At 42.1% G+C, this 57,671-nt stretch carries 55 protein-coding genes and 1 tRNA gene (1 of these 56 running past the window's edge); 14 read left to right on the top strand and 42 right to left on the bottom strand.

What is annotated here, in order from left to right:
- Nucleotides 1-174, top strand: partial view of a BrnT family toxin gene (locus ACXJY6_RS17625; protein ID WP_458769129.1) — the 3' portion only. Its footprint begins 111 nt before the window's first position; the window shows 174 of its 285 coding nt (coding positions 112-285); its start codon lies off the left edge, out of view; it ends in the stop codon at nt 172-174.
- A 2-nt stretch (nt 175-176) separates the two neighbouring features.
- A complete protein-coding gene (locus tag ACXJY6_RS17620) occupies nt 177-395 on the top strand; it encodes a BrnA antitoxin family protein (RefSeq protein WP_458769128.1) in 219 nt (72 codons plus the stop codon).
- A 202-nt stretch (nt 396-597) separates the two neighbouring features.
- Here ACXJY6_RS17620 and guaA read toward each other — a convergent pair whose 3' ends face one another.
- Nucleotides 598-2,175 (bottom strand): glutamine-hydrolyzing GMP synthase, encoded by a 1,578-nt coding sequence (gene guaA, locus ACXJY6_RS17615; protein ID WP_458769127.1) that lies wholly within the window; start codon nt 2,173-2,175, stop codon nt 598-600.
- A gap of 107 nt (nt 2,176-2,282) precedes the next feature.
- Complete coding sequence (guaB, locus tag ACXJY6_RS17610; protein ID WP_456052440.1) at nt 2,283-3,746, bottom strand: IMP dehydrogenase; 1,464 nt, start codon at nt 3,744-3,746, stop codon at nt 2,283-2,285.
- A 212-nt stretch (nt 3,747-3,958) separates the two neighbouring features.
- Here guaB and xseA point away from each other — a divergent pair, with 212 nt between their 5' ends.
- Nucleotides 3,959-5,290 (top strand): exodeoxyribonuclease VII large subunit, encoded by a 1,332-nt coding sequence (xseA, locus tag ACXJY6_RS17605; RefSeq protein WP_458769155.1) that lies wholly within the window; start codon nt 3,959-3,961, stop codon nt 5,288-5,290.
- Nucleotides 5,291-5,292: 2 nt separating this feature from the next.
- On the opposite strand, the gene ACXJY6_RS17600 is transcribed toward xseA, so the two are convergent.
- The 19 genes from ACXJY6_RS17600 to trmJ form a co-directional block, all read right to left on the bottom strand.
- The gene (locus ACXJY6_RS17600; RefSeq protein WP_458769126.1) at nt 5,293-5,517 is read right to left on the bottom strand and encodes a zinc ribbon domain-containing protein; all 225 of its coding nucleotides are present in this window, start codon (nt 5,515-5,517) and stop codon (nt 5,293-5,295) included.
- Between the two features lie 414 nt (nt 5,518-5,931).
- Nucleotides 5,932-7,416: a ribosome biogenesis GTPase Der gene (gene der / locus ACXJY6_RS17595; RefSeq protein ID WP_458769125.1), complete on the bottom strand. Its 1,485-nt coding sequence runs from the start codon at nt 7,414-7,416 to the stop codon at nt 5,932-5,934.
- A 210-nt stretch (nt 7,417-7,626) separates the two neighbouring features.
- Entirely contained in the window at nt 7,627-8,784 is a 1,158-nt protein-coding gene (gene bamB / locus ACXJY6_RS17590) for an outer membrane protein assembly factor BamB (protein WP_456052443.1), read from the bottom strand.
- A 9-nt stretch (nt 8,785-8,793) separates the two neighbouring features.
- Entirely contained in the window at nt 8,794-9,408 is a 615-nt protein-coding gene (locus tag ACXJY6_RS17585; RefSeq protein ID WP_456052444.1) for a YfgM family protein, read from the bottom strand.
- Nucleotides 9,409-9,464: 56 nt separating this feature from the next.
- Nucleotides 9,465-10,733, bottom strand: coding sequence for a histidine--tRNA ligase (hisS, locus tag ACXJY6_RS17580; protein WP_458769124.1), 1,269 nt, complete (start codon nt 10,731-10,733; stop codon nt 9,465-9,467).
- A 25-nt stretch (nt 10,734-10,758) separates the two neighbouring features.
- Nucleotides 10,759-11,883: a flavodoxin-dependent (E)-4-hydroxy-3-methylbut-2-enyl-diphosphate synthase gene (gene ispG, locus ACXJY6_RS17575; RefSeq protein WP_456052446.1), complete on the bottom strand. Its 1,125-nt coding sequence runs from the start codon at nt 11,881-11,883 to the stop codon at nt 10,759-10,761.
- Nucleotides 11,884-11,891: 8 nt separating this feature from the next.
- Nucleotides 11,892-12,854, bottom strand: coding sequence for a RodZ domain-containing protein (locus tag ACXJY6_RS17570; RefSeq protein WP_458769123.1), 963 nt, complete (start codon nt 12,852-12,854; stop codon nt 11,892-11,894).
- A 301-nt stretch (nt 12,855-13,155) separates the two neighbouring features.
- A complete protein-coding gene (locus ACXJY6_RS17565; protein WP_456052448.1) occupies nt 13,156-14,277 on the bottom strand; it encodes a dual-specificity RNA methyltransferase RlmN in 1,122 nt (373 codons plus the stop codon).
- Between the two features lie 196 nt (nt 14,278-14,473).
- Nucleotides 14,474-14,902, bottom strand: coding sequence for a nucleoside-diphosphate kinase (gene ndk, locus ACXJY6_RS17560; protein WP_458769122.1), 429 nt, complete (start codon nt 14,900-14,902; stop codon nt 14,474-14,476).
- Between the two features lie 68 nt (nt 14,903-14,970).
- Complete coding sequence (pepB, locus tag ACXJY6_RS17555) at nt 14,971-16,266, bottom strand: aminopeptidase PepB (protein ID WP_458769121.1); 1,296 nt, start codon at nt 16,264-16,266, stop codon at nt 14,971-14,973.
- A gap of 173 nt (nt 16,267-16,439) precedes the next feature.
- The gene (gene iscX / locus ACXJY6_RS17550; RefSeq protein ID WP_456052451.1) at nt 16,440-16,634 is read right to left on the bottom strand and encodes a Fe-S cluster assembly protein IscX; all 195 of its coding nucleotides are present in this window, start codon (nt 16,632-16,634) and stop codon (nt 16,440-16,442) included.
- Nucleotides 16,635-16,694: 60 nt separating this feature from the next.
- The gene (fdx, locus tag ACXJY6_RS17545) at nt 16,695-17,033 is read right to left on the bottom strand and encodes an ISC system 2Fe-2S type ferredoxin (RefSeq protein WP_458769120.1); all 339 of its coding nucleotides are present in this window, start codon (nt 17,031-17,033) and stop codon (nt 16,695-16,697) included.
- A gap of 9 nt (nt 17,034-17,042) precedes the next feature.
- The gene (gene hscA / locus ACXJY6_RS17540; RefSeq protein WP_458769119.1) at nt 17,043-18,899 is read right to left on the bottom strand and encodes a Fe-S protein assembly chaperone HscA; all 1,857 of its coding nucleotides are present in this window, start codon (nt 18,897-18,899) and stop codon (nt 17,043-17,045) included.
- 23 nt (nt 18,900-18,922) lie between these two features.
- Nucleotides 18,923-19,438, bottom strand: a complete 516-nt coding sequence (gene hscB / locus ACXJY6_RS17535; protein WP_456052454.1) for a co-chaperone HscB — start codon at nt 19,436-19,438, stop codon at nt 18,923-18,925.
- 75 nt (nt 19,439-19,513) lie between these two features.
- Nucleotides 19,514-19,837, bottom strand: coding sequence for an iron-sulfur cluster assembly protein IscA (gene iscA / locus ACXJY6_RS17530; protein ID WP_456052455.1), 324 nt, complete (start codon nt 19,835-19,837; stop codon nt 19,514-19,516).
- An 80-nt stretch (nt 19,838-19,917) separates the two neighbouring features.
- A complete protein-coding gene (gene iscU, locus ACXJY6_RS17525) occupies nt 19,918-20,301 on the bottom strand; it encodes a Fe-S cluster assembly scaffold IscU (RefSeq protein WP_456052456.1) in 384 nt (127 codons plus the stop codon).
- 29 nt (nt 20,302-20,330) lie between these two features.
- Nucleotides 20,331-21,545 (bottom strand): IscS subfamily cysteine desulfurase, encoded by a 1,215-nt coding sequence (locus ACXJY6_RS17520; protein WP_456052457.1) that lies wholly within the window; start codon nt 21,543-21,545, stop codon nt 20,331-20,333.
- Between the two features lie 26 nt (nt 21,546-21,571).
- Entirely contained in the window at nt 21,572-22,069 is a 498-nt protein-coding gene (gene iscR / locus ACXJY6_RS17515) for a Fe-S cluster assembly transcriptional regulator IscR (RefSeq protein WP_456052458.1), read from the bottom strand.
- Nucleotides 22,070-22,180: 111 nt separating this feature from the next.
- A complete protein-coding gene (trmJ, locus tag ACXJY6_RS17510) occupies nt 22,181-22,915 on the bottom strand; it encodes a tRNA (cytosine(32)/uridine(32)-2'-O)-methyltransferase TrmJ (protein WP_456052459.1) in 735 nt (244 codons plus the stop codon).
- A gap of 183 nt (nt 22,916-23,098) precedes the next feature.
- On the opposite strand from trmJ, the gene suhB reads away from it, so the two are divergent.
- A complete protein-coding gene (suhB, locus tag ACXJY6_RS17505) occupies nt 23,099-23,902 on the top strand; it encodes an inositol-1-monophosphatase (protein ID WP_456052460.1) in 804 nt (267 codons plus the stop codon).
- Between the two features lie 100 nt (nt 23,903-24,002).
- Here the strand turns inward: suhB and secF are convergent, their stop codons facing one another.
- From secF to queA, 5 genes are all read right to left on the bottom strand, one after another.
- Nucleotides 24,003-24,953, bottom strand: coding sequence for a protein translocase subunit SecF (secF, locus tag ACXJY6_RS17500; RefSeq protein ID WP_458769118.1), 951 nt, complete (start codon nt 24,951-24,953; stop codon nt 24,003-24,005).
- Between the two features lie 17 nt (nt 24,954-24,970).
- Nucleotides 24,971-26,830, bottom strand: coding sequence for a protein translocase subunit SecD (gene secD, locus ACXJY6_RS17495; protein ID WP_458769117.1), 1,860 nt, complete (start codon nt 26,828-26,830; stop codon nt 24,971-24,973).
- Nucleotides 26,831-26,850: 20 nt separating this feature from the next.
- Nucleotides 26,851-27,183, bottom strand: coding sequence for a preprotein translocase subunit YajC (gene yajC / locus ACXJY6_RS17490; RefSeq protein ID WP_456052463.1), 333 nt, complete (start codon nt 27,181-27,183; stop codon nt 26,851-26,853).
- Nucleotides 27,184-27,300: 117 nt separating this feature from the next.
- A complete protein-coding gene (tgt, locus tag ACXJY6_RS17485; protein WP_456052464.1) occupies nt 27,301-28,431 on the bottom strand; it encodes a tRNA guanosine(34) transglycosylase Tgt in 1,131 nt (376 codons plus the stop codon).
- Between the two features lie 50 nt (nt 28,432-28,481).
- On the bottom strand, nt 28,482-29,537 hold the full coding sequence (gene queA / locus ACXJY6_RS17480) for a tRNA preQ1(34) S-adenosylmethionine ribosyltransferase-isomerase QueA (protein WP_458769116.1): 1,056 nt from the start codon (nt 29,535-29,537) through the stop codon (nt 28,482-28,484).
- Nucleotides 29,538-29,913: 376 nt separating this feature from the next.
- On the opposite strand from queA, the gene ACXJY6_RS17475 reads away from it, so the two are divergent.
- Together ACXJY6_RS17475 and ACXJY6_RS17470 are read left to right on the top strand one after the other, a co-directional pair.
- The gene (locus ACXJY6_RS17475; protein WP_456052466.1) at nt 29,914-30,378 is read left to right on the top strand and encodes a 2TM domain-containing protein; all 465 of its coding nucleotides are present in this window, start codon (nt 29,914-29,916) and stop codon (nt 30,376-30,378) included.
- A gap of 162 nt (nt 30,379-30,540) precedes the next feature.
- On the top strand, nt 30,541-31,017 hold the full coding sequence (locus ACXJY6_RS17470) for a CBS domain-containing protein (protein WP_458769115.1): 477 nt from the start codon (nt 30,541-30,543) through the stop codon (nt 31,015-31,017).
- 101 nt (nt 31,018-31,118) lie between these two features.
- Here ACXJY6_RS17470 and ACXJY6_RS17465 read toward each other — a convergent pair whose 3' ends face one another.
- From ACXJY6_RS17465 to ACXJY6_RS17450, 4 genes are all read right to left on the bottom strand, one after another.
- A complete protein-coding gene (locus ACXJY6_RS17465; RefSeq protein ID WP_458769114.1) occupies nt 31,119-31,682 on the bottom strand; it encodes a hypothetical protein in 564 nt (187 codons plus the stop codon).
- 101 nt (nt 31,683-31,783) lie between these two features.
- Nucleotides 31,784-33,382 (bottom strand): isocitrate lyase, encoded by a 1,599-nt coding sequence (locus tag ACXJY6_RS17460; protein WP_458769113.1) that lies wholly within the window; start codon nt 33,380-33,382, stop codon nt 31,784-31,786.
- 145 nt (nt 33,383-33,527) lie between these two features.
- The gene (aceB, locus tag ACXJY6_RS17455) at nt 33,528-35,102 is read right to left on the bottom strand and encodes a malate synthase A (protein WP_458769154.1); all 1,575 of its coding nucleotides are present in this window, start codon (nt 35,100-35,102) and stop codon (nt 33,528-33,530) included.
- A 617-nt stretch (nt 35,103-35,719) separates the two neighbouring features.
- The gene (locus ACXJY6_RS17450) at nt 35,720-36,625 is read right to left on the bottom strand and encodes a hydrogen peroxide-inducible genes activator (RefSeq protein WP_456052470.1); all 906 of its coding nucleotides are present in this window, start codon (nt 36,623-36,625) and stop codon (nt 35,720-35,722) included.
- Between the two features lie 197 nt (nt 36,626-36,822).
- Here ACXJY6_RS17450 and ACXJY6_RS17445 point away from each other — a divergent pair, with 197 nt between their 5' ends.
- Nucleotides 36,823-37,434, top strand: coding sequence for a peroxiredoxin C (locus ACXJY6_RS17445; protein WP_456052471.1), 612 nt, complete (start codon nt 36,823-36,825; stop codon nt 37,432-37,434).
- A gap of 147 nt (nt 37,435-37,581) precedes the next feature.
- Here the strand turns inward: ACXJY6_RS17445 and phoU are convergent, their stop codons facing one another.
- The 4 genes from phoU to ACXJY6_RS17425 are packed head-to-tail and all read right to left on the bottom strand — an operon-like array spanning nt 37,582 to nt 42,980.
- Nucleotides 37,582-38,286, bottom strand: a complete 705-nt coding sequence (gene phoU, locus ACXJY6_RS17440) for a phosphate signaling complex protein PhoU (RefSeq protein WP_456052472.1) — start codon at nt 38,284-38,286, stop codon at nt 37,582-37,584.
- Between the two features lie 18 nt (nt 38,287-38,304).
- Nucleotides 38,305-39,123, bottom strand: coding sequence for a phosphate ABC transporter ATP-binding protein PstB (gene pstB / locus ACXJY6_RS17435; protein ID WP_456052473.1), 819 nt, complete (start codon nt 39,121-39,123; stop codon nt 38,305-38,307).
- Nucleotide 39,124: 1 nt separating this feature from the next.
- Nucleotides 39,125-40,786, bottom strand: a complete 1,662-nt coding sequence (pstA, locus tag ACXJY6_RS17430) for a phosphate ABC transporter permease PstA (protein WP_458769112.1) — start codon at nt 40,784-40,786, stop codon at nt 39,125-39,127.
- Entirely contained in the window at nt 40,776-42,980 is a 2,205-nt protein-coding gene (locus ACXJY6_RS17425) for an ABC transporter permease subunit (protein ID WP_458769153.1), read from the bottom strand. Before ACXJY6_RS17425 ends, pstA begins: the two co-directional genes overlap by 11 nt.
- 243 nt (nt 42,981-43,223) lie before the next feature.
- Here ACXJY6_RS17425 and ppk1 point away from each other — a divergent pair, with 243 nt between their 5' ends.
- Complete coding sequence (gene ppk1 / locus ACXJY6_RS17420; protein ID WP_458769111.1) at nt 43,224-45,329, top strand: polyphosphate kinase 1; 2,106 nt, start codon at nt 43,224-43,226, stop codon at nt 45,327-45,329.
- Nucleotides 45,310-46,818 carry an exopolyphosphatase gene (gene ppx / locus ACXJY6_RS17415; RefSeq protein ID WP_458769110.1) on the top strand — a complete coding sequence of 503 codons (1,509 nt, stop codon included), beginning with the start codon at nt 45,310-45,312 and terminating at the stop codon, nt 46,816-46,818. Before ppk1 ends, ppx begins: the two co-directional genes overlap by 20 nt.
- A 15-nt stretch (nt 46,819-46,833) precedes the next feature.
- Here the strand turns inward: ppx and ACXJY6_RS17410 are convergent, their stop codons facing one another.
- The 3 genes from ACXJY6_RS17410 to phoB are packed head-to-tail and all read right to left on the bottom strand — an operon-like array spanning nt 46,834 to nt 49,795.
- Complete coding sequence (locus ACXJY6_RS17410) at nt 46,834-47,781, bottom strand: PstS family phosphate ABC transporter substrate-binding protein (protein ID WP_458769109.1); 948 nt, start codon at nt 47,779-47,781, stop codon at nt 46,834-46,836.
- Nucleotides 47,781-49,082, bottom strand: coding sequence for a phosphate regulon sensor histidine kinase PhoR (gene phoR / locus ACXJY6_RS17405; protein WP_458769108.1), 1,302 nt, complete (start codon nt 49,080-49,082; stop codon nt 47,781-47,783). Before phoR ends, ACXJY6_RS17410 begins: the two co-directional genes overlap by 1 nt.
- A gap of 23 nt (nt 49,083-49,105) precedes the next feature.
- Nucleotides 49,106-49,795 (bottom strand): phosphate regulon transcriptional regulator PhoB, encoded by a 690-nt coding sequence (gene phoB, locus ACXJY6_RS17400; protein ID WP_456052479.1) that lies wholly within the window; start codon nt 49,793-49,795, stop codon nt 49,106-49,108.
- A 193-nt stretch (nt 49,796-49,988) separates the two neighbouring features.
- Here phoB and rdgC point away from each other — a divergent pair, with 193 nt between their 5' ends.
- The 3 genes from rdgC to ACXJY6_RS17385 all read left to right on the top strand — a co-directional run bounded on the left by rdgC (nt 49,989) and on the right by ACXJY6_RS17385 (nt 52,713).
- On the top strand, nt 49,989-50,900 hold the full coding sequence (gene rdgC, locus ACXJY6_RS17395) for a recombination-associated protein RdgC (RefSeq protein ID WP_458769107.1): 912 nt from the start codon (nt 49,989-49,991) through the stop codon (nt 50,898-50,900).
- A 158-nt stretch (nt 50,901-51,058) separates the two neighbouring features.
- Complete coding sequence (gene trhP / locus ACXJY6_RS17390; protein WP_458769106.1) at nt 51,059-52,453, top strand: prephenate-dependent tRNA uridine(34) hydroxylase TrhP; 1,395 nt, start codon at nt 51,059-51,061, stop codon at nt 52,451-52,453.
- A gap of 2 nt (nt 52,454-52,455) precedes the next feature.
- Nucleotides 52,456-52,713 (top strand): YfhL family 4Fe-4S dicluster ferredoxin, encoded by a 258-nt coding sequence (locus ACXJY6_RS17385; protein WP_456052482.1) that lies wholly within the window; start codon nt 52,456-52,458, stop codon nt 52,711-52,713.
- 82 nt (nt 52,714-52,795) lie between these two features.
- Here ACXJY6_RS17385 and nfsA read toward each other — a convergent pair whose 3' ends face one another.
- The 3 genes from nfsA to ACXJY6_RS17370 form a co-directional block, all read right to left on the bottom strand.
- Nucleotides 52,796-53,518 carry an oxygen-insensitive NADPH nitroreductase gene (nfsA, locus tag ACXJY6_RS17380; protein WP_458769105.1) on the bottom strand — a complete coding sequence of 241 codons (723 nt, stop codon included), beginning with the start codon at nt 53,516-53,518 and terminating at the stop codon, nt 52,796-52,798.
- 187 nt (nt 53,519-53,705) lie between these two features.
- Nucleotides 53,706-54,599, bottom strand: a complete 894-nt coding sequence (locus tag ACXJY6_RS17375) for a dienelactone hydrolase family protein (RefSeq protein ID WP_456052484.1) — start codon at nt 54,597-54,599, stop codon at nt 53,706-53,708.
- Nucleotides 54,600-54,758: 159 nt separating this feature from the next.
- The gene (locus ACXJY6_RS17370; protein WP_458769104.1) at nt 54,759-55,793 is read right to left on the bottom strand and encodes a helix-turn-helix domain-containing protein; all 1,035 of its coding nucleotides are present in this window, start codon (nt 55,791-55,793) and stop codon (nt 54,759-54,761) included.
- Between the two features lie 184 nt (nt 55,794-55,977).
- Here ACXJY6_RS17370 and ACXJY6_RS17365 point away from each other — a divergent pair, with 184 nt between their 5' ends.
- Both ACXJY6_RS17365 and ACXJY6_RS17360 read left to right on the top strand, forming a co-directional pair.
- Nucleotides 55,978-56,313: a DUF805 domain-containing protein gene (locus ACXJY6_RS17365; protein ID WP_458769103.1), complete on the top strand. Its 336-nt coding sequence runs from the start codon at nt 55,978-55,980 to the stop codon at nt 56,311-56,313.
- A complete protein-coding gene (locus tag ACXJY6_RS17360; protein WP_456052487.1) occupies nt 56,310-56,792 on the top strand; it encodes a hypothetical protein in 483 nt (160 codons plus the stop codon). Before ACXJY6_RS17365 ends, ACXJY6_RS17360 begins: the two co-directional genes overlap by 4 nt.
- Before the next feature lie 107 nt (nt 56,793-56,899).
- Here ACXJY6_RS17360 and ACXJY6_RS17355 read toward each other — a convergent pair whose 3' ends face one another.
- On the bottom strand, nt 56,900-57,376 hold the full coding sequence (locus ACXJY6_RS17355) for a hypothetical protein (RefSeq protein ID WP_456052488.1): 477 nt from the start codon (nt 57,374-57,376) through the stop codon (nt 56,900-56,902).
- An 82-nt stretch (nt 57,377-57,458) separates the two neighbouring features.
- Nucleotides 57,459-57,535: transfer RNA gene (locus ACXJY6_RS17350), tRNA-Trp, on the bottom strand.
- Nucleotides 57,536-57,671 lie beyond the last annotated feature (136 nt).

Raw genomic sequence — 57,671 nt, 5'->3', positions numbered from 1 at the left:
TTCGATCATGAAAACTCTGATACCGAAGACCGTTTTTTGCTGCTTGGAATGAGCCATGAAACTAATCTATTGCTTATTTGCCATTGTGAGCGCGACGAGGGTAATACTATTAGATTAATTTCTGCTAGAAAAGCAACTAAAAACGAAAGCAAAAACTACCAGCGAGGGCATTAATTATGAAAGCAGAATATGATTTATCTACAATGAAGTCGCGTAAAAACCCATACGCTAGTAAATTGAAAAAACCGGTGACGATGCGTCTTGGAGAAGATGTTATCTCCTATTTTAAAAGTATGGCAGAAGAATCTGGTGTTCCTTATCAAAGTCTTATAAATCTATATTTAAGGGATTGTGTTGCAACCCAAAAAAAAATTGATATAAATTGGCATTCGTAGCGAAGTTCTGACGGTGCCTTAAAAAGGCTTCAAGTTACTTTTCAAATTTAATCTATACAGTTCACTCAATAGCTGTAACTCATTCCGCCCTAAAACTAGAAGACCCTTCCTCAAGAAAAAACATAAAAAATGCCAGTCAGATTTTAACACTGACTGGCATTCTATTTAGCTGGTAAAGCGGATTAGCTATTTATCGCTAGCCCTACTCCCACTCAATCGTTGCCGGTGGTTTGCCTGAAATATCGTAAACCACACGAGAAATACCATCGATTTCATTGATGATGCGGTTGGACACTTTACCAAGGAAATCATACGGTAGGTGCGCCCAATGAGCAGTCATAAAGTCGATGGTTTCAACAGCGCGTAGTGAGACAACCCAGTCGTATTTACGGCCATCGCCCATAACACCAACCGAACGTACTGGTAAGAATACGGTAAAGGCTTGAGAGACTTTGTTGTACAAATCAGCTGCGTGCAGCTCTTCAATAAAGATAGCATCGGCACGACGTAGTAAATCGCAGTACTCTTTCTTCACTTCACCAAGAACACGAACCCCTAGACCTGGCCCTGGGAATGGGTGGCGGTAAAGCATGTTGTATGGCAAACCAAGCTCTAAACCAATCTTACGTACTTCATCCTTAAACAATTCACGTAACGGTTCAACCAAGCCCATTTCCATATCATCTGGAAGCCCACCAACGTTATGGTGAGATTTAATTACATGCGCTTTACCGGTTTTAGATGCCGCTGACTCAATCACATCAGGGTAAATAGTCCCTTGTGCAAGCCACTTAGCATTCTCTAATTTTTTCGACTCTTCATCGAATACTTCAACAAAAACGCGACCAATGATCTTACGTTTTGCTTCAGGTTCATCTTCGCCTTTAAGCTCAGATAAGAATCGGTCTTCAGCTTCGACTTTGATAATATTCAGCCCAAACTTATCGCCGAACATATCCATCACTTGCTCACCTTCATTCAAGCGAAGCAAACCATTATCAACAAAAACACACGTCAGTTTTGGACCGATAGCTTGGTGAACCAACATCGCAACAACCGATGAATCCACACCACCAGACAAACCAAGAATGACTTCATCATCGCCCACTTGCTCTTTTATGCGAGCAACGGCATCTTCAATAATAGAACTTGGTGTCCATAAACGATCACAACCACAAATGCTAAGAACAAAGTTCTCTAATAATCCTAAACCTTGCTTAGTGTGTGTAACTTCTGGGTGAAATTGAACGCCATAGTATTTCTTCTCTTCATTCGCGATAATCGCAAATGGACAGCTGTCTGTCTGACCAACAACAGAAAAGTCTTCAGGAATTGCGACAACTTTATCACCATGGCTCATCCATACGTCGAGCAGTGGAGAATTCTCCTCCGTCAATGCGTCTTGAAGGCCCTTCAACAAAGGAGATTCAGTAACCACTTCAACTTGAGCATAGCCAAATTCACGCTCATCAGAACCAGAAACTTTGCCACCTAACTGCTCAGCCATGGTTTGCATGCCGTAACAGACACCTAGTAGTGGTACACCTGAATCGAATACATATTGTGGTGCACGTGGTGAGTTCTGCTCAGTAACACTTTCTGGGCCACCTGAAAGAATGATCCCGTCTGGGTTAAATTCGCGGATATCCGCTTCTTCAACATCCCAGCTCCAAAGTTCACAGTAAACCCCGATCTCACGTACACGGCGAGCAACGAGTTGAGTATATTGAGAACCGAAATCTAGGATAAGAATTCGTTGGTCATGAATGTTCTTAGTCATTTGAGGCCATCTTTAAATAGTGATAGAAGGAAAGAAATAAAATCTGAGGCGAGTCTACCCGCCTCATTATTCATCATCAAGCAAAAAAGCAAACGTTTGCTACTTGCTTAGCCGCGTTGGTAGTTAGGTGCTTCTTTAGTGATTTGTACATCATGAACGTGAGATTCTTGAATACCTGCACCAGAGATTCGAACAAACTCTGCTTTGGTACGTAAATCTTCAACCGTAGCCGAGCCAGTTAAGCCCATACATGAGCGTAGCCCACCCATTTGCTGGTGAATAATCTCTTTCAAGCGGCCTTTGTATGCGATGCGACCTTCGATTCCTTCAGGAACCAATTTGTCTGCTGCATTATCAGTTTGGAAATAGCGATCTGACGATCCTTTAGACATCGCGCCTAAAGAGCCCATTCCACGATAAGATTTGTAAGAGCGGCCTTGGAACAGAATCACTTCACCCGGTGCTTCTTCAGTACCGGCGAACATTGAACCAACCATGACACACGAAGCACCTGCTGCAATCGCTTTACTGATATCACCAGAGAAACGGATACCACCATCGGCAATAACAGGAACGCCATATTCATTCGCCACTTCTGCGGCATCTGAAATCGCAGTAATTTGTGGAACACCAACACCGGTAACAATACGAGTTGTACAGATTGAGCCAGGGCCAATACCTACTTTAACAGCACTTACGCCAGCTTCGATCAGTGCACGAGCACCTTCACCTGTCGCAACGTTACCACCGATAATTTGCAAATCTGGGTAGGCTGCGCGAGTTTCACGAATTCGTTGTAAAACGCCTTCTGAATGACCGTGTGAAGAGTCGATAAGTAAAACATCAACGCCCGCTTCAGCAAGAGCAGCAACTCGCTCTTCATTTCCAGCAGCAGCGCCAACTGCAGCACCAACTCGAAGGCGACCTTGCTCATCTTTACATGCATTAGGCTTACGTTCTGCTTTATGGAAATCTTTAGCAGTAATCATACCGGCAAGTTTGAAGTCTTCATTCACAACAAGAACTTTTTCAACACGAGCGTCGTGCATTTTCTCTTGTACTTCTTCTGGAGATGCACCAACCGTTACCGTAACCAAGTCTTTTTTCGGCGTCATAACGTCGGCAACTTTTTTCTGCAGTTCGGTTACAAAGCGAATATCACGACCCGTAATAATACCAACAAGTTCTTGGCTTTGATTAACAACAGGGAAACCAGCAAAGCCATTTTTCTCAGTTAACGCGATAACGTCGGCAATAGTTGCTTCAGGGTTAACGGTAATTGGGGAGGTCACCATACCAGCTTCGAAAATCTTCACTTGGTGAACTTGATGAGCTTGCTCTTCAATCGACATATTCTTATGAATAAAGCCGATACCGCCTTCTTGAGCTAATGCGATCGCTAAACGAGCCTCTGTCACTGTATCCATCGATGCAGAAATCATTGGGATATTTAACGTTATGGTTTTTGTTAACTGTGTGCGAAGTTCCGCGGTATTAGGAAGTACCGTAGAATGAGCGGGGACGAGTAACACGTCATCAAAAGTAAGAGCTTCTTTGGCGATTCGTAACATTTGCAATATCTCACAACCAAGGGGGTTAAAAAGAACAAAAATCCAATCTATGTCGCTAAAGTAACGATACGTTTTGGATTTGATATTGCGGACGGATTATACATTTGCAATATCAGTTTTACTACACATATTTTAAATTTTTATTTGCATTACCCCCCTTGATATGTATTATATTGCCGCTACTTTCCATCCTTTCGGCCTCAATACTCGCTGTGCTTTCTTCAAGAAACGAAAATATTTTTACTGTCTCTCGCCTCAATGCAGAAGTGCGTTTGCTCCTTGAAAATGAAATGGGCATCGTCTGGTTGATAGGTGAAATTTCTAATTTTTCCGCTCCCGTTTCTGGCCATTGGTACCTCACGCTAAAAGATTCTCGTGCTCAAGTGAAATGTGCGATGTTTCGTGGGAATAACCGTTCAGTCACTATCAAACCTAAAAATGGACAACAAGTTTTAGTTAAAGCTCGGTTATCGCTATATGAACCAAGAGGTGATTACCAACTGATCATCGAAAGTATGCAACCAGAAGGCGATGGTTTATTACAACAACAATTTGATGAGTTAAAAATGAAGCTTGTAGCCGAAGGGTTGTTTGCTCAAGGTAATAAGCAGCCATTACCAAAGAACCCAAATTGTATTGGTCTCATTACGTCGAAAACCGGCGCGGCGCTCTACGATATCCTCGATGTGCTCAAACGACGCGACCCTTCTCTTCCCGTTATTATCTATCCAACAATGGTACAAGGAGAGCAAGCCGCCTTTTCGATTGCGCAAACCATAGGCAGAGCAAATGAGCGCAATGAATGTGATGTATTGATCGTTGGGCGTGGTGGCGGCTCTTTAGAGGATTTGTGGTGTTTTAACCATGAAATTGTTGCACGCACGATTGCTTCAAGCCAGATTCCTATCGTTAGTGCTGTGGGACATGAGGTCGATGTAACCATTTCTGATTTTGTTGCCGACGTTAGAGCGCCAACACCCTCTGCAGCTGCCGAACTTGTAAGCCGAGACAACAGTCACAAGTATGCGAACTTTACGCATTATCAGCAGAAATTGAATTCTGCCGTTCGCCACTACCTAAGTAATCGACTACGCCAATCTCAGCGTCTACAAGCAACACTAGATCGACAACACCCTAAATATCGTTTACAGCGTCAAGTGCAACAGCTCGACGAACTTAGCCTACGTATACGTCGCGCTATCGAGCGGATCCTTAATCGACATTCTCAAAGCTTAGATCGATTAAACTATCAGTTAAAAATTCAATCTCCGCAAAAGCGCTTGAACCAAGAAAGCCACTCACTTACTCAACGTGAACAACGCTTGATTGATTCGATGAACACTCAGCTTATCAATGCAAAACATCAACTCGCTCTTTCGGTAGAAACCTTAGATGCAGTTAGTCCACTTGCAACCTTAAAACGCGGCTATTCAATCACCCAAAATGAAAAAGGCCAACTCGTTACCCAAGCTAGCCAAGTCTCTTCTGGTGATAAACTGATTACACGATTAATTGATGGTGAAATTCATTCAACCATAGATTAAGCTTAATCCAACTTGTTGAACTTAAACTGGATTTTTGATCTTGATTTCAATTCATTACAACTATTGCAAAAGTAGCCAGCGGCACCACACGCTTGTAATTTCTCAAGTTCAGCATCGCATTTAGGGCAATAACCAATTTTCTTGAAGTGGCTGTCACAGCTCGAGCAATGATATTCACCATCCCCCTCAAGTTCCTTGTTACAACTAGAACAATGATTCTCACTCATTTTTTATCCTTTACTCTTTTACCTTTGAAAACTGTATTTATATTATTGCATCGGAAAAATAGCCAATATGATCTCTATCAGTTGGTCTCAGTTTAATCAGTAAATTGAAGAAAAAGATCGGATTGTGATAAAATAGGATCCTAATCTGATCTTCTGCTTTCAACCAACTGATCAGCGATCTACCCTAAAAAGAACATTTATATAACCACATACCGAAAGCATAAGTTACATGTGCTGTATTTGTATTTTACATGGTATAAAAACCTAAAAGGTTATTTAAATATACACTTAACGATATTTTATAAATAGATCACAATCAAAAAACATAACGATGTAACTTGGATAGAGCAGAATTATGCTTCCTAAAGTAGCCTAAAAATAAAAAACCCAGACTAATTGGTCTGGGTTTTCTCACTATTTTTTGTTCCGATTCTGCATCATCGACATCAGCTTTTTGCGCTTTCTCTCTTGCGATAATGTCTTCTTCTCAGTTTTCATTTCGTAAGGGTTCTCGCTGCTTTGGAAACGAATCTGAATTGGAGTACCCATGATTTCCAGAGATTTACGATAGTAGTTCATTAAATATCGCTTATACGAGTCAGGTAGCTCTTTCACTAAGTTTCCATGAACAACGATAATAGGAGGATTGTATCCACCAGCGTGAGCATATTTCAACTTTACTCGGCGTCCACGAACCATTGGTGGTTGGTGATCATCTTTGGCCATCGTTAAAATTCGAGTCAAGATCGAAGTACTGACTCGTGTTGTCGCAGATTTATAGGCTTCTTCAACCGATTCAAATAAGTGACCAACACCAGTACCATGTAGTGCTGAGATAAAATGAATTCTAGAAAAATCGACAAAACCAAGTCGGCGATCCAATTCTTTTTTCACGTTATCTTTTACATCGGTGTCTAACCCATCCCATTTATTAACGGCAATCACTATTGAGCGCCCTGCGTTTAACGTAAACCCAAGCAGGCTCAAATCTTGATCAGAGATATTTTCTCGCGCATCAATAATCAACAAAACAACGTTAGCATCTTCAATAGCTTTCAGCGTTTTTACCACTGAGAACTTTTCTACCGTTTCATTAATACGCTTACGACGGCGAACTCCTGCGGTATCAATCAGGACATATTCTCGCTCATTCCGTTGCATAGGAATATAAATCGAATCACGGGTTGTACCCGGCATATCATAAACAATGACACGTTCTTCACCGAGAATACGGTTGGTTAGTGTTGATTTTCCCACATTTGGACGACCAATAATAGCGAGCTTAATTGGCTGATCTTGTAGGCGTTTATGCTCAGCTTCGGCTTCTTCTTCAGTATATTCATGGCTATCATCGAATTCGCTGTCTTCGATTCCGGTTAAATCTTGAAGCTCTTCAGCACGTGATGCTTGTATAAATGGGTTTAGTACATGTTCGATGAGTGCCGTAACACCGCGTCCATGAGCGGCCGCAATATGATACATCTGGTCCATACCCAATTGCCAAAAATCAGCACCAGCCTGATCAGCATCGATACCATCAACTTTATTGATAACAAGAAAAGAAGGTTTTTCGGTTTGACGAAGGTGTTGTGCGATAGCTTGATCGGAGGCGGTTAAACCAGCTCGGCCATCAACGAGAAATAACACGATATCCGCTTCTTCCATTGCAAGAAGCGATTGCTTGGCCATTTCCGACTCAACGCCCACTTCATCACCATCAATACCACCAGTATCAATGACAATATAGTCTTGCTCTTCCAACTTGGCTTGACCGTACTTACGATCTCGCGTCAGTCCAGGAAAGTCTGCTACCAATGCATCTCGTGTCCGAGTTAATCGGTTAAAAAGTGTTGATTTACCAACATTGGGTCGACCAACGAGTGCGATAACAGGAACCATAATAACCTCTAGAAAATCTATAAATCTGAATATGTCTTAGACCTAAACTATGCGGCTATATTCCATCAATGGACTAGGCGCAGGTATAAGATAATACTCTGTGATGCTAATTAAATTTTTAACAACATGATAAATGATAAATACATATCAATAAAATGGCCCCTAACTGTTAACAGCCAGGAGCCTAGATCGGGAGTATATCACGAAATATTATTCGATCGTCAGTTTCTTAACATCACCATTTCGGGTAATCACTAAGTAACCATCTGGCAATTCAATTGGTGCCACGGCTAATCCACTTTCGTCGATAAACTGGCGAGCAACAAAATTCCCGGTCGAACGCTCCAACCAATATAGATAACCTTCGCTATCACCAACAACTAAATAATCGTTGAGGACAACAGGATTGGTCAATAAACGGTTTTCTAACTCTTTATTCGTCCAAAGTTCAGCACCACTGCGCGAATCAACCGCGACTAGATGATCGTGGTCGGCCACAATGAAAAGTCTGCCGCCATCGGTTGCCATATCGGATGCTGATGAATATGGGCGTTTCCAAGACACTTTACTACTTCGTAGATCAACCGCAACTAACTGCCCGTTGTATCCAATAGAGTATAATATTCCGCCAATAGCCAATGGGCTTGAGTCTACATCGACTAAACGTTCAATTTCCGTCGCACCTTTTGGTGTTCCCACCGTTTGTTGCCAAATCATTTGACCGTGCGATGAAATGGCAGCGGCTAAACGTCCATTTGGTGTTCCCCAGAAAATCCCACCGGATAAAGCAAGAGGTGAACTGTCACCACGTAAAGTCAGATTAGGTACTTCAGATGCGATAGTCCAACGCTGAGCACCCGTCGTTTGGTCAAGAGCTATTAACGTACCTTCACTGGTATTCACAATAACTAAACCTGCGTCAATTGCAGGAGTGGAAAGAACTTCGCCGGAAACTTTGCTCTTCCACGTCGCCTCTCCAGTCAGAGCGTTAATGGCGTAAACCACACCGTTTTCGCTTCCAATATATAAAGTATTACTGGAAACACTGATTCCGCCGGATAACCGAGGGACGCTCTCTGAATCGATCTTAGTCTTCCAAATTGTCTTACCGTCGCTTGGTGAAATAGCTTTCACCTCACCGTTTCTACTTGCCAAATAAATTCTTTCATAGGCGTAAACTGGCTTCAATTTGGAATAGTAGTGTTCGACACCGTCACTAATGCTAGTGTGCCAAAGCTCAGTTGGCAAAAACTTGCTATTAACCTCTGGTACTGGAACCATAACAACGGTGTCCGTTTCACTAGAACATCCAACTACAGCGCCAGTAATCGTCGCGACGACGAATAGATGTTTCAACCATCTAGTCATGCTTTGCCCTTATTTAGCGAGATCATCTAGTTTTAGTTTTAGCAACTGACTCGCATCATTTTCTTGCTGTGCTTGTGTATAAGCAATATACGCAGCGTCTTTATCCCCTTGAGCCAACACGACATCGCCTTTTAATTCTAAGACTCGTCCTTGCCATCCCTCATGAGTTATTGCTTTAAGCTCTGCTAACGCTTTATCGTAATTAGTTTGCTCAGCAGAAATACGAGCGATACGATAACCAGCAATGGTTTTCAATGCTTCATCACCGCTGTTTGATTTAACCCACTCTAGTTGAACCAACGCTTGATCGAGCTCTTTTGCTTCGATTTGAGCCTTAGCCAACTGAATCGCAGCCAATGACGCATATTCAGAATCACTGTTCGAGTTAATAAATGTCTGAACACTTTCCTGTGCGGACGCGCCATTTTTGCCTAATTCAGCAATTGTAGATTCGTAGCTCTTCGACGCAGCTTCTCTCGCATCTTGTGTTGATGATTGATAAAAGTTCCAACCGCCAATCGCACTTAAACCAACTACAGTGCCAATAATCACGGCTTTGCCGTTTTCTTCCCACCAGCTTTTAATTGCTTCTACTTGTTGTTCTTCGGTATCGTAGAGTTCCACTTGGTGCCCTCTTTACGCAAATGATTATTGTGAACCTTATTGTCCACAACAGATAATTAAATAATGGATTGTAGCTTAACGATGATCTCAGCTTGTTGCATCGTCTCTTGTTGGCCACCAACCAAGTCTTTATACACAACTGTATTATCGGCGACTTCATTTTCACCTAAAACCAATGCTACGGCTGCTCCAACTTTATCGGCACGTTTAAATTGCTTCTTAAAGTTGCCACCACCACAGTGATTCATAATACGAATGCCAGGAATCGTACTGCGCAGCTCTTCCGCCAGTTTAAACCCAGCCGCTGTTGTTCCTTCGCCCGCGGTAACCATATAAACATCAACTTGACGACGAACACTGGCTTGGTTCAACGTTTCCATAAGGAGAACCAAACGTTCCAACCCCATTGCAAAACCAATTCCTGGGGTTGCTTTACCACCGAGTTGTTCTACCAATCCGTCGTAACGCCCGCCACCACATACTGTTCCTTGTGAACCTAAACTTTCAGTGATCCACTCAAATACGGTACGGTTATAGTAATCCAAACCACGAACGAGACGTTGATTTACTGTGTATTCGATACCAGCAGAGTCTAGAAGTTCACATAAATCAGAAAAATGCTGGCGAGAATCCGCATCAAGGTAATCACACAATTGCGGAGCATCACCTAATATGGCTTGAACATCCGGGTTCTTACTGTCTAAAACGCGTAGTGGATTGGTATACATGCGTCGCTTACAGTCTTCATCCAGAACATCCATATGTTGCTCTAAATAGGCAATTAACGCGACACGATATTCTTGACGTGCTTCTGAGGACCCAATCGAGTTGAGTTCAAGACGAACGTGTTCCGCAACGCCAAGCTCTTTCCAAATTCGAGCGGTTAGCATAATCAATTCAGCATCAATATCTGGGCTTTCTACGCCAAAGACTTCTGCGCCACATTGATGAAATTGACGGTAGCGACCTTTCTGCGGGCGCTCGTGGCGGAACATAGGTCCAATATACCAAACTCGCTGTTCTTGATTATACAGAAGGCCGTTTTCGATACCTGCGCGAATACACCCAGCCGTACCTTCTGGACGAAGGGACAAGCTATCACCATTGCGATCGTCAAAGGTATACATTTCCTTTTCAACCACATCAGTGACTTCACCGATCGCTCGGCAGAATAAGTTTGTCATTTCGACAATTGGCATCCGCATTTCACTGTAACCGTAAGACGCAATCACGCCTTTAACGACATTTTCTACTTTTTGCCAAAGTGGCGATTGAGATGGGAGACAATCGTTCATGCCTCGAATTGCTTGAATAGTTTTAGCCACGTAAAGTTACCGTAAAATTAATGAGTTAATTGTCGTCGATCTGGTCAACTGGAATTTGATTGGATTGATCCATCATCGCGGCTTTTGCGCGAATTTTTGCCTCGAGGTTCGAGATCAGATCGTTATTATCAAATCGCTCTTTTTGACGCACACCATCGCTATAAAATGCACTTTTTCGATTACCACCAGCTAGACCAAGGTGAGAGACTTCTGCTTCACCAGGGCCATTTACAACACAACCGATAATCGAAACATCCATTGGCGTCACGATATCTTCAAGTCGCTCTTCCAATGCATTTACTGTTGCTATTACATCAAATTCTTGACGAGAACAACTTGGGCAAGCAATAAAGTTGATACCACGCGAACGGATTCGCAATGATTTCAAAATATCAAAGCCCACTTTAATCTCTTCCACTGGATCGGCTGCGAGCGAAACTCGTAACGTATCACCAATGCCTTCAGAAAGTAACATTCCAAGACCAACGGCTGATTTGACCGATCCTGCTCGTGCCCCACCCGCTTCTGTAATACCCAAGTGTAAAGGTTGATCAATTTTCTGAGCGAGTAAACGATACGAGTCGACTGCGAGGAAGACATCGGAGGCTTTGACACTGACTTTAAATTGGTCGAAGTTAAGTCGATCTAAAATATCAACGTGTCGCATTGCCGATTCAACGAGTGCTTCAGGGGTTGGTTCACCATATTTGACTTGAATCTCTTTCTCAAGAGAACCGCCATTAACCCCGATGCGAATTGGAATGCCTTTATCGCGGGCACAATCAACCACTGAACGGATCCGAGATTCATTGCCAATATTTCCTGGGTTAATCCGCAGACAATCCACGCCATATTCAGCAACCTGAAGGGCGATTCGATAATCGAAATGAATATCAGCGATGAGCGGGATAGAAATTTGCTGCTTGATTTGTTTGAATGCTTCAGCTGCATCCATCGTCGGAACGGAAACACGAACGATGTCAGCACCTACTTTTTCTAGAGCACGAATTTGAGCAACCGTAGCATCAACATCAGTTGTTCGAGTATTGGTCATCGATTGAACGGCAATGGGAGCACCATCACCGATCGGCACGTCACCCACGTATATACGTGTCGATTGGCGACGTTTTATAGGAGAGTTATGTGACATAATTTTATCTAGGGTAAGGTGAATCTTGCTACTTTACCAGAAGTATACCGAGAAAGGTCAACAGGTTCACTTGAATATGTCATAGAAACGGTTTCTGGCGCACCTAAAATCACTTTAAATGGTGCCTGACCATCTAAGCTAACCACTTGGTTCGGCTTTTTAGTGCCAACAGTCAACGTTTTTCCTGTCGCATCGATTATCTGAATCCAACAATCGGCGCTAAATGTCATCACAATGCGTGAATCACTTGCTTCAGTGAGTTCCTTTAAAACTGCATCATTTGACGCTTCTGTAGAAAGGCTTTCTGTCGCTTGTTCTGAAATAACAGATTCCGGAGGATTCGATGACTCATCTCGGACAGGACCTTCAAAACTACCTTCTGTTTGTTCAACAGTAACAGCTTGAGATTCTACTGCTGGGTTTAATACTTCTGTATTCGTCGTTTTTACAACGTTATCTACTTCTTCTACGACTGGTAATTCAACTTGGGCCGTTTGAGTGGCATTGGTATCAGATAATAGAGAATCATTGGACTGATTTTGATACCACCAAATAGAAGAGATCCCAATAACAACGAATATGACTCCGAATGTAATGTAGTTAAGTCGGTTATTGTTGGCTTCATGTTTAGTACGTTCAGAAAAGCTTTTCATTTTCATGTCTACTTCTTGTGGAACTTCTCCACAATAAGAATCGTACGCCGCTAAAATCACATTTTCATCAGCACCAACAACACGTGCATACGATCTCAGGTAACCACGAATAAACGTCTTCTCTTTACCAATACTATCAAAGTCACTGTCATCTAACGATTGAATAACCGCTTCTCTTAGACGTAACTTTTCAGCCACATGTTTTCGAGTTAAGTTTTGTGACTCTCGTTTTTGCAAAAGCAATGTGCCCGGTTTCTCAACCACATGAATATGTGGCTTTATAACCTCAGGTTGCATATCTAGCAATTCATTATTCATTCGCAGTTTCTATCTCTTATTGGTGACGTCATAAGTATTCTGTATCGATTATTTATTTTTTTTATGCGGAGAATATTTATGAGTTCAAAATATTAATTTCTTAAACTGTTTATGCTTCAACCTTTTAAATATAGCTGAATTTAATATATTTGGTTATTCTAAAGATTAATTAGCGTTACACAACAGGAATACCGACATTTACAAGTCGGTGAATTAGATCTTTTTCACTATATTGACAGTTGTATATTTAAACAACTGCCTAGATTATGCAATACCCAAGTCTAAATCTGGATTTAATTGATTAATATACAGTTTTGACTGAAATATCGCTACCAGATACCTGTGTTTTAGTACGTTTTGTCCGATCGATGACATCTCCGACTAACTGACCACAAGCCGCATCAATATCATCTCCACGTGTTTTTCTCACTGTGACAGTATAATCGTGACTCATCAATGCTTTCATAAAACGGTCAATTCTAGAATTGCTTGGCTTTTTATAAGGGGATCCTGGATAAGGATTAAACGGAATAAGATTAATCTTACATGGTGTATCTTTCATGAGTTCTGCTAACTCATGAGCATGCTCTGTTCCATCATTAATATGATCGAGTAGTACATATTCTACCGTTACTTTGCCTCGATTGGCGTTGGACGTTGCAATATAGCGGCGCACAGAACTTAAAAAGTCTTCGATATCCCAACGATCATTAATTGGCATAATCTCACTACGGAGTTTGTCATTCGGTGCATGCAATGAGATTGCCAACGCGACATCGATACGGTCAGTCATTTGGTCAAGACCAGACACGACACCCGATGTCGACACGGTAATGCGACGTTTTGATAAACCAAACCCCAAGTCATCGAGCATTATTTCTAATGACGGAATGAGATTTTTCATATTAAGTAATGGCTCACCCATGCCCATCATTACAATGTTGGTAATAGGTCGACGCCCTGTTTCTTTCTGTAGACCAATTTCACGGGCAGCTCGCCAAACCTGTCCAATAATTTCAGACACTCTAAGGTTGCGATTAAATCCCTGTTGTGCAGTCGAGCAAAACTTACATTCCAACGCACACCCAACCTGTGACGAAACACAGAGTGTGGCGCGATCTTCATCGGGAATGTAAACCGTCTCCACGTCTTGGTCGCCAACTTTCATTGCCCATTTTATCGTGCCATCTGTGGAGTGCTGTGCTTCAGAAACAGTAGGAGCGATTATTTCGCAGTGACGCATCAGTTTTTCACGTAACTTTTTGTTGATGTTACTCATCAGCTCAAAGTCATCGTAGCCAAAATGGTAGATCCACTTCATCACTTGATCAGCACGAAATGCCTTTTCTCCTAGCTCTTCAGAAAAAAACGTACGCATTCCTTCTCGATCAAAATCAAGCAAATTGACTTTACGAATAGTCATGAAACCTCACTACACCAAACACAAAATTAGGGCGCGAATTGTACAGCCTTTAAACACCGACAACAAGCGCTCGATTGGGTGAGAATTAACATGATATTGATTTAACTATAAATTCACTAGAAACGTGAATGTAGGAAGAAATAGGCTTCTGCTTTTTCTAGCAAAAGCCCATTCAATCGAGGTAAAGATTTAGGAGTTACTGGCGAGGACATATTTCAGACTGTGGAAAAAAGAACTCGATTTCACGAGCTGCTGAAGCAGGACTGTCACTACCATGAACGGAGTTTAAGCGCATGCTTATCGCATAATCAGCTCGGATAGTACCGCAAGCCGCTTCTTCTGGATTAGTTTTACCCATAAGTTCACGATAGCGGCTGATAGCATTTTCACCTTCAAGCACTTGAACCATTATTGGTCCAGATGTCATCAGCTCTTTTAGACCTTCAAAAAATGGTTTTCCTTCATGTTCAGCATAAAAGCTACTCGCTTGCTCTTCAGTAAGTTGAACCATTTTAGCCGCAATGATTTGTAAGCCAGCTTTTTCTATACGGTTATAAATTTCACCGACTAAATTACGCTTTACAGCATCAGGTTTTACAATTGAAAATGTTCTTTCTAGAGCCATATTATTCTATCCTTTTTATCGTTATTATTTAATGCTAACTATTTGATTATTCTTTTTATCTATCCAATTTACTTAGCTAGGGTGTTGAGAATACCAGCCAAAGTTCGTATCCCTGTACCCGTAGCACCTGCAGCCCAACGCTCAGAAGCTGACTTACGGTAAGTCGCTGCACAATCAAAATGTAGCCAACCTTGTTGGTAGTTGTCCACAAAGTATGACAAAAATGCGGCAGCGGTCGTCGCTCCTGGTGAATAATCACCGGAACTGATATTTGATAGGTCGGCAAAATTCGAAGGCAGCATATCACGATGGAATGGCTCTAGTGGCAAAGGCCATAATCCTTCGTTCTCTGATTTCGCGACTTTTAGCGCAGTCGATGAAAGCTTTTCATCGAAGCTAAACAACGCGTGATAATCATTGCCTAATGCATGTTTTGCAGAGCCCGTCAAAGTCGCACAATCGATGATCAGTTTTGGATTTTGCTCACTCGCATAAATTAATCCATCTGCCAAAACTAGACGCCCTTCTGCATCTGTATTCATTATTTCAACGGTTTTCCCGTTTTTATACGTAATAATGTCGCCCAATTTCAACGCATGACCAGACACCATATTTTCAGCACAACATAGAACGAGTTTCACCCGTTGATTCAGACCGCGCATAATGGCTAGTGCAAGACCACCGGTTACAGTTGCAGCTCCTCCCATATCGGTTTTCATTGCGGTCATCATATTGGACGGTTTAAGGCTATAACCACCTGAATCAAACGTAATTCCTTTCCCAACCAAACATGCGGCAACGGGAGCATTCTCATCACCTGTTGGGTTGTAATCCAGCTGTAACATCGCAGACGTGCGCTCTGAACCACGTCCAACTGCAAATATCCCAGCCCAACCTTCGGTCAACAAATCTTTGTCTTTCACCACTTTAAACGAAACATGCTCAGGCGCGAGACTCTTAATAAATTCTGCTGCCATAGTGGCGAGCTGCCTTGGCCCAACTTCTTCAGCACTGCGATTAATAATGTCACATGTCCAATTTGCGGCTTTAATGCGAGACTCAAGTTCAACCGTTGTATTGGCGTCAAGATCACTCCACTCAAGCTTATTTAGTTTCTTTGCTTCCCGGTAACCTAGGTAAAAAGACCAAATCGATTCAAGATCCCACCCTTCCCCTGCCAATATGACATTGCGTAGTCCCTGAGAGTCAATTTTTCTTGCGGCTCGCTGAATAGTTTGAAGGCTTGGTTGCATGGAGCTAAGGTGAATAGTGGTGCCATTTTCTGAATATGAGACGATTGCCTTTTCACCCCATTGAGTCGGGGCTGATTTACGAGATAAATACACTGACATTTGTTGAGACATGGTTTCTCCTTGTCCATAGGTGGTGTTATTTTCACCATTAGATTCATACCATTACTTAATGATGTTGCATTATCAACGACAAATATGTCAACTGAATAAAAAAAAGCGAACAAACGTTCGCTTTTTTCTCTAAATAATCATTAATTTGTGATTTAAAACACCATGTTGGCGGCCTAATCCATCTCATCCATCCAACACAAAATGACGGCTTCTAAAATTTTTTCATTTGATCGCTCTGGCTCATCATCGAAATCTTCTAAATCCAGAATCCATTGATGTAAATCGGTAAAGCGTACATTCTTTGGTTCAAGATCTGGGTATAGCTCGCACAGCTCAATGGCTATGTCTCGGGAATCTGTCCATTTCATAGTCTTATCCTATCTATCAGCATATCGCCTACACGAATAACGCTCGCGTGGGTAAATGAATTAATGATCTTCAGACGCGTGGTTTAACGTGTACTTCGGAATTTCAACCACCAAGTCTTCATTAGTGACAGAAGCTTGACAACCAAGGCGAGATTCAGGCTCCAGTCCCCATGCTTTGTCGAGCATATCATCTTCCAACTCATCACTTTCAGCCAATGAGTCAAACCCCTCACGAACAATCACATGACAGGTAGTACAAGCGCACGATTTCTCGCAAGCGTGTTCAATAGCAATGCCGTTTTTCAAGGCAACATCTAGTACCGTTTCACCGGTCTTTGCTTCAAGTACCGCACCTTCTGGGCAAAGTTCTTCATGAGGTAGAACAATAATCTTTGGCATCTTTTTTCTCTACTCTAATTCATTTACAGATTGGCCAGCGAGCGCAGCACGAATAGATTTATCCATTCGACGCGATGCAAAATCTTGGCTCACTTTATCTATGTCTTTGATACCTTGCTCAATGGCATCGGCATCTTCACCATTACGTAAGACGATTAAGGACTCAATGGATTCAAGAATGACATTTCGTTCTTGTTCTGAGAGCAACTCATCTCCATCTGCTTGCATCGCCGCGATCAACCCTTCGATAACCCGATCAGATTCAACTCTCTGCTCAGTTAGTGCTCGAAGCTGCATGTCTTGCTCAGCGAATGTCATAGAGTCGGTGAGCATATTTGCCACTTCATCGTCACTCAAACCATAAGAAGGTTTCACTTGGATTTCTGCGTGAACGCCCGTGCTTTTTTCCATCGCGGTTACCGACAATAACCCATCAGCATCCACTTGGTAGGTCACTCGAATATGAGCAGCACCAGCCGTCATTGGTGGGATACCTTTCAGAGCAAAGCGAGCTAATGAACGACAATCATCAACCATCTCCCGTTCGCCTTGCACTGTGTGCACCGTCATTGCCGTTTGACCATCTTTGAATGTGGTAAATTCTTGGGCACGTGCAACTGGAATCGTGGTATTACGAGGGATGATCTTTTCAACAAGACCGCCCATGGTTTCAATACCAAGTGACAATGGGATAACATCGAGCAATAGCATTTCAGAATCGGGCTTATTGCCAACCAAAATGTCGGCTTGAATGCCAGCACCAATCGCAACCACTTCATCTGGGTTGATGCTAGTAAGTGGCTCTCGACCGAAGAAATCTCCGACCATTTCACGTACCAACAGAGTACGAGTCGAACCACCGACCATAACCACTTGAAGAACATCATCACTGCTTACATCAGCATCTTTTAGTGCACGACGACAAGAAAGTAGTGTCTTCTTCACTAATGGTGTAATCAGTTCATTCATTTGGTCGCGAGTAATCGTACCGTTCCATCCCAAAACCGAAACAGAAGTGGAAGTGTCACTTGAAAGTGCTACTTTAGCTTCATTTGCCGCATCAACAAGTGCTCGATACTCACTGGCACCGAGTTTACCACTGAGGCCAGCTTGTTCTTTAATATGATCAGCAATAAGTTGGTCAAAGTCATCTCCGCCTAAAGCCGAGTCACCACCGGTCGCTAAAACTTCAAATACCCCTTTAGATAATCGAAGAATCGAGATATCAAAGGTACCACCACCTAAATCGTAAACGGCAATAACACCTTCTTGACCAGAATCGAGACCGTAAGCAATAGCGGCTGCCGTTGGTTCATTGAGTAAACGTAAAACATGCAGCCCAGCAAGTGTTGCCGCGTCTTTGGTACTTGCACGCTGAGCATCATCGAAATACGCAGGAACCGTGATTACAACGCCAGCAAGTTCACCATCTAGTGCACGTTCAGCTCGTTGGCCAAGCGCCCGTAATATATCGGCAGAGACTTGAACTGGATTCTTATCTCCGGCTGGTGTTTGAAGTATTGGTAACCCGTTTTCACTCGATAAAAATTCGTGAGGCACATCGGGGTAGCGCTGTTTAATGTCATCAAGCGAACGACCAATAAGGCGTTTAACCGAAATAATCGTATTCACAGGATCTGCTTGCGCTTTCGCCTTAGCCGCATGCCCTACCAATGTCTCTTCTGCACTGTAATGCACAACTGAAGGAAGAATGGCTTCGCCATGCTCATCACGTAAAGCTTGAGCATCGCCGCTTCGTACCGTGGTAACCAAAGAGTTTGTGGTTCCTAAATCGATACCTGCCGCCAATTTATGCTGATGAGGAGCAGAGCTTTGCCCTGGTTCAGCGATTTGAAGTAATGCCATTGAACGTTCCTTTTATATTGACGTTACCCGAGTAATCTATCTTCTACTCGCGCCACTTCATCTTTTAGTTTGGCAATAAATTTGAGCTTTCGTACGGTTGATGCTGCTTGATTCCATTGAGATTCTTCTAATTCAACCGCCACAGCCTTAAGCATGGCTTTATACTGTTCCCCAACCTTACCATCAAAGTCAAACAGTGCAGCTTCCACATCACTGGAAGATTCAATCTCTTCTAGCTCTTCTCGTAAAAGCATCTGTTGCATTAAAAATTCGGGATCTTGCATTGTTTGCTGCTCACCACGGATATCAACACCATTGATGGCCAACATATACTCTGCTCGAGTGATAGGGTTCTTCAATACTTGATAAGCATCATTGATTTCAGACGCTTTTTGAACAGCCGCCAACTTTTCTTTCTCACTACCCGTGGCAACATTGTCTGGATGAAAACGCTTTTGCAACTCTCGGAACTGAGAAGCGAGAAAACTGCCATCAAGTGAAAAATGTTCTGGCAGCTCAAATAATTTGAAATAACTCATGGAAGATTTAATCCTGAACTTTCGGTGTTCACCGCTAACAACATAAATTAACGTTTCGCGCTAGCATCGTTCAATTTAAACGTTGAAGCTCTCGCCACAACCACACTCGCCTTTAATATTTGGGTTGTTAAATTCAAAGCCTTCATTTAAGCCTTGTTTAACATAATCAAGTTGAGTGCCATCGAGATAAACCAAACTTTTAGGGTCAACAACAACGTTAACTCCGTGATCTTCGAAGACTTGATCTTCTTCATTTACATCATCTACAAATTCAAGCACATAGGCCATACCAGAACAGCCAGTAGTTCTAACGCCTAAACGCAGGCCAAAGCCTTTTCCACGGTTATCCAAAAAGTTTCTAACTCGTGTTGCAGCAGCTTCTGATAATGTGATGCCCATACCGCTAAACCTTAAAAAATATAAATAATTGAAATAAATTAAATTGGGAGTCTATCTGAGACTCCCAATCAGACTACTTGTTATGCGTCGTGCTTTTGCTTGTAATCGGCAACAGCTGCCTTAATCGCATCTTCTGCAAGAATTGAACAGTGAACTTTTACCGGAGGAAGCTCAAGCTCTTCTGCAATTTCAGAGTTCTTCAATGCGGCCGCTTCTTCAAGTGACTTGCCTTTTACCCACTCTGTTACCAACGAACTCGATGCGATTGCACTACCACAACCGTACGTTTTAAACTTAGCATCTTCGATAATGCCCTCTTCAGATACTTTGATCTGAAGTTTCATTACATCACCACATGCGGGTGCGCCAACCATACCACTACCAATACTTGGATCTTCTTTATCAAAAGCGCCAACGTTGCGTGGATTTTCGTAATGATCGATTACTTTTTCGCTATAAGCCATAATTATTTCCCTCTATCTGTTTGAAGTGATTAGTGATGCGCCCATTCTACGGTGCTTAAATCAACTCCCTCTTTATACATATCCCATAGAGGTGACATGTCGCGTAATTTCGTTACTGCTACTCGAATTTGTTCCACAGCATAATCGATTTCCTCTTCAGTGGTAAAACGACCGAAAGAAAAGCGTACTGAGCTGTGTGCAAGTTCATCATCGAGACCTAATGCTCGTAATACATAAGACGGTTCAAGGCTCGCCGACGTACATGCGCTACCAGATGACACTGCTAGATCTTTTAGTGACATTAATAGAGACTCACCTTCAACAAAGGCAAAGCTTACATTTAAGTTGTGAGGAACACGTTGCTCTAGATCACCATTGACGGTGACGGCTTCCATATCTTTTACACCCTCTAACAAACGATTACGCAGCGCGAGTGCATGATCATAATCCTTTTGCATATCGAGTTTTGCAACTCGGAAAGCTTCGCCCATTCCAACAATCTGGTGAGTTGCAAGAGTACCAGAACGGAAACCACGTTCATGGCCACCACCATGCATCTGCGCTTCTAAACGGATACGAGGTTTACGGCTTACATATAAAGCACCAATGCCTTTAGGACCGTATATTTTATGAGCAGAAAGTGAAATTAAATCTACTTTAAGTTCTTGAACATCAATCGGTAGCTTACCCGCTGACTGAGCCGCATCAACATGGAATACAACTTTACGCTCACGGCATAACTCACCAATCGCTGCGATATCTTGTATCACACCAATTTCATTATTCACATGCATAATAGACACGAGAATAGTGTCTTCACGCATCGCCGCTTCTAATTTAGCAAGATCGATTAATCCATTGCTTTCAGGTGCGAGGTAAGTAACTTCAAAGCCTTCACGTTCTAATTGACGACATGGATCTAAAACCGCTTTATGCTCGGTTTTACAGGTAATAATATGCTTGCCTTTCTTGCCATAAAAGTGAGCAGCACCTTTAATGGCAAGGTTATCAGACTCTGTTGCTCCAGAGGTAAACACAATTTCTCGAGGATCTGCATTCAACAAATCAGCAATTTGCTCACGTGCCGTGTCTACCACTTCCTCTGCCTGCCAACCATAACGATGTGAACGAGAAGCTGGATTTCCAAAATTTCCATCCATCGTCATGCATTGAACCATTTTTTCGGCAACGCGCTGATCAACAGGACATGTTGCTGAATAATCAAAATAAATAGGCAGTTTCATTCTTTACTCCAATGTAGACAAAACGACTATGAACGAACACTAACGTTTGAATTAACGCTTTGAGTCGCATGTCCATGATTTACTGTTAATTCGATTTCTTGGCGGTCTGCAATATCTAAGACATTATTGTCTACCATCAATTGACCAAGAGTTATGTTATTGAGGAAATCGCTAATGCGAGAGCTTAAATCACACCATAATGTGTGTGTTAAGCAGCGAACCCCGCCTTGGCAATCGCCTTTACCTGCGCATTTCGTGGCATCAACGGATTCATCAACTGCATCAATGACATGACCAACCGAAATAGTATCAGGTTCCTGACCGAGGCGATAACCACCTCCCGGACCACGTACACTTGCTACCAAGCCTGCTTTACGTAACTTAGCAAATAATTGCTCTAGGTAAGACAGCGAAATTCCCTGACGTTCGGAGATATCCGCCAATGGGACGGGGTTATCTTGTGAATTCAGAGCTACGTCGAGTATCGCAGTAACTGCATATCTTCCTTTTGATGTAAGTCTCATATTCTATTTTCCACACCGTTTATGTGGGTAGAATTTTTTCATACCTGACTAAAATGGTCAAGTATTAATTTGACTATTTTAGTCAAGTATTTACCCCCTAACTCAGCAAGGTTATTTCTTCAGTATAATCGACTTATTTATCGCAGTTAGAATGCCACGCATAATGTTTAGTTCTTGTGATTCTGGTCGGGCACGACTATATAGACGGCGTAATTTATTCATAACTTGGTTTGGCTTATCTTGCTCTATAAACTGGGTATTCACTAAGACACTTTCAAGGTGTTGATAGAACATTTCCAACTCTTTGTGATGTGGGTAGTCTTTTATCTCTTGCTCAACCGTTGCTTTTTTTGACTCGTTATCAAGATACGCCATCCGTATTTCATAACTAAGCGTTTGTACTGCCATCGCCAAATTCAGTGAACTGTATTCTGGGTTCGCTGGAATTGCGACATGATAATGACAAAGTTGCAACTCTTCATTGGTTAAGCCAGTGCGTTCGCGACCAAAAACTAAAGCGACTTGATGGCGCTGGCCTTCTTGAGCAAGCTTCTCACCACATTCTCTTGAATTCATCATCGGCCAATCTAGAGTTCGCGAGCGAGCACTCGTTCCTACCACTAAACCACACTCTTGTACTGCTTCCGCCACCGTTTCAACGATGCGAGCATTTAATGCAATATCACTTGCACCTGCCGCGAGCGCAATAGCTTGAGCATCCACTTCACACTGTGGATCGACCAATATCATACGGCTCAACCCCATTACTTTCATTGCACGAGCCGCAGATCCGATATTACCGGAATGAGACGTCCCAACGAGAACAACGTTAACTTGATCGAGCATGAAAAAATGCATCCTTAGAGTAGGGAATTTTAGAAGGGAAATATACCACATCAACAAGAAAAGTGTTCCTACAGACCGAACTACATTCGTCAATAGAACATAATTTAACCACTTCCCTTTTTTGATTACTTTGGTATACTCGCCGTCGCTTTTTCGTTCTTTAACATCCGCTGGGAAATACGTATGCATCCAATGCTAAACATTGCTATTCGCGCTGCGCGAAAAGCAGGCAATCATATAGTTAAATCGCTAGAAAATACTGATGCCATCATCGCATCATCAAAAGGCAATAATGACTTTGTTACTAATATCGACAAAGAAGCTGAAGCCATTATTATCGATATCATTCAAACTGCTTACCCTGACCACTGCATTATGGCAGAGGAAAGTGGCGCAATTGAAGGAAGAGATAAAGAAGTACAATGGATCATCGACCCACTGGATGGCACATCAAACTTTATCAATGGTTTCCCTCATTTTGCTATTTCAATTGCCGTTCGTATGAAAGGCAAAACGGAAGTTGGCTGTGTGTATGATCCAATCCGTAACGAGCTATTTTCTGCCACTCGTGGTTCAGGTGCTCAGCTTAACAACATGCGTCTTCGTGTTGCGCTGAAAAAAGAGCTTTCAGGTACGATTTTGGCGACTGGATTCCCAGCGAAACAAAAGCAACATGCTGAATCATATCTAAAAATCATTTCTTCACTATTTTCTGAAGTCGCTGACTTCCGCCGCACTGGTTCTGCTGCGCTTGATTTGTGTTATTTCTCAGCCAACCGTGTAGATGGTTTCTTTGAAATCGGTTTGAAACCTTGGGACATCGCTGCTGGGGATTTGATTGCTCGTGAAGCTGGCGCGATCGTTACCGATTTCTCTGGTGGCACTGATTATATGAAGTCTGGAAATATTGTCGCATCTAGCCCACGTTTGGTTAAATCCATTCTTAAGCATATTCGCGAAAATGGAAGTGAAGCACTTCTTAAATAATCCAGTAACGCTTTCTTTATAAACAAAAAAACCGCTGAATCTTCAGCGGTTTTTTTATGCCTATCACTTATAGTGATTTAACACTTAATCTAAGACCAGATTATGGTAATAGCTCGTCTTGATCGGCGCCTTCTTTCTCAATTTGAGGTGGCATCAAGTGTTCACGAGTAATACCCAGTTTCAATGCTAGAGCCGAAGCAACGTAGATTGAAGAGTAAGTACCAACTGTAATACCAAGCAATAGTGCAAGTGCAAAACCGTGAATTAATGCCCCACCTTTCATGAACAGTGCAACAACAACGAATAAGGTCGTTGCTGATGTAATCAAGGTTCGACTTAACGTTTGTGTTATGGAGTTGTTCATTACATGTGCTGGTTCGCCTTTACGCATTTTACGGAAGTTTTCACGAATCCGGTCAAATACAACGATGGTATCATTCAATGAATAACCAACAACGGTAAGCAACGCAGCAACAATTGTAAGGTCTACTTCAATTTGAAGAAGTGAAAATACACCAAGCGTTATCGTAACGTCATGGGCTAAGGCCAATACAGCACCTGCCGATAAACGCCATTCAAAACGAAACGTCACATACATCAAAATACACAACAGTGACGCAATGATTGCTAAACCACCCGCTTCGGTCAGTTCGTCACCAACATTTGGCCCGACAAACTCGATACGGCGCATTTCAACCTGCTCTCCAGTACCTTGTTTTATCGAATCAAGAATTTGATTTCCCAACGTTTCGCCAGAAAGCTCTGCTCGAGGTCGTAAACGAACCAATACCTCTCTAGCTGAACCAAAGTTTTGAACCGTTGCATCGCCAAAACCATTGCTATCAAGCGAAGCTCGAACCAATTCAAGATCAGCTGGCTGTTCAAATCCAACTTCAATCAAAGTCCCGCCGGTAAAGTCGAGTCCCCAATTGAGTCCTTTTGTTGAAACAGTCGCAATCGATCCAATGATCAAAACGATAGAGAAAATAAACGCAAACTTCGACCAGCGCATGAAGTCGATGATGTTATTGGTCTTTAATAATTGAAACATATCTTTTGACTAACCCCTTAGATCGACAATTTCTTGATTCGCTTACCGCCGTAAGCAAAATTGACGATGCAACGTGTACCAACAATCGCGGTAAACATTGAAGTCAAAATACCAATCGATAGTGTTACGGCAAAGCCCTTGATTGCACCTGTACCGACAGCAAATAGAATAATCGCGGTTATCAAAGTGGTGATATTGGCATCGGCAATCGTACTAAAGGCATTTGCATAACCTTGATGAATTGCTTGTTGTGGGTTCTTACCGTCACGCAACTCTTCACGAATACGTTCAAATATCAGTACGTTTGCATCCACGGCCATACCAACAGTCAATACGATACCGGCAATACCAGGTAGCGTCATCGTCGCTCCAGGAATCATCGACATAATACCTACGATACAAATAAGGTTCGCCAAAAGCGCGACGTTAGCAATAACACCAAACTTACGATAATAGACAATAGCAAATAGCATTACAGCAACCATACCCCAGATACACGCTTGGATACCTTGGTCAATGTTCTGCTGCCCCATAGAAGGACCAATGGTTCGCTCTTCAACTATTGAAATCGGTGCAATTAGAGCACCAGCACGTAATAACAATGCAAGATTATGAGCTTCAGAAGCCGAATCTATACCCGTAATACGGAAGCTACGTCCAAGTGCGGTTTGAATCGTCGCTTGGTTAATCACTTCTTCATTTTTAGCAAGAATAACTTTGCCGTCTTCAGTCTTACGACCACTGTCTTTGTATTCTGCAAAAACGGTCGCCATTAACTTACCGACATTATTTTTAGAGAAGTTGGCCATTTTATTGCCACCTTCACTATCAAGCGAAATATTTACCTGAGGACGACCATATTCATCGCTACTCGAACTTGCGTCGGTAATACTTGAGCCACCTAAGATAACGCGTTTTAGCAATACGACCGGACGCCCATCACGATCAGGCTTTATTTCACGTCCTGCGGGAACACGTCCAGCAGAAGCGGCAACCAAATCTACGCTTGAGTCAACTTCACGGAACTCTAGAGTTGCCGTCGCACCCAAAATTTCTTTGGCACGAGCTGTATCTTGTACACCCGGTAATTCAACTACGATACGACTTGCACCTTGGCGTTGAACTAGCGGCTCAGCAACACCAAGCTCATTAACACGGTTACGTAATATCGTAATATTTTGCTCGACCGCATAATTGCGTACTTCTTGTAAGCGAGCTTCTGTATATTGCCCTCTTACATTGAAGCGACCATTTGCAGCCTGAGTTGTGAAGGTCATATCCTGATGGTTTGATCTCAACACCGATAGTGCTTTATCCGCTAACTCTTCACTACGAAAGGCTGCTTCTACCCATTGGTTATCGATGACTCGAATAGAACTATAACGCAGACTTTCCTCGCGTAGTTCGGTACGAATTGCATCTTCTTCTTGGGAAATCAGCTTCTCCATAGCGGCGTTCATGTCCACTTCCATTAAGAAATGCACCCCGCCACGTAGATCAAGTCCGAGCTTCATTGGTGAACCACCAATTGACGAAAGCCAATCTGGGGTAGCCGCCGCAAGGTTTAATGCAACAACAGCCGATTCGCCTGTTAATGCTTCAGTGATGACATCACGGGCATTAATTTGCGTATCAGTTTCATTAAAGCGAACTAATATCGAGCCATTTTCAAGGGCAGCCGATTTATAGGAAAGACTCTCTTTATCAAGAGCTTGAGTGACAGTATCCAACGTAGACATAGTAACAGAAGCGCCACGCGCTCCGGTTACTTGAATAGCTGGATCTTCACCGTAGAGATTTGGAAGTGCATAAAGAGCGGTAGTGGCGATCACCAATACCACCATTATATATTTCCATAACGGATAACGGTTTAGCACAGCGAGGATCCTCTAGCTGTTTATAAAGACTTAAGCGTACCTTTTGGAAGTACAGCTGTAACGTAATCTTTCTTAATCACAACTGTGTTGTTTGGATTAAGTTCGATAGAGATAAAATCATTCTCTTCAGAAACTTTGACAATCTTACCGATTAGTCCGCCGTTAGTTAGAACCTCATCGCCTTTAGACATCGAAGCCATTAGATTTTTATGATCCTTTGTGCGTTTTGCCTGTGGGCGATAAATCATAAAATAGAAAATAACAGCAAATAAGCCAAGCATGATGAACATTTCAAAACCACCACCTTGTGGAGCAGGTTCACCTGCAGCGTGAGCAACTGATATAAAACTCATTAAAACTTCCTCTAAGATATTGTTGTGTTGTAATTCAATTGTGTATTGGGTTGAATTAGACGATTTTCAACTATTTTTGCCTTTACAGCATCAATTTTTCGCCTAATTCGTCGATTATTATTTACCGATCGGCGGTACGTCACGATCTCGACGAGCATAAAACTCTTCTACAAACTGGTCAAAACGATCTTCATCAATGGCAGTACGAATACTTTCCATCAGACGTTGGTAATAGCGCAAGTTATGTATGGTATTCAAACGCGCACCTAAGATTTCATTACATTTGTCTAAATGGTGCAAATACGACTTCGAGTAATTTTTACAGGTGTAACAGTCACACTCAGGATCCAAAGCCGTAGTATCAACTTTGTGTTTTGCGTTGCGAATCTTAACCACGCCACCAGTTACAAATAAATGGCCGTTTCTTGCGTTACGAGTAGGCATAACACAATCAAACATATCGACGCCACGACGCACGCCTTCCACTAGATCTTCTGGTTTACCTACACCCATTAAGTAGCGAGGTTTATCTTGAGGCAACTGTGGACAAGTGTGCTCCAAAATACGATGCATATCTTCTTTCGGTTCACCAACGGCTAAACCACCAACAGCATAACCATCAAAGCCAATTTCCGTTAACCCTTTTACCGAGACATCGCGAAGATTTTCATACACTCCGCCTTGTACGATTCCGAACAACGAGTTTTGGTTCCCTAGTTTATCAAAATGATCACGAGAACGTTGTGCCCAACGCAGTGACATTTCCATCGATTTTTTGGCTTCATCATGAGTCGCTGGATAAGGGGTACACTCATCGAAAATCATCACGACATCAGAGCCGAGATCATGTTGAATCTCCATCGACTTTTCTGCATCCATGAAGATTTTCTCACCATTTACCGGGTTTCTAAAATGCACGCCTTCTTCGGTGATCTTACGAATATCACCAAGGCTAAACACCTGAAAGCCGCCCGAATCCGTTAAGATCGGTCCTTTCCAATTCATGAAGTCATGCAAGTCGCCGTGCATTTTCATTACTTCTTGTCCAGGGCGTAACCAAAGGTGGAACGTATTCCCTAACAGAATTTCAGCGCCCGTTTCAGCCACTTCCTCTGGTGTCATACCTTTCACTGTTCCATATGTCCCAACAGGCATAAATGCCGGGGTTTGTACAGAACCACGTTCAAACTGAAGCTGCCCGCGACGAGCATTTCCGTTAGTCTTTTTTAAATCAAATGTTAACTTCACAAAGCCTCCAAAACGCCAGAGAAACAGTCTGACGATATAATGCGAAACAGCTACTTAGCCGTTTGCTTTTCAATAAACATCGCATCGCCATAACTAAAGAAGCGATACGCCTGTTCTACAGCATGTTGATATGCCGCCATCACATGGTCATAACCGGCAAACGCGCTAACCAGCATAATCAATGTGGATTCCGGTAAATGGAAATTGGTGATCAAACAATCGACCACTCGATATTCATAACCGGGGAAAATAAAAATTTCGGTATCATCAAAAAATGGCGCTATTAATTGCCCCTTCTTTTGTGCGGCTTGTGCTGCACTTTCCAATGAGCGCACCGATGTTGTTCCAACCGCAATAACTCGTCCGCCACGAGCTTTTGTCACTTCAATGGCATCAACAACCTCTTGCGATACTTCTACATATTCAGCGTGCATATGATGGTCGTGAATATTGTCGACACGCACAGGCTGAAAAGTCCCGGCTCCGACATGCAGAGTAACATACGCCATGTCGACACCTTTTTGCTGAATCTGATCGAGCAAATCGCTATCAAAGTGCAATCCGGCTGTCGGTGCTGCGACTGCGCCTGGTTTTTCGTTGTAAACCGTCTGATAACGTTCTTTATCCGTTTCTTCATCAGGGCGATCAATATACGGCGGTAACGGCATATGACCAATGTGATTAAGCACATCTAAAATCGGTTTATCACCACACACTTCGATCTCAAATAATGCATCATGGCGTGCCACCATCACGGCAGAGTATTCATCATTTTCACCAAGCATCAAATCAGTACCGGGCTTAGGTGGCTTTGAACAACGAACATGCGCCAAAATTCGATGTTCATCGAGCATGCGTTCAACCAATACTTCCAGTTTCCCACCTGTGGCTTTACGACCAAACATTCGAGCTGGAATAACACGAGTATTGTTAAACACCAATAAATCACCGGGGTTTACCAACGACAATATGTCTTTAAAAGAGCGATCGAAAAGCTCACCACTATTGCCATCTAATTGTAATAAACGACTCGCGGTTCTCTCAGTTTTTGGATAACGAGCAATCAGCTCATCGGGAAGGTCAAAATGAAAATCAGAAACTTGCATCTAGTTCGGTCTTATTTGGTGGTGTTAACGATAATCGTGTGCAGCGCGCTAGTATACCTGTAAAACCACCGATACGGCAGCGTTGTAAATCAATTAAATATTCAAATTCGTTAATTCACGTTTATTAATACGGAATTCACTTCTGTCCAAGATTGTTTTCTCTCTACGTCCACACGTATACTGAATACGTACATTTATATATGACTCTCGATTTATGGCTCATAACTGTATTTTCAGATGAATCCATAACCTATTGATTTTAAATAAATATCGCTCTCCTGTCATGCGCATGACGCCACAATGTCACTCGTATGTCGTCACGATATTAGCGATATTGTGGCTACTATCATCTCAACCAAACCAATAAGGGAATGCAATGATTGTTCGAAAACTTAGACTTAAAAAAGGATGGTCACAAGAGCATCTATCTCAATTAAGTGGACTGAGTGTCAGAACAATTCAGCGCATTGAACGCGGCCAAAGCCCTAGCCTAGATTCACAACAAGCGCTTGCGGCTGTGTTTGAGATAGACATTAGTGAACTTCAGCAGGAGAAACCCATGGAAACAAATACCGTTGATCAACAACAAGAAGAAGCCATTAACTATGTGCGCGATCTTAAAGGATTCTACTCTCACCTGATCAAATACGTGCTAATCATCGTCATGCTATTTGTGATTAATTTAATGACAAATCCAGATAATATTTGGGCAATTTGGCCAATGTTAGGCTGGGGTATCGGTGTTATTTTTCATGGATTAAATGTCTTTGAAGTGTTTAATTTCTTGGGGCCTAAATGGGAAAGAAAGCGAATTGAAAAACGTTTAGGTAAAAAGCTTTAATGGTACTGAATCAGGCTGAGTAAATTAACTTCGATCAATTTACTTAGTCATTTCTCAAATTAATAGTCAATTTACAACCTAGCTCTCACCATACCTTTTACACTCTTCCTATAGTTAGCTTACATCCAACATGATTGAGACATAGTCGGTAAGGAGCTCAGCATGATTAAAATCGAAGATTTGATGACACGCCACCCACACACTCTTACCTCTAGCGAAACCGTAGAGCAAGCTCAAAAGCTGATGCACCAACATGAAATTCGCCATATTCCCATCGTTGATGAACTCGGTGCACTTGTTGGTGTTTTATCTCAACGAGACATTTTACGCGCCCAAAATTCCAGTTTGATTTATTCTCAAACGACGTCTGAATTGTTTGATGCTCCCATCTCTCAATTGATGAACGGTAAGGTCATAAGTGTTAGCCCTAAAGCTGGTTTAAAACAGAGTGCGATATTTATGCAAAAACATAAAGTAGGCTGCTTACCCGTAGTAGAGCAAGGAGAATTAGTCGGCATCATTACCGATAGTGACTTTGTCGCTATTGCGATTAACTTGCTTGAACTCGAAGAAGAAAGCGAACCAGTAGAGAGTGATTTTCCTGATATGGATACTGAGAAGTACAACGACGAACTGTAACTCAGTGTTAATGATACCTCTGTACTCTTTCTTGAACTTGTCTCATTCCTTAAAGGCAAGAGGTATCTCTATTCAATTTTCTTTTTAACTTAAATAACGACTTATTTTTCCACAATATCAACACATGCAACGCTGATATCTTGATCGATATAAGCCATCCCTAACTTATTTAAGAACGCCATTCGGTCTGCACTTGTCAGTTGGATATCTGGGCCAGAAACTCGACAGCGGTCGTAAATTACCGCCAAATGAGTCATAAACTGCTCACCACTTTTCATTAGCAATAAACTCATGGCACCGACATCCGGTTTTATTTTGGCTCTCTGCTTTTGCGATAAATTCACCGCTAATACGATAGGTTCCTCGTCACCTTCAAAACGAACACCGCGATTTCGCACAGTTTGTTGCGCCCAATAGTAGGCCAGTTCTTTACTTTGCGTTAAATAGACGGGCTCAGTAGATTCGGTATAGCGGTTACCAATCGTCGCCATGGTATTTGAGGCCGCTTGGTTCAAATCTTTATCACCCGAGCGTTTTAAGCCTTGCCCTTTGATAGAAGAAAGCAACGCTGACGATGTACCGTGATACCACTTATCATTTGTTTTGAAACCATCAGCAGTAAGTAAATCTTCAGCATCTTGTAGATAGGTAGGAACTTGCGTCATGTGAATCCTCCACTCAATCGGTGAATCAATCGTTTTTATATCTGTATTGCTAAAAAAGGCGACCGGAGCCGCCTTTCTCTCTACATCTTAATCGAGTTCAATTAATTAAATTGGTTCGATGTATTTAATGCACCACCCGCTTTCAGAGCATTTTCACCAGCAAAGTACTCTTTGTGGTCATCACCCATGTCAGAGCCCGACATGTTTTGGTGTTTAACACAAGCGATACCTTGGCGAATCTCCTTACGCTGTACGCCAGCCACGTAACCTAACATCGCTTGGTCACCAAAGTACTCTTTAGCTAAATTGTCTGTCGACAATGCTGCGGTGTGATAGGTTGGTAGTGTGATCAAGTGGTGGAAAATACCCGCTTCACGTGACGCATCAGCTTGGAAAGTACGGATTTTGTCATCAGCTCGTAATGAGAGCTCAGACTCGTCATACTCAATGCTCATCAAGTTGTCACGGTCATATGCGGACACATCTTCGCCTGCTTCAACCATCGCATCATATGCTTGCTGACGGAAGTTCAGAGTCCAGTTAAATGAAGGTGAGTTGTTGTAAACCAATTTCGCATTAGGGTGAACTTCACGAACACCATCCATCATCTCTTTTATCTGAGCAATATGTGGCTTCTCTGTTTCAATCCACAATAAGTCAGCACCAGCATTAATGGCTTCGATACAGTCGAATACACAGCGATCTTCACCCGTACCTTGACGGAATTGATATAAACCAGAAGGAAGGCGCTTAGGACGAACAAGCTTGCCATCACGATTAAAACAAACATCGCCTTCAGCCATATCAGATACATCGATTTCTTCAACGTCTAGGTACGAGTTGTACACATCACCTTGATCCCCCGGCTCTTTCACTACAGCGATCTCTTTGGTTAGGCCTGCACCTTGAGAGTCAGTACGTGCAACGATAATTCCGTTGTCGATACCAAGCTCTAAGAATGCATAACGACAAGCGCGCAATTTAGCGTGGAAATCCGCATGAGGTACCGTTACCTTGCCATCTTGGTGACCACACTGCTTTTCATCCGCAACCTGGTTTTCAATCTGTAGACAACATGCACCCGCTTCAATCATCTGCTTAGCCATCAGGTAAGTCGCTTCTGCATTACCAAAACCGGCGTCAATATCTGCAATAATAGGAACAACGTGCGTAACATGATTGTCAATTTGATCTTGAATTGATGCCTGCGCTGCAACGTCATCCGCTTCACGAGCGTCGTCCAATGCGCGGAATAGTCCCCCTAATTCACGAGCATCAGCTTGGCGTAAGAAGGTATAAAGCTCTTCAACTAGGCCTGCGACTGTTGTCTTCTCATGCATTGATTGATCTGGAAGTGGCCCAAACTCAGAGCGAAGTGCCGCAACCATCCATCCGGAAAGGTATAGATAGCGGCCATCTGTTTTGCCATCGAAGTGCTTTTTAATCGAAATCATTTTTTGTTGGCCAATGAATCCATGCCAGCAGCCTAGAGATTGGGTGTAGTTAGAGCTGTCGGCATCATAAGCTTCCATATCAGCACGCATAATGTCAGCCGTATATTGGGCAATATCTAGACCTGTCTTAAATTTATTTTGAGCACGCATACGAGCTGCAGACTCTGGGTTAATAGCATCCCAAGGCGCTCCCGCGTTGTTCTTGGCTGCTCCAATCGTTTCTATATCTTTTGCGATACTTGTCATGGCGATATTCCCTCTTTTATTTTTTAGCACTGGATATAACTCAGCGACTTCCTTTTCCACAGCGAGCAAGCTAACTGCGAAAACTGTTTCACGTTAATGGTTATTATTGTTATTTCTTGGTATTTCTTGGGCTTCTCTAGTGCGGCTACGGCAAATAGTCGTATCCTGGCACCGTTAAGAAGTCGCATAATGTATCGCTCGTGGTAAGCGTAAACATTAATTCAGCCGCTTGAGTAAAACGCCCTTGAGCAAAACGTTCTTCCCCTACTTCACGACGTACGACTTCAATCTCTTCCTTTAGATAGCGACCAAATAGCTCATTTGTTACTAATTCGCCGTTATCTAACGATTTTTCATGTTGAATCCACTGCCAGATCGAAGCGCGAGAAATCTCGGCTGTCGCAGCGTCTTCCATTAATCCATAAATTGGTACACAACCATTTCCCGAGATCCATGCTTCGATATACTGCAACGCAACACGGATATTGTGACGCATACCAGTCTCAGTACGCTCTCCCTCACATGGCGCCAATAACTGTTCTGCTGTGATCTGCTGATCGTCCTGTCGCGACACATCAAGTTGATTTTTTCGATCACCTAACACCTCGTTAAATACCGACATTGCCGTGTCTGCTAATCCCGGGTGGGCAACCCATGTTCCATCGTGGCCATTATTGGCTTCTAGTGATTTGTCTTTAAGAATTTTGTCCAACACGATTTGGTTTCCTGCTGGATCTTTCACTGGAATAAAAGCAGCCATCCCCCCCATAGCGAAGGCTCCTCGGCGGTGGCACGTTTTTACAAGCAGTCGTGAGTATGCATTAAGAAATGGCATATCCATGGTGACAACTTGACGATCGGGTAACACTCGGTCGCCGTGACGCTTTAAGGTTTTAATGTAGCTAAAGATATAATCCCAACGACCACAGTTCAGCCCAACGATGTGCTCCTTCAACGAGAACAAAATTTCATCCATTTCAAACACTGCAGGAAGCGTTTCGATTAAAACGGTCGCTTTGATCGTGCCTGTATCGAGTCCGAAATAGTCTTCGGTAAAATGGAACACGTCGCTCCACCACTTCGCTTCTTTGTGCGATTGCAGTTTTGGTAGATAAAAATAAGGTCCACTTCCTTTTGCCAATAACTCGCGATGGTTATTAGCAAAATAGAGAGCAAAATCGAATAGCGACCCTGGAATATTCTCCCCATTAAACTGAACGTGCTTCTCTTGAAGGTGTAGGCCGCGAACTCGACAAATCAACACAGCTGGATCGTCGGAAAGTTGATAGTGCTTTCCATTTTGTGGATTGGTATAGTCAATCGTTCCACGCACCGCATCACGTAAATTAATTTGGCCATCAAGCAAATGGCTCCAATCTGGCGACATTGAATCTTCAAAATCGGCCATAAATACTTTCACATTCGCATTAAGTGCATTGATAACCATCTTGCGATCAGTGGGACCAGTAATTTCAACTCGGCGATCTTGAAGATCTTGTGGAATCCCAAGAATACGCCAGCTCCCTTCTCGTATATCTTGAGTATGCTCAAGAAAGTCAGGCAGTCTCCCTTGGTCAATGCGACTTTGTTGCTGTTGTCGAACACTCAGAAGCGCTCCAACTTCAGGAGCAAATTTTGCGCAAAGTACCGATAGAAAAGCTTGAGCTTCCAAACCAAATACGGCTTTTTGCTCAGCAGTGACTTCCCCTGATACCGTCATTTTAGAAACCGTATCTTGCTGTTCTTTTGTTAGTCGCTGATCTAATGTTCCTGCGTCCATCTGCTGGCTCCTTTCTATCTCTGTATAAAACAAGGGGAAATGTATTACTCTTCCTTGCTAGCTTTCAAATGTAATATAAAAACTACATTTATTTTTATTCGTACTGCTGTGGAACACAGATTGCGATAGATTTTTTTTATGTACTACTAGACATAAGTCTAATAAGAACCTTTAAAAACACAGACAAACAAGGGTTCCAATGAAATTAAAGCAATAAAACTGGCTCTAAATATCACCAAGCATTGAAAGAGCGCAAAACCCTCAGAGAAATTTAAATACGTAACTAAATTACACAAAATTTCACTAATATTCATAACCACAATGAGAAAATAGTCAACAAAAGTAGAAGATATTCAATAATATCAATAAACTACACTTACGCAGACCATCGGAACACTAGGTATTATTTTGTAAAATTGACAATGTGAAAATTTATGATTTTATGAAAGGGTCAAGACTCATTGAAAAGAGCCGACAAAAGGCACAGGGGTCACTAAAGGTATTCACTTTACACTTCATGGCAAAGAATAAAGTGAACACTACGATTAGACTTTTTTCTAAAGAAGTTCGGACACTAAATCACACAGCTGATGAAAAACTTGGCTACGTGACGAACTTGGGCGCCAAACCAAACCAATTTCACGAGAAGCGGCGTGCCCTGGAGGATCAACAACAACCAGATTTTGGTTATCAAGTAGCCCATGGTCAATCGCCATTTGTGGAATAAACGTCGTCCCCAAGCCATTCGCAACCATCTGTACTAGGGTGTGTAAGCTGGTTGCTGTAAATGGATTAATCTTATCTTTCGTTGTGAGCTTACACGCTGAGATTGCGTGTTCAGTAAGGCAATGCTCATTCTCCAACAAAAAGACTGACTCGTCTGGAAGGTCTGAATACCGTATTGGCACCCGAATATGGTGAGCATGATTTTGACTAATCACCATGCGAAATGGATCTCTCCCAACCACTCGGCTCGTCATTGAGCCAATATCCACAGGAAGCGCTAAAACCAAAATATCGAGTTCACCGTGACGCAAAGATTGAAGTAAGTTTGTGGTGGTGTCTTCTTGCAATAATAGGTTTAGTTTGGGAAAGCGTCGGTTAACTTCTTGTACCAAATCACAAAGCAAAAAAGGCGCAATTGTGGGGATACAACCTAACCGTAATTGACCTTCCATCATATCACCGCGACACAATTGGCCTAGCTCAAGAAGATCCTGACTTTTAGCTAACAACTCTCGCCCTTGTGCGACAACATTTTCACCAGCGTAAGTAAAAATAAGTGGACTTTTTTTGTCTTTCTTTTCATACAAAGGACAACCAATTAATGTTTCAAGATTTTGAATACCTTTACTCAAAGTTGATTGACTGACAAAGCAACGCTCTGCAGCGTCACTAAAATGGCGAGTTTCGTGTAACGTCACTAAATAATGGAGCTGCTTTAAACTCGGCCATTTATTCATAATTCAATCCATAATTCTTATCAAAATTGCACACGCTTTCACAATACCTTATTAATCGCTTTTATCGATTAACTTAATCTAATTAATTCTCTTTTTTCTATACTACAATCTGTACTATAGTTTGTCCCGAACAAACAAGGATCAAATGGTGTTTACCGCATCGTTTGAAATAAAACCTAATTTTTAGGAGCGTCAAAATGGTATTAGTTGGTCGTCAAGCCCCTGATTTTACTGCCGCAGCTGTTCTAGGTAACGGTGAGATCGTAGATAGTTTCAATTTCGCAGAATTCACCAAAGGTAAAAAAGCCGTTGTGTTCTTTTACCCACTAGATTTCACTTTCGTTTGTCCATCAGAGCTAATCGCTTTCGACAAGCGTTATGCTGATTTCCAAGCTAAAGGTGTTGAAGTTATCGGTGTTTCTATCGATTCACAATTCTCACACAACGCATGGCGTAACACCGCTGTAGAAAATGGCGGTATTGGTGAAGTAGCTTACCCGCTTGTAGCTGATGTGAAACACGAAATCTGTAAAGCATATGATGTTGAACACCCAGAAGCTGGTGTTGCGTTCCGTGGTTCATTCTTAATCGATGAAGAAGGTCTTGTTCGTCACCAAGTAGTGAACGATTTACCACTTGGTCGTAACATCGATGAAATGCTACGTATGGTTGATGCATTGGATTTCCACCAAACTAACGGTGAAGTATGTCCAGCACAGTGGGAAGCAGGCAAATCTGGAATGAAAGATTCACCAGAAGGCGTTGCTGCTTACCTAACTGAGCACGAAGCTGACCTAGATAAAAAATAATTACACCACATACCACCTGTGCTCAACGGGTTAATGGTTGGAAAAATAAAGCTTAATAAAAAGTGCCAATCAGGTAAGTAAAGTCATAATAAAAACCGAAGCCTAGGCTTCGGTTTTTTTTGCTAATTTTCTACCGTTATTTTTCGATTAATCAGCACGTAATGCATCATCGATAGATTGATTATCGAGATGACGTACATCTTTACCTTTCACAAAATAAATAATGTATTCGCAAATATTCTGACAACGATCGCCTACACGCTCAATCGCTCGTGCAGACCACATAACTTGCAGAATTTGTGGAATATTTTTCGGATCTTCCATCATAAACGTCATCAATTGACGTGTTACCGCTTCATATTCGCCATCCAAGTTATCGTCAGACTTGTGGATCTGGGCAGCCGCTTCAACATCCATTCTAGCAAAAGCGTCTAATACTTGATGAAGCATTGTGATTGCTTGACGACCTATTGGCTCAAGCGAAACTTGAAACTTTTTACTACTAGGCTCAGGTGTATCCACTGCAATTTCTGCGATTTTAGCCGCGACATCACCGATTCTCTCTAAATCGGTAATCGTTTTGATGATCGCAATGACCAAGCGTAAATCTTTAGCCGTTGGTTGACGCTTTGCAATAATGCGAGTGCATGCTTCATCTATCGACACTTCCATCGCATTTACACGGTGATCATCACGAATCACCTGCTCTGCGAGTTGATAGTCTTGCTTGTTTAGCGCTTGCATCGCGAAGGTAAGTTGTTGCTCCACCAACCCGCCCATAGTTAGAACATTAGTTCTTATATTTTCTAACTCGACGTTAAACTGACCAGAAATGTGACGCCCAAATTGCATAATAATCCTCGACCTTAATTATCCGTATCGACCCGTAATATAGTCTTCAGTCTGTTTTTTCGTTGGTGACGTGAAGATCGTATCGGTGTCTGCATATTCAATCAACTTTCCCATATGAATAAACGCAGTGTGATCACTAACTCGAGCGGCTTGTTGCATGTTATGCGTCACGATCGCCACGGTGTATTTATCTTTGAGCTCATTAATAAGTTCTTCAATAGTTAGTGTAGAAATAGGGTCCAACGCAGATGTTGGCTCATCCAATAGTAAAACTTCAGGCTCTATCGCAATTGCACGGGCAATCACCAAACGTTGCTGTTGCCCGCCCGAAAGTCCAAACGCGTTCTCCTGAAGCCTGTCTTTCACTTCATCCCACAATGCAGCAGCTCTCAATGAGCGCTCAACGGAATCATCGAGCGTGCGACTGTCTTTCATCCCTTGAAGACGTAAACCATAGACAACATTTTCATAAATAGACTTTGGGAAAGGGTTAGGACGTTGAAACACCATCCCAACTCGACGCCGCAGTGTAGAGACATCCACACTTGGATGATAAACCGCTTTGCCATGCAGTAGAACTTGCCCTTTGACTCGACAACCATCAACCAAGTCATTCATTCTGTTAATGCAACGCAATAAGGTCGATTTCCCACACCCAGACGGCCCAATAAATGCTGTGACTTGTCCTTTTGGAATTCGCATTGAAATATCATGCAACACCCGAGTACCGTGATAGGACAGGCTTAAGTTCTCAATTTCAATTGAGGTCTGTTGATCGGTTAAGTTATTCACATCAAGTGGCGTGAAGTAACCTAAAGTCTGTTCGAATGGTTGCATGCTAATCTTGTCCCATTGTTCGATACTTTTCGCGCAAATTGTTCCGAATACTAATCGCCGTCAGATTAAGAACAACGATCACCATCACTAATAAAAATGATGTAGCGTATACCAATGGACGTGCTGCCTCGATATTACTGGTCTGAAATCCAATGTCGTAAATATGAAAACCCAAACTCATAAACTTGCGCTCTAAATGGACAAATGGAAACTCTCCATCGATAGGCAAACTAGATGCCAATTTAACAACGCCTACCAACATCAATGGTGCCACTTCCCCAGCAGCTCGAGCAATTGCCAAAATAAGCCCCGTGAGAATGGCAGGGCTCGCCATAGGTAATACAATCCGCCAAATGGTTTCAAATTGCGTAGCGCCCAATGCCAATGAACCATGACGCACTGCTGAAGGAATCCGGCTTAATCCCTCTTCCGTTGCAACAATGACGACCGGCAAAGTTAAAACGGCTAGAGTTAGCGCTGACCACAACAATCCTGGCGTGCCAAATGTAGGTGCAGGTGCTCGTTCTGCATAAAATATAGCATCAATAGATGAACCAATCGTATAAACAAAGAATCCTAGACCAAAAACTCCATAAACGATCGAAGGAACGCCTGCTAAGTTGATCACTGCGACCCGAATCATTCGAGTAACGCCATTATCTTTTGCGTATTCATGAAGGTAGACGGCAGCGATGACCCCTAAAGGCATCACCATAATCGACATAATCAGCACCAACAACATAGTGCCAAAAATAGCGGGAAAAACACCACCTTCCGAGTTAGATTCACGAGGGTCTTCAGAAATAAACACCCAAACTTGTTTTCCCCAGTGCGATACTTTTTCGAATATCGACATATCATTGGGGTACCAAACATTGAGTATATCTCGAATGGCTATAGATGTACGTATGCCGGTCATATCTTCAACTAACAAGGTTTGACCTGAAAGCTTCTGCTTTAAGATCTGTAACTCACCTTCTATCGATTTAAACTCTGCTTCTAACGCTATTTTTTGCGCGTCATAACTCACCGAAAAATCAGCGTCCACTCTGTTATTAAATTCTCGTTTCCGCCTCTCTAAACGAAGAGACTCTAACTGACGTCCAATCGATTGAAGTTGAGTCGTCAGCAAAACATTAATTTCCTGACGTAATGCCACAGCTTGATCCAGACCTTCGCTTAAGGCTTGGGTAATATCTTCGGCTTCAATACCATTATCACGATAATAAGCGATTGGCTTCCCAATAAATTGCCCCTCTTCTTCCCGGTCAATCACCACCCATCCTGTTGGCGTAGTAGGAATGGTGAGTTCAAAATCAAAACGGGAGATAAAATCGGCAGGAAACAGATCTCGGTTCGCAACCTTAATAGAGTATCGAGTCACCGAGCTATCAAGTTCACCATATTTTTCAGCTAGTTGCTTTTGATAAGGCAAATGACTGGTTAGTATTTCTTCTTTGTTATACAGCAAACCCACTATTCTATGGTTATCACTATCTGTCCATTGATATAACGGTGCAGGCCAAAAATATGCCAGCCCTTTCCAACCAATTAATAGCAACAAACCTAAAACAGACAACAAACTAAAGCTAACAGCACCACCAGTTAGCCAAATCCACGGAGCCCCGGAGCGTAACCATTTAAACGGCGCTTTAAAGAGCACGATATTTCTCCCTTAAACGCAAACGAATCCATTCAGCTAATGAGTTTACAGCGAACGTAAATACAAAAAGTAACAATGCTGCGAGGAATAGAATTCGATAATGGGAGCTGCCAACTTCAGATTCCGGTAGTTCAACCGCAATATTTGCGGCAAGCGTTCGCATCCCTTCAAACAAATCGAAGTCCATTATTGGGGTATTTCCCGTTGCCATTAGAACAATCATAGTCTCCCCAACAGCTCGCCCTAACCCCATCATTATCGCCGAAAAAATACCAGGACTTGCCGTTAGCAATACGACATAAATTAATGTTTGCCACGGCGTTGCGCCCAACGCTAAAGAACCATCAGATAAGTGCTTAGGTACCGAGAATACCGCATCTTCTGCGATCGTAAAGATCGTTGGAATAACAGCAAACCCCATCGCAAGACCCACCACCAATGCATTACGCTGATCAAAATCAATGCCGTGTTGAGCCAAATAGGTACGAACATCACCGGCGAACAGCCAAGATTCAATATCAAAGCTTAATGGAAATACCAGTGCTGCCGTAACACAAAGCACAGGAACCAGAGCAATTGCATGCCAACCACGCCCGACTGAGTGCCCCCAACTTTTGGGTAAAATTGACCAAAGAAAACCAGCGGCGATCGTTGAAATAGGCAATAAAAATAAAAGGAGAATAACGGACACTAGATGCTGTTCGACAATCGGTGCAAACCATAGCCCTGCAAGGAATCCGATAATGACGGTCGGAAACGCTTCCATTAACTCAATGGTTGGCTTAACCACTCGTCGCATTGATGGCGACATAAAATAGGCCGTATAAACCGCTGCACATACCGCGATTGGCACGGCAAAGATAAGTGAATAAAAGGCCGCTTTGAGGGTTCCAAATGCGATAGGAACCAAACTAAACTTCCCTTCAAAACTGTCAGAAGCAGACGTTGACTGCCATACATAATCGGGTTCTGAATACCCTTCATACCAAACTTTTTGCCACAAGGACGAAAATGAAATTTCAGGATGTCCCATATTGACATCAATGAAATGTAATTGCCCTTGATCTCCCAAGCGACGATAAGTAAGCAATACATTCTCATTACTCGATAACGCCACCAACTCAGGTGTTTTCGACGCGATTCGTTCAAATAATACTAATTTTTCACTTGTCGTATAAAAGTTATGTACTGTCCCACTGCTATGGAATGCAAAAAAACCTTTACTAAAACGGTTTGGAAGCAATAGTGATATGTCAGCGCCTAAACGAAAGTCACGAATCTTGGTTAAGTGTCGCTCTTCTTGTTTTAACACATCAAACCATTGTGACACTGAACCATCGTCATAACTCACAAGCAATGAATACCCACCCGCCAGCATCGCCATACCGTCAACACGGTGACTGTCATCAAAAGATAAATCGATCACTTCACGCGCAGAATATTTTGATGCATTACGTTTAACCACCACCAATTCGGATCCACTGCGAATGTATAGCGTAGAACCGTCGCCGGATATTACTAACTGATCAGGCTGAACAGCAGAAGGGAAATGGTAAGCAGAAAAGGACGATAAACCATCGAGAGGCTGAGAGATCACTTCCAACTGCCCACCATCATGACTGACGGCCAGAGTTAACTGTGTTTCAGAGACGCTAAACGTCAGTGTCTCGATCGCTTGCCACTGCTGGAATTGCTTTCTTAAATCGTCACCAATAGGGACATAATCCACTTGTGGAGCAAAAGTATTATTTTCAATCGAGCCATAGGAAAATTTGGGTTTAACCACCGCAATTTGATTGTCATTACCGAGCAGTAGAGTCCAGTTTTGATCTGGGGAGATATACGAGCGATTTGGCTCAAATCCAAGCTCCGTATGCCAAATAGGCATTGACGACGGAGCATCTTTACTCCAAAAAGACAAACGCCCCTGAGCTGAGACCGTAAAAGCATGTTTTCCTTGATCATCGACGTAAAGCGACATCACCGAGGGTTCATGGATTGAAACAGTAGGCTCTGAGTAATCAAGACTTGCATCCGAAAAAAGCGGAATGACAACCCAAAGAAGATAGGCAAAAATTAACACTAATGCGCCAAGAACACAGAGTCCACCAAAACTTACAGACATACGAAAAAGCCTATCTTTTAATAGGCGAACTTTGTCCGTAGTATCTAAAGAAAACTGAGCTTTGGGCATCATTACATCGAGTTAAAATGGTCTAATATTATAGTATGTCGTTTTCGTGACATTAATATTACAATCCCCTTTAACCGACTGAAAGTAAAACAACTATCTCGACTAATGTGACATAGAATTGTAATAAAAAAAGGGTATTGTGTAGTAGCAAAAATTCTATTCTTGATTTAGAGAGCTTACGACTAAATCCACAGAAAAGCACACTTAAAGAAAGGTTTTCTTTTATAGTCATGAGGTTATTACATGAGCTCAGAAAAGTTGTACATCGAAAAAGAGCTAAGCTGGCTATCGTTTAACGAACGAGTTCTCCAAGAAGCGATGGATAAATCCGTTCCATTAATCGAACGAATTCGCTTTTTAGGTATTTTTTCAAATAATTTGGATGAGTTTTACAAAGTTCGCTTTGCATCGGTAAAACGACGCATTTTAATCGATCGTGAGCAAGGGCGAAACAGCAGCTACAAACGCCTATTAACGAAAATGCAAAATAAAGCGTTCAAGCTCAACGAAGATTTTGAGACCTTATACACTGATTTAATTAAAGAAATGGCTCGACGCCGAATCTTTTTAGTCAATGAACATCAACTAGATGAGCCACAACAGAAATGGATAAATAAGTATTTCAAAAAAGAAGTACTCCCTCATATTACTCCTTGGCTAATCTCCGATGATGCTGATGTATTACAATACCTTAAAGATGAGTATGCCTACATTGCCGTCGAGCTAAAAAAGAACAACCACTCTCAATACGTTCTGATTGAAATTCCAACCGATCAACTTCCTCGCTTTATTATGCTCCCTGAACAAAAAGGGAAACGCCGTAAAACAATCATTTTGCTCGATAATATTATTCGGTATTGTTTGGATGATATTTTCCGTGGTTTCTTCGATTACGATGAACTAAACGGTTACGCGATGAAAATGACCCGAGATGCCGATTACGATTTAAGCTACGAAGTTGAACATAGCTTACTTGAGCAAATGTCTGAAGGGTTAAGTCAACGACTCACCGCAATGCCCGTTCGCTTTGTATACGAAAAAGAAATGCCCAAAGAAATGCTGACATTCTTATGCGATAAGCTCAAGGTCTCGAATTACGACAGTTTATTACCCGGCGGGCGTTACCACAATTTTAAAGACTTTATCTCTTTCCCCAACGTTGGGCGCGATTATCTAGAGAACAAACCTTTACCGCCAATGCGCAGCGCCGATTTTGAGGGATATGAAAACCATTTTGACGCCATAAAAGCGAAAGATATTTTACTCTATTACCCTTACCACACCTTTGATCATGTCACTGAGCTCGTTCGTCAGGCCTCTTTTGATCCAAAAGTACTAGGCATAAAAATTAACGTCTATCGTGTCGCCAAAGATTCTCGATTAATGAACTCTCTTATTCACGCGGTACATAACGGTAAAAAAGTAACGGTGATCGTTGAGCTTCAAGCTCGTTTTGATGAAGAAGCGAACATCGAATGGTCTCGCATTTTAACCGATTCAGGCGTGCATGTTATTTTTGGTGTTCCTGGATTAAAAGTTCACTCTAAACTGCTACTCATTAGCCGAAAAGAAACGGGCGAAGTTAAGTACTACGCACATATTGGTACAGGTAACTTTCATGAAAAGACAGCGCGCATATATACCGACTTCACCCTACTAACCGCGGATTCCGAGCTAACCGATGAAGTGCGAAATGTATTTGGCTACATTGAAAACCCTTATCGTCCAGTGAAGTTTAAGCACTTAATTGTCTCTCCACGTAATTCTCGAAAACGGCTTTATGATGTCGTAAACAAAGAAATTGCGTTTGCTCATCAAGGGAAAAAAGCCCAAATTATCCTCAAGGTGAATAACTTAGTCGATAAGGGCTTAATCGATAAGTTATATGAAGCGAATAATGCTGGTGTCGAAATAAAAATGATTATCCGCGGTATGTGCTCGTTAGTTCCTGGTGTTAAAGGGATGAGTGAGAATATAAAAGTCATCAGTATTATTGACCGCTTTCTAGAGCACCCACGTGTAATTATCACGCATAATAATGGTAATCCATCCGTCTATATTTCTTCTGCAGACTGGATGACTCGAAACATCGACCACCGAATCGAAGTGGGAGCTCCAATACGTGACCCGCGATTAAAGCAACGCATTATCGATATCATTAATATCCATTTTATCGATACAGTGAAGGCACGAACGATTGACAAAGAGATGTCAAACACCTACGTTGCTAGAGGAAACAAGAAGAAAATACGTTCACAAGTAGCAACTTATGACTACATAAAAAATAGTGAACGCCAAACACGGAAACAAAACGCACAGTTGGAGACGAATGAGCGAACAAAACAATGAAACACCTCGATCTATAGCAGCCGTCGACCTTGGCTCGAATAGCTTTCATATGGTCGTCGCCAAAGTCGTCGGCCATGATTTGCAGTTAGAAAGTCGCCATAAGCAAAGAGTTAGACTTGCTTCTGGTTTAAACGACAAGAAAGTACTTAGTGAAGAAGCTATGGAGAGAGGCTTAGAATGTCTGGCCATGTTTTCGGAACGCGTTCAAGGCTTCAGCTCTGATAATGTACGAATCGCAGCAACTCACACACTACGCCAGGCAATCAATGCTCATGAATTTTTAGAACGAGCAAGGGAAATCATTCCTCATCCTATCGAAATTATTCCCGGTACAGAAGAAGCTCGTCTTATCTATCTTGGTGTCGCCCATACACAACCTCAATCCGACTCCATGCTGGTTATCGATATAGGCGGTGGAAGTACAGAAATCATTATTGGAAGTGGCTTCAATGCTGAACTGGTCAATAGCATTCAGATGGGATGTGTCAGTTATACCAATAAATATTTCTCCCGTGGGAAGATTTCTCAAAAGCAAATTCGTCAGGCGATTCTAGGGGCTGAACAACAATTAGAACACGTTGCTTCAATATACCGTAAGAAGGGTTGGCAGGCAGCCTTTGGCGCTTCTGGTACGATAAAAGCGGTTCGTGATGTGTTAATCGGAATGGACTTTAGTGATGGAGAAATCACGTCAGAACGCTTGGATGCCGTGTTGGATAAACTCAGAAACTTCGACACTATCGATGCTATTGACATCAAAGGGCTTCCCGTGGAACGTCAGCCGGTATTTATCGCTGGAATAACGATTCTCAAAGCGATTTTCAACCGATTACGAATTAAAAAGATTCAATTCTCAGATGGAGCGTTGCGCGAAGGTTTACTGTATGAAATGGAAGACCGGCTTCAATTTGATGATATTAGATTGAGAACAACCGAAACCCTTGCAGAAAAGTACAATGTTGATTTGGAACATGCCGCTCATGTCAAAGGTGTTGCTAAAGAGTTATTTAACCAAATTTCTGAACATCAAAAACTTAACCACAAACAACAACAGCTGGCCGAGCTATTAGAGTGGAGTGCGCTACTGCACGAAGTGGGGCAAAGCATTAACTTCCAGAGTTTTCATAAACATTCAGCTTATATCTTAACAAACACAAATATGGCTGGGTTTAATTCAGAGCAACAACTTGTGCTAGCAACGTTAGCGCGCTTTCATCGTAAGGCATTAAAGCTACAAGAAATGCCGTCATTTTCGTTGTATAAGAAAAAACAGATTACTCAACTAATTCGAATTTTACGCTTATCCGTTGTATTAAATGCTCAGCGTAATGATGAGATAGAACTCGAGTTTAATCTTGAAATAGACAACGACGTTTGGCGACTAACAACCAATAAAAAAGATTGGTTGGAAGAGAATAAATTGCTTCATGCCGATCTGCTTACTGAGCAAGAGTACTGGCAAACAGCATCTTGGGAACTTGAGTTTTAACCTTAGAGTGGAAAGCTATAATCCTATTTTTTTTAATTCTGTTTGGGCTATGTCTGCTGAAATTGGCACGTAGCCCTCTTTTACAACAAAATCTTGTCCCTGTTTCGAGAAAATAAACTGAACAAACTCCCTTACCAGAGGAGACAACTCGGTTTGCGGGTGCTTATTGATGTAGACATATAGATAACGCGACAGTGGATAACGTCCATTAACGATGTTTTTGTGAGTCGGAGCTATAAAATCATCCCCTACACTAGCTATCGGTAATACCCTTGCCTCAGAAACCGAGTAACCAACACCTGAATAACCGATTGAGTTTATAGAAGAAGCAACCGATTGAACCACAGAGGCCGAACCTGGCTGCTCGTTGACGTTATTTTTAAAGTCCCCTTCACATAATACATTTTGCTTAAAATACCCATAGGTACCTGAAACAGAATTACGACTAAACATTTGGATTGCGCGCTGTGCCCAAGGTGCTCTGATTCCCAATTCAGCCCAATTCGATATCGTACGGTTTCCGCCACAACGCAATGTCGCCGAAAAGATTTGATCTAACTGAGTAAACGTCAATCCTTCAATTGGATTGTCTTTGTGAACAAAAATACCAATCGCGTCGACAGCAACACGTAACTGCGTCGGTTTATAACCATAAACGTGTTCAAATGCGTCAACTTCTCTCGCGCGCATCGGGCGACTCATTGCGCCAAACTGAGCGGTTCCTTCTGTCAATGCAGGAGGAGCGGTAGAAGATCCAGATGCTTGCACTTGAGCATCAATATTTGGATAAATGTTTTTAAATTCTTCGGCCCACAGCGTCGTAATACCAGCGAGCGTATCAGAACCAACTGACAGCAAACTTCCACCAACATCGTCACTCTTTTGATACATGCGTAACTCTGATGCCGAGAACGCCGACAAAGAGTAACAACAAAGAATTAGGATTAAAGTTGAGATCTTCATTATTCTTCAACAACAAGTCGTGATGGTAAAACAAAAGAAAAACAGCTTCCACACCCCACTTCACTTGCGATATCTAGATGAGAATCGTGGTGTGAAAGTGCATGTTTCACAATCGCTAACCCTAAACCACTGCCCCCAGTATCACGAGAACGTGCTTTATCTACACGATAAAAACGCTCAGTCAAACGATGCAAATGCTGAGGTTCAATCCCATCACCCATATCTTCAACTTCCAAGCACGCTCCTTGATCACATCGATACCAGCGAACCACTATCTCAGCTTCGGGTGGTGTGTACTTAACAGCGTTGTATACCAAATTGGAAATAGCACTTCGTAATTGATCATCATCAGCATAGACTTTAAGCGTCTCATCAACTGAAAACGAAATTCGATGAGCATTACTGCCACTCAAACTTATTGCTTCTTTCTCTAAAATTGACAACATAGCAGGAACATCAACAATAGCTTCCAATTCGTGCATCGGTGCTGCTTCAATTTTTGACAAAGTAAGCAATTGATTCACCAGGCTATTCATCCGGTTCAACTGCTCTGTCATGACGCTATGTGCTTTAGGCCACATAGGACCGACCACCATATCCGGATCCTCTGTCATCTCGAGGTACCCTTGGAGAACCGTCATTGGTGTACGAAGTTCATGAGAAACATTGGCAAAGAAGTTTCGACGCATACCCTCTAACTGCTTGAGTTGAGTTACGTCACGCACGACTAGTAATTGCTCACCTTGGGTGTAGCGAACAACACGCAGCTCCAACATCCGTTCTGCATTTAATGGAGACTGAATCACAAGAGGTTCAGAAAAATCTCGTTTACCGAGGTATTTAATAAAATCAGGAGCACGTAATAAGTTAGTGATCGGCTGGCCTTCATCATCAGGCCATTGAAAACCAAGCAAATGTTGAGCTAAACGATTACACCAAACAATGTTTCCTTCATCTCGAAAAACAACAACCGCATCCGGTAACGATTCTGCACCATTTTTAAAGCGGCGGTTTAGACTGGTCAATGCTTTACGCTTATAACGATGATATTGTTGTAGTCGATAGATGCCGTTGAATAACGACTCCCAGTTTCCTCGACCAGAAGGCGGACTTAAACGTTTATCATCACAAAGCCAAGTCGATAAGCGGACTTGGTTATTCATATTCCACAGCAACTGAATAACGGTTGCGGTTAAAAGCAACCATGGCATATAGCCAAAAATCCAACCGGCAATAATCCAAGGTGAGTAAAAAAAAGCCAGCTCCCAAGCCAGCTTCTTCCATGTTATTCGTTCAACCATTTATAGCCTCAGTTATAAAACCACTATGCTTTTGTTGAAAAGCGGTAACCTGCTCCACGTACCGTTTGAATTAACCTATCATGATTGGCATCTTCAAGTGCCTTTCTTAAGCGACGAATATGAACATCGACAGTGCGATCTTCAACATAAACGTTTGTACCCCAAACGTTGTTCAGCAACTGTTCTCTGCTGTATACGCGTTCTTGATGGGTCATAAAAAAGTGCAATAATTTAAACTCTGTTGGGCCCATTTCAATCGCACTCTCGTTAGACATCACTCGATGAGAAACAGGGTCAAGTCGTAAACCTTGTACATCAATAACATCTTCAAGTGCCGTCGGCGTAACGCGACGAATAACGGCCTTTAAGCGTGCAACCAGTTCTTTCGGGGAAAAAGGCTTAGTAATGTAGTCATCAGCACCGACTTCAAGCCCACGTACTTTGTCTTCTTCTTCACCACGTGCTGTCAACATCACTACAGGGATATTACGAGTCAACTCTTCCCGCTTCATATGCTTTATAAAGTTAATACCACTTCCACCGGGTAGCATCCAATCAAGCAATACAAGGTCTGGATAAGGCTCACACAACTTAGCCACAGCAGAATCATAGTCTTCTGCCTCAACAACATTATAGCCTTTTTGCTCAAGAACAAAGCTCAACATTTCTCGAATGGGTGCTTCATCTTCAACCACGAGTATCCTTCTAGACATAAGTTCTATAACCTTTGTTTTTTAATTCACGCTAGGCATTATTAAAGATAATTATGACAGTTTTGTGACCTTTGGAAACAAATTTTCATATAGGTTTCGCATTAAATTCATTGTTTTATTCTAAAAATGCGATAGGACTTTTGTTTATCTTTGCTCTATTATGTTCACCCCAACATCCCCACCGAGACAAACTATGTGGTTTAAAAACTGTATAATTTACCGCGTTAATCGCGATGTGAAATTTAATGCTGATCAACTAGAGAAGCAACTTCAAGAATTCCGATTTACCCCATGTGGCAGCCAAGATAAGCAAAAATTCGGCTGGGTAAATGTGTTAGGCAATAGTGGTGATATGAAGACGCACCTGTATCAGGATTGCATTCTGGTGTGCGCAAAAAAAGAAGAAAAAATCCTCCCCGCTGCGGTTATTAAAGAATCCTTAAATAGCAAGATAGAAACCATTGAAGCGGAAGAAGGACGCCCACTAAAGAAAAAAGAAAAAGAAAATCTAAAAGATGAAATTTTAATTGATCTCCTCCCACGTGCCTTTAGTAAAAGCCAACTAACTTTTACACTCATTATGCCTAGCTTAGGTTTAATTATCGTTGATGCATCAAGCTCCAAAAAAGCCGAAGATGTTATTGCACTCCTGCGTAAAACAATGGGTAGCCTTCCCGTTGTTCCTGCAATTCCGGAAGTAGCGATTGAAACAACACTAACCACTTGGGTTAAAGACGGGAATTTACCGCGTGGCTTTACCATGTTAGAAGAAGCTGAATTTAGATCAGTACTCGACGATGGTGCCGTTATTCGTTGTAAGAAACAAGACCTCTCAAGCGATGAAATCATGAGCCATATTGAAGCCGATAAAGTGGTCACCAAACTGGCGCTTGACTGGCAAGAGCGAATCTCATTTGTTCTTGCAGAAGACTCATCGATTAAACGATTAAGTTACAGCGATACGTTGAAAGAAGAAAACGAAGATGTACCAAGCGATGATCGTGCTGCTCGTTTTGACGCCGATTTCTCGCTTTTATGTGGCGAATTTAGCAACTTCTTACCAAATTTATTTGAAGAGCTAGGCGGCTTACCACAAGCTGAATAAACCTCTATCAACCACAGCCTTTCTTGGCTGTGGTTTTTCTCACTACACCTCTTGATTCTTTGCTAGGAATAAAAATCAATTTAACGTAAAATTTTCGCCCCTCCGATACCATTAGGTGGCATCGGCCTGACTTGAAATCAGACTTGGAAAATTTAGCAATGACAACACAAACCTCTTTTGTTCCTGAGCTGCTATCCCCTGCCGGTAGCTTAAAAAATATGCGTTATGCATTTGCCTACGGCGCAGATGCTGTCTATGCCGGGCAGCCTCGCTACAGCTTGCGTGTTCGCAACAATGAGTTCAACCATGAAAACCTGCAAATTGGTATTAATGAGGCTCATGCTCAAGGCAAGAAATTCTACGTGGTATGTAACATACAGCCGCACAATTCCAAACTAAAAACCTTTATTCGCGACCTAAAGCCAGTTGTTGATATGGGGCCCGATGCTCTAATTATGTCTGACCCTGGCCTTATCATGATGGTTCGTGAAGCATTCCCAGATATGAGCATTCACCTTTCTGTTCAAGCAAACGCAGTAAACTGGGCGACGGTGAAGTTTTGGGCAGCCTATGGTGTTGAACGTGTCATTGTTTCCCGTGAATTATCCCTCGAAGAAATTGAAGAAATTCGTCAACAGTGCCCAGATACAGAACTCGAAGTTTTTGTACATGGTGCTCTATGTATGGCTTACTCAGGACGATGCTTACTTTCTGGTTATATTAATAAACGCGATCCAAACCAAGGCACTTGTACTAATGCTTGCCGTTGGGAATATAAAGTCGAAAAAGGCAAAGAGGATGAAGCAGGTCAGATAGTCGAACAGTTTGATCCATCCCAAGCGATTGAAGTAAAAGAAGAGCGCCCAGAAAACACCATTGGCCTTGGTAAACCAAGTGATGAAGTGGTTTTATTGTCTGAGAGCCACCGCCCCGATGAAAAAATGGCTGCATACGAAGATGAGCATGGTACTTACATCATGAACTCAAAAGATTTGCGTGCGGTACAACACGTCGACCGATTAATTAATATGGGCGTTCATTCCCTTAAAATCGAAGGCCGTACCAAGTCTTTTTATTATTGTGCCCGCACTGCACAGGTTTACCGTAAAGCCATTGATGACGCAATTGCTGGGAAACCTTTCGATGATTCACTCATGGGTACTCTTGAAAGCTTAGCGCATAGAGGTTATACCGAAGGTTTCCTTCGTCGTCATACTCACGATGCCTATCAAAACTACGATTACGGTTACTCTATTTCAGATAGCCAACAATTTGTTGGAGAGTTTACCGGTAAACGCCGTGGTGATTTAGTCGAAGTTGACGTTAAAAATAAATTTGTCGTTGGCGATAGCTTGGAGCTAATGACCCCTCAAGGAAACATTATTTTTACGCTAGAAGTCATGGAAAACCGCAAGAGTGAATTGGTAACAGATGCAAAAGGCAACGGCCACTTTGTGTTTATTCCGGTCCCTCAAGATGTTGAACTTGAGTATGCTTTGCTGATGAGAAATCTTGGTGTAGGCCAAGATACACGTAATGCAACGGGCAAATAACCATGGCATTATTGATCACCAGTAAATGCACCAATTGCGATATGTGTGAGCCAGAGTGTCCAAATAACGCGATTTCATTTGGTGAGAAACTATACGAAATTGATCCCGTTCTCTGTACAGAATGTAAAGGTCACTATGATACACCGACATGTGAATCGGTCTGCCCTATCACAAATTGCATTATTACAGATCCTGATAATGTGGAAACCGAAGATCAACTACTTGAAAAGTTTGTCATTATTCAAGGTTTAGCCGGTTAAAGGTAAGAATCATTTCGAAACGGGCTTCTTGTAAGTTCGAATAGACATAAAAGGCCAATTGATATTGGCCTTTTTTAATTGATTATTTTCGTGCTAATCCCTTGCTCTGTAAGTAGGGCAAAATATGTGGCCGTGACTCCGTTATTAGCTTTTCAGTCGTTGGCTGCGACCAACCTTGGGTTTTGAGATTACTTGATCGAGATTGATAATACTCATTCATGGTGTCATCGTATTGAGCAATATCGTCCATATTAACGCCTTGATAGCAATCTTGATGGAGGATCACGTCAGGACTTAATCGTGGCTTAAGCTCAGGATCTTGATTTGGATACCCCAAACACATTCCAAATAACACAGCGGTAGCATTCGGTAACTCTAGCAGTTCATCAACCTGTTGAGCGCTATTTCTCAAGCCACCTATATACACACCACCCAGCCCTAATGACTCTGCTGCCAGTAGACAATTTTGCGCCATAATACCCGCGTCGACAGCTCCAATCAAGGTCAGTTCTGTATAATCGATTTGAACCTCTGGGTTAATTATTTTATGTCGATTGTAATCAATACAAAATACTAAAAATTCCGCCGCGGATTCGACGTAAGGCTGATTACCCGCATATTCGGCGAGCAACTTGCGTTTTTCTTTATCAGTCACTCGAATCACACTTACGGCCTGCAATAGGCTAGATGAAGATGCTGCGATACAACAAGCAATAATCTGCTCTAATAAAGAAGCTTCTATTGAATCAGGTAAAAATGAACGGATTGATCGGTGTTGCAGCATAGTATCAATGACTGATGACATAGTGATTCCTTTCATGCACTTGGGAAGTAAGTTTTACAAAGTGGAAGGTCATATTAAATCGAATTTTGAGCCGTACTCAATAGCGTAAAGATAAAAGTGAGGCACAGAATAACCTTGTCTTCACTTAATCATATAAAGTGAAGACAAGGTCATTTAATGCCCCAATTTGCCGTTAAATCAAATATTATTAAGCTATGTGCTTGTTAAAGAAAGCTAATGTACGTTCCCATGCCAATTCAGCTTCCGTTTCGGCATAACGACCAGTAGAGTCATTATGGAATCCGTGATTCACGCCTTCATAAATATGAGCTTCATAGCTAGCGCCCGTTTCCTTTAAGACTTTTTCATAGTCTGGCCACGTACCATTAACTCGTTTATCGAGTGAAGCAAACTGCAGTGACAGAGGGCCTTTTACGTTTGCGCGTAAACTCTGCTCTGCTGGAGTACCATAAAATGGAACACCTGCATCAAGAGAGTCTGGGATGGTTGCAGCCAACATATTGACGATATAGCCGCCAAAACAGAAACCAACAGCACCAAGCTTACCTGTAGATAATTCATGTGTTTTAGTGAAATCAGCTGCCGCTAAAAAGTCTTGTTCTACTTTCGCTTTATCTAAACTTTTCTGCATTGCACGACCTTCATCGTCATTCCCTGGATAACCACCCAATGAATAAAGAATATCAGGAGCAAATGCTAAGAATCCGGCTTTGGCTAAGCGACGAGCGACATCTTTAATGTAAGGATTCAATCCTCGGTTCTCATGAATTACGAGTACCGCAGGAAAAGGGCCATCCCCTTTTGGCTGCACCAAGTAACCAGAACCTTCGCCATGACCTTTAGGCGATGGGAACTTAGCGTAGCTTGCCATAATATCTTCGTCGTTAAACGAAACCTGTTCGGCCAACGCATAATTAGGAATAAGAGCTGAGGTAAGTGTCGTAATCGTCAATCCAACAACGGCTAATCCAGACAAGCGTCGCATAAATTCTCGGCGGTCAATCACACCATGAGCATATTCGTCGTACCAATCAAACGCTTCTTGAGGGATTTTGTGAGTATCTATAGAGGCTTTGTTCATGAAATACTTCCTTTTGTTATCTTTTATTATTAATTGAATGATCGTTCACATTAAACATAATCAAATACCCGACTATACGTGTCAAGCATAACAAAAGGAAGTTGCGAGTTCTTTACGCAGATTTACACTATGGTTACAAATGAAAACTTCATGTACAAACTACTGTTTCGCGCTTTTTCGAAATTGACTTGGAGTCATTCCAGTGATTCTAGAAAACTCGCGATTAAAGTTAGATTTCGTTTGAAAACCGGAGTTCATAAAGATCTGAGTAATCGTATCAGATGACACAATCAAAGCTTGCTTCGCATGATCAATACGATACTCATTGATAAGCTTCGAAATATTCTTCTGATGTATTAAGTTAACCGCGATTGAAATTTGTTTCGCAGGAATACCTAATTTACGAGTCAATTTCGAAAGAGTAAGTTCAGGATCGAGATAAAGTAAATTTTGGCGAACTTTCTCGTCAAGTTTGTCAGTGATGAGTAGCGCTTCTTGTTTCGTCATGGCTAGCGATCGCTCAGATTCACTCCTATCAGCTTCTTTACTCTCAGGTTGAACCTCCTCCGATATCGGAGTATTGATTCCTGCAATGACAACAGCGACCGCCAAAACGGGTAATAGAATCAAGTGCCCAGCAGTCAAAATGTAAAGTGCCAATCTCCCTTGATTAAATATAAAGTCCAACGACATAAATGAATCAACAAATGCTGAAAAAATTAGCATCCAACCAGCAATACTCTCTGCTTTCTTCACGCCTTCCCAGTTGCCAAGTGAAACATTGAATAGAAGTGGGTCTCGAGTCGAACAACGGATCAGTGCTATACCATATCCTAAATAAATTAAGGTAAGTGTTTCATCTAATGGAAGCGACAACCAGGGTTGGGAAAGAGCACAAACGAGAACTAACAATGGGCCAATAAAGTGGCTCGCTGATAAAAAGCCCTCATCTCGATTAGCATGTGAAAATACATACCAAGCCGCCATCGGAATAACAGATGCAATAATGGGTTGAATCATACTCAAAATAGTAAACTCAAACGTCCAACGTAAGCCTACCATCGCCGTAGTAACAGAACATAATCCCAAGAAAAAGCAGGCCAACTTAGCTTGTTCAGTAAACCGAACGTAAAGCGTTATCGCGAGTAATCCAAGTAGCATCGACACGACAAATGGAACAGGAATCGCAAGCATAATAACTCCTACTAAATATATAAAAAGAAAACCCAGATTCGTTCAGCACAGGTTTCGCACTTAGAATTCATACCTTAAGAGTAACTAATACCTATTTGTGGTCGTCCTAAAACTCGTTTAAGGACGTTTATTATCGCTATCTGATTAAAAATGTCATTACTAACTCATCACGGAGGTGACATTTATGCAGTTCTATTTTCTCGCTTGGAAACGGGCTTTCGATTTTTCTGGATGCGAAACACGTAAAGCTTTTTGGCTATTTATGTTCATTCATATTCTCATAACACTTGGGCTTATTGTGTTAGATGTGTCAACCAATATAAATACTTGGTTCGAACTAACATATAGCATCCTAAGTTTCATCCCAATGCTTTCTGCGATTGCACGTCGCTTACATGATACAGGCAAACGAGGTTATTGGGGGTTGATCTTCTGCGTCCCCGTTATCGGTCCTATTTGGCTGATTTTTCTGTTAGCGCAACCATCAAGTCGTCATCAATCAAAGGAGCAAACACTATGAGAAAACTTATACTTATTAGTATCGTCTTGTTAGCCGCAGTGCCTAGGCTCAGCTATGGCGCGCCCAAATTGACACCAAATTACGTTGGGGAACTAACAGTTGAAAGTATGCGACAAGGCAATCTACTTTGGCTTCAAGGGCGAGTTGGCGAAGGTAGATACCGCTATAATGATGAATATGGAAAAACGTGTACACTAAAGATACCGGTAGTAGTTGGTAGCATGTCCGGTTCTGGTATTAATATAAGCACAATAAGTGGCATGACTATATCTGTGATCAGTAAACGATTGAATGATGCTCTTATTCATGGCGAACGAATCAATAATCTTGATTGGAATTTCTCTATAAGCACAAAAGGTGAACTTGATGGCTTAATAGTAAATGGGATTAGCGAAGAGGAGAGTTTTATCCTGAATTCAAAAAATAGATGGGTTTCTTGGCTTTCTGGAGAAGCGACACCTTCACCTATTTGCTCTTAAGCTAGGCTATGGATAATTAATATTTTTTGATACCAATAGATAATAAGCCGCTCATTGGGCGGCTTATTTAAATTAACGAGAGAAGTACTTCTTTAATTAAAAGGAGCTTAGTTATAGCAGGTCGCTAAAACTGAATTCGTATCTTTGTTTACAATCTCAACTGCATATAAAAAATCAGCAATAATTGTTTTCGTGGATAAGCCTTGCTCTTCTAAGTTTGGCCAAATGACGGGAACTAAATTCGTTACTGGTGTAATTTTCTTTGTATGCTCCAAAAGCTCATTACAGTCATTGGGAATAACATGCTTAGGATCAGCTGAGTATGCCATCTTAAAGCCTAAACGCTTGTCTAGTGCGACAGTACCAAAATAACTAATTGTATAATTAGTATCAGGAACCTCTTTTCCAACAAGTGCATCTTTAAGTTGAATTGTAAGGATGTCCAAACGAAGTTTACCAATATCATATTTCGTTGCCGGTATCTCTTCTAACTTATCCCAAATAGTTGGGCCTAATCCTGTTTTTGCATCCGCTGCATTAACAAAAGGTGAGAATACTAACAACGCAATCAATAAATGTTTCATAGTGACTCCTTCATTATTCATTAGAAATGAAAAAAGGCCGCTCTGAGAGCGGCCTTTAAATTTGCATATAATGCAATTGTTATGGCAGGGGTGGAGAGATTCGAACTCCCAACACGCGGATTTGGAATCCGCTGCTCTGCCAATTGGAGCTACACCCCTGTAATAAACTTTTAAAATCATCATAGCAAATTAATATGCTTGCTAGATAATTTTTAAATAATGGCGGAACGGACGAGACTCGAACTCGCGACCCCCGGCGTGACAGGCCGGTATTCTAACCAACTGAACTACCGCT

Source organism: Vibrio phycocola (assembly GCF_054404255.1).
The sequence above is the reverse complement of the archived record's forward strand: the minus strand, read 5'-3'. Positions and strand labels throughout refer to the sequence as shown.

Bases quoted from the DNA above. Each gene is read 5' to 3' on its own strand.
- ACXJY6_RS17620 (WP_458769128.1), top strand. From the start codon at position 177: ATGAAAGCAGAATATGATTTATCTACAATGAAGTCGCGTAAAAACCCA.
- guaA (WP_458769127.1), bottom strand. From the start codon at position 2,175: ATGACTAAGAACATTCATGACCAACGAATTCTTATCCTAGATTTCGGT.
- guaB (WP_456052440.1), bottom strand. From the start codon at position 3,746: ATGTTACGAATCGCCAAAGAAGCTCTTACTTTTGATGACGTGTTACTC.
- ACXJY6_RS17600 (WP_458769126.1), bottom strand. From the start codon at position 5,517: ATGAGTGAGAATCATTGTTCTAGTTGTAACAAGGAACTTGAGGGGGAT.
- der (WP_458769125.1), bottom strand. From the start codon at position 7,416: ATGGTTCCTGTTATCGCACTCGTTGGTCGACCCAATGTTGGTAAATCA.
- bamB (WP_456052443.1), bottom strand. From the start codon at position 8,784: ATGACTAGATGGTTGAAACATCTATTCGTCGTCGCGACGATTACTGGC.
- ispG (WP_456052446.1), bottom strand. From the start codon at position 11,883: ATGTCACATAACTCTCCTATAAAACGTCGCCAATCGACACGTATATAC.
- ACXJY6_RS17570 (WP_458769123.1), bottom strand. From the start codon at position 12,854: ATGAATAATGAATTGCTAGATATGCAACCTGAGGTTATAAAGCCACAT.
- ACXJY6_RS17565 (WP_456052448.1), bottom strand. From the start codon at position 14,277: ATGACTATTCGTAAAGTCAATTTGCTTGATTTTGATCGAGAAGGAATG.
- ndk (WP_458769122.1), bottom strand. From the start codon at position 14,902: ATGGCTCTAGAAAGAACATTTTCAATTGTAAAACCTGATGCTGTAAAG.
- pepB (WP_458769121.1), bottom strand. From the start codon at position 16,266: ATGTCTCAACAAATGTCAGTGTATTTATCTCGTAAATCAGCCCCGACT.
- iscX (WP_456052451.1), bottom strand. From the start codon at position 16,634: ATGAAATGGACAGATTCCCGAGACATAGCCATTGAGCTGTGCGAGCTA.
- fdx (WP_458769120.1), bottom strand. From the start codon at position 17,033: ATGCCAAAGATTATTGTTCTACCTCATGAAGAACTTTGCCCAGAAGGT.
- hscA (WP_458769119.1), bottom strand. From the start codon at position 18,899: ATGGCATTACTTCAAATCGCTGAACCAGGGCAAAGCTCTGCTCCTCAT.
- hscB (WP_456052454.1), bottom strand. From the start codon at position 19,438: ATGAGTTATTTCAAATTATTTGAGCTGCCAGAACATTTTTCACTTGAT.
- iscA (WP_456052455.1), bottom strand. From the start codon at position 19,837: ATGGGCATCACATTATCAGAAGCTGCTGCAACACGAGTTAGAAACTTT.
- iscU (WP_456052456.1), bottom strand. From the start codon at position 20,301: ATGGCTTATAGCGAAAAAGTAATCGATCATTACGAAAATCCACGCAAC.
- ACXJY6_RS17520 (WP_456052457.1), bottom strand. From the start codon at position 21,545: ATGAAACTGCCTATTTATTTTGATTATTCAGCAACATGTCCTGTTGAT.
- iscR (WP_456052458.1), bottom strand. From the start codon at position 22,069: ATGAGACTTACATCAAAAGGAAGATATGCAGTTACTGCGATACTCGAC.
- trmJ (WP_456052459.1), bottom strand. From the start codon at position 22,915: ATGCTCGATCAAGTTAACGTTGTTCTCGTTGGGACGTCTCATTCCGGT.
- suhB (WP_456052460.1), top strand. From the start codon at position 23,099: ATGCATCCAATGCTAAACATTGCTATTCGCGCTGCGCGAAAAGCAGGC.
- secF (WP_458769118.1), bottom strand. From the start codon at position 24,953: ATGTTTCAATTATTAAAGACCAATAACATCATCGACTTCATGCGCTGG.
- yajC (WP_456052463.1), bottom strand. From the start codon at position 27,183: ATGAGTTTTATATCAGTTGCTCACGCTGCAGGTGAACCTGCTCCACAA.
- queA (WP_458769116.1), bottom strand. From the start codon at position 29,537: ATGCAAGTTTCTGATTTTCATTTTGACCTTCCCGATGAGCTGATTGCT.
- ACXJY6_RS17475 (WP_456052466.1), top strand. From the start codon at position 29,914: ATGATTGTTCGAAAACTTAGACTTAAAAAAGGATGGTCACAAGAGCAT.
- ACXJY6_RS17470 (WP_458769115.1), top strand. From the start codon at position 30,541: ATGATTAAAATCGAAGATTTGATGACACGCCACCCACACACTCTTACC.
- ACXJY6_RS17465 (WP_458769114.1), bottom strand. From the start codon at position 31,682: ATGACGCAAGTTCCTACCTATCTACAAGATGCTGAAGATTTACTTACT.
- ACXJY6_RS17460 (WP_458769113.1), bottom strand. From the start codon at position 33,382: ATGACAAGTATCGCAAAAGATATAGAAACGATTGGAGCAGCCAAGAAC.
- aceB (WP_458769154.1), bottom strand. From the start codon at position 35,102: ATGACGGTATCAGGGGAAGTCACTGCTGAGCAAAAAGCCGTATTTGGT.
- ACXJY6_RS17450 (WP_456052470.1), bottom strand. From the start codon at position 36,625: ATGAATAAATGGCCGAGTTTAAAGCAGCTCCATTATTTAGTGACGTTA.
- ACXJY6_RS17445 (WP_456052471.1), top strand. From the start codon at position 36,823: ATGGTATTAGTTGGTCGTCAAGCCCCTGATTTTACTGCCGCAGCTGTT.
- phoU (WP_456052472.1), bottom strand. From the start codon at position 38,286: ATGCAATTTGGGCGTCACATTTCTGGTCAGTTTAACGTCGAGTTAGAA.
- pstB (WP_456052473.1), bottom strand. From the start codon at position 39,123: ATGCAACCATTCGAACAGACTTTAGGTTACTTCACGCCACTTGATGTG.
- ACXJY6_RS17425 (WP_458769153.1), bottom strand. From the start codon at position 42,980: ATGCCCAAAGCTCAGTTTTCTTTAGATACTACGGACAAAGTTCGCCTA.
- ppk1 (WP_458769111.1), top strand. From the start codon at position 43,224: ATGAGCTCAGAAAAGTTGTACATCGAAAAAGAGCTAAGCTGGCTATCG.
- ppx (WP_458769110.1), top strand. From the start codon at position 45,310: ATGAGCGAACAAAACAATGAAACACCTCGATCTATAGCAGCCGTCGAC.
- ACXJY6_RS17410 (WP_458769109.1), bottom strand. From the start codon at position 47,781: ATGAAGATCTCAACTTTAATCCTAATTCTTTGTTGTTACTCTTTGTCG.
- phoR (WP_458769108.1), bottom strand. From the start codon at position 49,082: ATGGTTGAACGAATAACATGGAAGAAGCTGGCTTGGGAGCTGGCTTTT.
- phoB (WP_456052479.1), bottom strand. From the start codon at position 49,795: ATGTCTAGAAGGATACTCGTGGTTGAAGATGAAGCACCCATTCGAGAA.
- rdgC (WP_458769107.1), top strand. From the start codon at position 49,989: ATGTGGTTTAAAAACTGTATAATTTACCGCGTTAATCGCGATGTGAAA.
- trhP (WP_458769106.1), top strand. From the start codon at position 51,059: ATGACAACACAAACCTCTTTTGTTCCTGAGCTGCTATCCCCTGCCGGT.
- ACXJY6_RS17385 (WP_456052482.1), top strand. From the start codon at position 52,456: ATGGCATTATTGATCACCAGTAAATGCACCAATTGCGATATGTGTGAG.
- nfsA (WP_458769105.1), bottom strand. From the start codon at position 53,518: ATGTCATCAGTCATTGATACTATGCTGCAACACCGATCAATCCGTTCA.
- ACXJY6_RS17375 (WP_456052484.1), bottom strand. From the start codon at position 54,599: ATGAACAAAGCCTCTATAGATACTCACAAAATCCCTCAAGAAGCGTTT.
- ACXJY6_RS17370 (WP_458769104.1), bottom strand. From the start codon at position 55,793: ATGCTTGCGATTCCTGTTCCATTTGTCGTGTCGATGCTACTTGGATTA.
- ACXJY6_RS17365 (WP_458769103.1), top strand. From the start codon at position 55,978: ATGCAGTTCTATTTTCTCGCTTGGAAACGGGCTTTCGATTTTTCTGGA.
- ACXJY6_RS17360 (WP_456052487.1), top strand. From the start codon at position 56,310: ATGAGAAAACTTATACTTATTAGTATCGTCTTGTTAGCCGCAGTGCCT.
- ACXJY6_RS17355 (WP_456052488.1), bottom strand. From the start codon at position 57,376: ATGAAACATTTATTGATTGCGTTGTTAGTATTCTCACCTTTTGTTAAT.